A 57,497-nucleotide genomic window follows, 5' to 3' on the forward strand; every position below is an offset into this window, starting at 1 on the left:
CGAAGGAATAACTCCGCTCGACTTGCATGTATTAGGCACGCCGCCAGCGTTCGTCCTGAGCCAGGATCAAACTCTCCATAAAAGTGGTAAGCCCGAAGGCTTGGCCATTTTTAAGAATTCGCTTGTTAGCTCATTCAAAAAACTAGCTTTACGAAACGTTAATTTCGCGATTTATGACCATTTGACTGGTCGCTCATTGTTCAGTTTTCAAGGAACAAATACTTCTTGTTTTGATCGCCCATGTCTCAGCGGCGACTTGATTAATATATCACATCCGACCATTCAATTGCAAGCTTTTTTTTAATTCTTTTTTCTTACTCGCTTGCCAGCATTACGCTGTTTCATGTTTGCCTCGGAGGCGGTAATAAAGAATTTATCATATGCCAACATGGTACGTCAAGCATTAATTCACAAAAAAAATCGCGGGCACGCTGCCCGCGATTAGTTCCTTCTAAGAAACACTGTGATACCGCAGCTCCAATGCTTCTGTATCCCCCAGCAGCGGCATATAGGCAACTTCTCGGATGTACCCACGCATGACTAGCTTCTGAAGTAACAGCGACAAATCCATATGCAAGTCCATAAGGTGCGGATGTGTTTGCAACTCCATTACGCTCCATGGCTCTTCGCGGCTGCCTAGTATGGAGAAAAGCAGCCCACAGGAAGATTTCATTTTGCTCATAACCGAGAACTCGCAAGCCAGTAATACGAGCTGCACCCGCTTCTCAAGTGATTCCGGCGATATAGTCAGTTCTTCATATAGTTTATAAATGCCGGGGTTGAACCGCCTCATCTGACGCCAAACCGTTAGTTCCGGATGTACACCTTCTTCAATAAACGCAATATGCGCCCAATGATGAAGAGCAGTTAGTACATTGGAGTAAGCATCAAGCAAGTTGTTGTCCTGCAAATCCTGCTTAGCCTGAAGATAAGAACGAATGAAATGTGAGAACTCCACCAATTCCTTCTGTCCGCGCAAGGATGCCGGGAAAGAAAGCAAACTTTCCCTGAGGTTAAACAAGTAATTGTCTCGATCCACCAGGATCTCCCCCCGAACAAGCCATTGTATGATACTGCGATTCTCGCCGCCTGCTGTCCATTGTTCCAGCATTGCAGGAGTTACGGTTCTGATTTGTACCCGATCACCACCGATGCGTACATGTTCGATACCCCGGTTTGGGTCGATCTGCTTAGAAACAACCAGTATTAATAAATCCAATCCGTCGATCATTGGATTATACGGAACCGGGTTCTCAATGGCTGCTAAACTAATCAGCGCCTCATTATGTTCAAAAATTGTTTTAAAATGTGCCTTTATCTGTTCCACGGTCTATCCCCCATATAGCTTCATGCTGTTGTTTAAGCTATAATGATTTCGCAGTTGTTTATACTCTTGTTCGACAATGTACGCAGGTTTTCCTGCCTAAGGTCTTAGAAAACCGTACGTAAATGTCAGAAAGGATTTGTGATATGTTCGGAAAATCAAGTAAAATCAATGAATTTCGGCTCTGGGGCCTTATGTTCACGCTGTTTGGAATGGGACTAATGATACTGGGTACAGCCGGGATTGTTTTCTGGGGACAAGCCGGTAAAGTATTCGCGGGAATCTTTATGGTCATCGGTATGATCGCTATGCTGGCGAGTGTAGGTGTTTATTTCTGGGCGGGCATGCTGTCGACAAGCGCAGTCATTCTGAATTGCCCCGAATGCGGCAGACATACGAAGATGCTCGGCAAAACTGACCGCTGCATGTATTGCAAAACAAAGCTGACGCTGGATCCTAATCAGGCAACTGATCTGGACGATACGGAAGAAGAAGAAGAAGAAATCACTCAGCCCCAGGCATAGAATACGCGATAATAAAAACGCCCTTCGACCGGTATCCAGCCGGCGAAGGGCGTTTTTGCATGAGGATTATGGAAGTTTATTTAATGATTGATGAATGATTGCCCAGATATCATCGGATTGGAACTGGCGCTGCCATGTCGCGACACCGGCTATTCCGTATTTCTTGGCTAATGCGGTTCTTGCCTTCAAAGAAAGTCCATCTTCGATCCATATGCGCTGCAATGCGCCATCTTCCTCGTATTCCACGTAATTCTGTCCGGAATCAGCGTCAAATGTCGGCTTAAGTTGATGTTCTTTAATAATGGTCTTTACAGTTTCCATTCCGAGTGCCTTCGAGCTTACTTTGACTTTCCCGGAATCATCTTTCTTCTCAGTCCATAACCGGGCATACAGCGGCATGCCTAACACGATTTTGTTAGCAGGTACACCGTCTTCTTCGATAATCCGTGCAAGCGACTGTTCTGTCCAAGGCAGTGAAGCAACTGAACCTGCTGTAGGACTGGATGCCCAATGTTCATCATAGGCCATGATCATCATATAATCGACAACTTTACCCAGCGCCTCGCGATCAAGGAACAAGGACCACATTTCACTGTTCGACTTAGGCGTAACGTCGATGGATACAACAACATTCTGTTCATGCATGATCGGCGTAAGCTCACGAACAAATTGCACCAGATTCGCTTTATCTGACGTATTCACATTTTCAAAATCGAGATTGATTCCTTTAAGCTTGTACATCTGTGCAAAAGCAGCAAGCTGATGAATCATCTGCAGGCGAGTATCGGCCTTTGCTAATGCTGCCGTCGTCCGCTCCGGGTCGAAACCGTTGCTAAACACCGCCCACACTTGCATGCCTCTGTTCTGAGCCCATTTTACATAATGCATATCCGCTTTGCTTCTAATATTACCTTCACCGTCAAGAAGCTCGAACCAAGTTGGAGAAACGACATTCACACCGGGCATCTCACTGATTTGATCGGTGTCAGGCGCTTTCTCGTAGACCGCTTCCCATGTTAGATTAATTTTGCTGCCGATCACTTTCCATGCTGTGAATGGAGCCGGTTCGATATGCTGCTTTATTTGCTCCGCTTCCGTCAATTCAATATCCCGTTTCTGGGCGTATCCCAAAATACCATCTGTACTCTGGACCGTGTACCAGCCTTCCTTCTCTCCCCATATGCGCACAATATCTGTATCCACCAGGCGATCTACAATAGGTTCTTTAATCGTTGGACCGCGCCGTATCACTGCTTTGTCATGAACAATACCACGCTGAACTGAATCCCCTGCTCGCAGAATCGTGATAATATCGTCTTGCTCATTATATTCAGCATGAAGTCCATAAAGCTCTTCAAGCGGTGTGATCGGCAGATAAACGGCATCATCCTTTACCTGTGCGGCGATGCGCAGCGGATAAGCCTTTTTATTGATGGTCGCGGTTAAAGCATTTGTCTTCATCCGCAGCACTTTGTTTGCATTTGTTAGTACGATGGTGCCGGTTTTGGCTTCATAATACACTTCTTCCTTGAGTCCCAGCTGATCATGAATGAAGCTTAAGGGAAGACTTATGATATCTTGATTGACCAGCGCATTACCTTCGGCCACGTTGCCGTGAAACAGAATCGGGTGCGCTGCACCGTATTCCGGTTTAACTTCTGTATTATTAGGGGACAGCCGCTGCCATCCCAACCACATGCCTGCCGCTGCAGCCAGTATTCCACTAGTTAGTACTGCCCATTTCAACCAACCGCCGCCACTTTGTCGTCTAGGCCGCATTCGAACGGTTTCCACTTGTAAAGCTCTCCTCTCCAAATTAAGCTATTCCACTGATGTGGGCATTCATCAAATAAAAAACGCGCATGATGGTGAGCTGCCTCTACCCCTGCGCGTTTATCGGTCTTTCAATCATCGCTTGTTAATTGGTGTGCCGCGCGGAGCAATCTGCGCAATACCCATAAATCTCCATTCGATGCCCCTCTACTTTAAAGCCCGTTTCTTTGGAAGCCGCTGCTTCTACATCTGTAAGAGGTGGATAGTCAAAATCAACGATTGTGCCGCATGCACGGCAAATGGCGTGATAATGATCAGTCAGGTCGGCATCAAATCTGCTTGAATCGTCGCCATAAGTCAATTCGCGAAGTAAGCCCGCATCGACAAACAGCCGGAGATTATTATAAATGGTCGCCACACTCATACTAGGGAATGATGGCGAAAGTGATTTATAAATTTCGTCTGCAGTGGGGTGTGTCATGGAGTGCATGAGAAAACTTAAGATTGCATGACGCTGCGGGGTCATTCGTACGCCGGTACTTTTTAATTGTTCAAGCGCCTGCTCAACGGTCGCACCCATGCCCAACACGTCCTTTCTGCTTTTGTTAGAACCATTGTACGTGGATACTTTTCATTTTGTCAATGAAAGCGGGAATCATTTTATTATTTGTAACGATTTACCTGAATGCTGCTGTTGGCATCAATATTGATCCTGTAGGTCGCCGTTCCAATGCTGCCACGGATCGTTTTCTTGCTAATTGTCAGCGGCAAATCGCTTGTAACTTCACCGAACGTAACCGAGCCGTTAACCGAATAATTACCATATAGAGGAAGCGATACGACGATCTCGCCAATTGAACTGTCGATATCCCAGTCGCCGCCTACTTGGGAGCTCGCAATCTGAATATCACCGTTGAGGGTATCCGCTTTGATTGCGCCCGTACCTTCTTTAATGATAATCTCACCGTTCTTCGTATCTGTATCGATGTCACCGGTCACTTGCTGCAAGTTGATACTGCCGCTAAGTGTAGAAGCTTCTACTGCGCCAGTTACGTAACCAGCTTTCACATCGCCATTATAGGTGCTCAGCTTAGCATCGCCGGTCAGCGTTGAAGCATCGATGCTGCCATTCTTCGTTTCAGCTTTCACTGAACCTATCAGACCATGCAGCGCGATAGCGCCGGTTGTCGCTTTAATGCTTAGTCCTCCCGGTAAAGTCAGTCCCGTTACATCTACAGAACCATTCACGATTTGGATGGCCAGTTCGGATTGGACGTAAGTGATTGGCGGAATGGCTGCATTCGTATCTGTTTGACCTGCGTCCGTATCATCGATTGTTGCTGTCTGGTCAGGCGTTTCGGTTTCGTTTGGTTGAGATGCATCGTTCGATTCATTGGTACCCGTCGAATCAGCAGGTTCTGTTGTCTCAACCGGTATGAGCTTCCCAAACGCAGACTCGGCAGGTACGGTCACTACTATATTCATACGCGGCACTCGATCTCCATTAGCACCATACGGATGGCCTTTTGCCTCGATTTTCAACTCATCTTCACCGCTGACGGTAATTTCCGACTTGCTGGCTGTATCGTCTGCTTCTGTCTGCTCGGCTGTATCTACCCACATGACCGTTTCGACCGTCAGCTCGCTCCCATTGCCCTTCTTAACTGTAACTTTACCGTTCGGGTTCACGATCTCGATACCTGTGGTCTCATACGTAACTGGAGCATGAATGGTTTCCTTGGCGTAACGAAATCCTTTCTCTTCCCCGTAGGCGCTCGTTCCGGTCAAATTAACCTTAAATTCATCCAGCCATCGAAATGGCATCGAGGCAAACTGTGTCACGCCAAAAGCAGTAACTGCTATGAGTGCAGCTAGGAATGTTCCTCCGATATCAAAAGACGGTCGTTTGGAAGCCGTGCGATAGATGAGACTCATGATGACGACTTCAATGCCTAACAGGACAAACGCTGCCGGCCACCATTGTCCGATCAGTTCCATATCATTGCGATCGCGAATTTGGTCCCATAGCAATAATGCCCCTATCGTGATCATCACCGCGGCAGCAGTGAATCTCCCCAATTTAAACATGACTCTATTCCTCCTTGAGGCAAATCCGATCGCGAGCACGATAAAACCTATTCCAGGTGCATAAGTGCCCATCTTATCTACGATCGATTGAAAGACGACAGGCGCTTGGACAAATATAAGCAAGAGAAACGCAAGTCCGATGACAGCAATTCCTTGCACGATCGTGCCTATTCCTAATCGAGGCGAATCTTCCGCAGCTGAACTAGCAGCAGCTTCACGCTGTTTAGCCGCCTGCTGGAGCGTATCGAACACGCTGTAAAACCAAAAGAACGGCAGCGCCAATCCTAAAAAGATGATGAGCAGTGCGTATTTCCCACCGCCTTCGTCTGCAAACCGAATCATCGCAGCGATATCGGTCAACGTGCCGAGCAGCAGCAGCATGCCTGTTAAATGCCGTCCGAGCGCAAGATGTCCGGCGCCTGGTATGAGAAAAGCGAGCAGCGACGCAAGGAGTGTACTTCGAGATGATTCACGCATGAGATGGATGGCACCTCCCGGCTGTTGATGATTACAAATATTGTATCATAATTTCCCGCAGCAAAAGAGGCATGTCCGCATTACGCCGGACATGCCTCTTTGTGTGTTGTTATTGATTCAAGCGCGCAAGCAGCAGCTTGTTAACAAGCGCTGGGTTTGCTTTGCCCTTCGTTTCTTTCATCACCTGACCAACTAAGAAGCCGATGGCTTTCTCTTTGCCGGCTTTGAAATCTTCGACGGATTGCGGGTTGCCGCTGACGATGCGGTCGACCACTTCTGCGATCGCACCTTCATCGCTTATTTGAACAAGGCCTTGCTCTTCAACGATTTGCTGAGGACGTTTGCCTGTTTCGAGCATTTCTTTAAAGACAGTCTTGGCAATCTTGCTGCTGATCGTGCCTTTCTCCATCAGACCGATCATCTCGCCAAGTCCTTGACCTGTCAGCTTGATATCTTCCAGCTCAAGGCCGCCTGCATTCAAATAACCGAGCAGATCGCCCATGATCCAGTTGGATACCGCTTTAGCATCCTTCGTAAATTGAAGGCTTTCCTCGAAGAAATCAGCCAACTTCTTGGACGAAGTGATAACGCCTGCATCGTAGGAAGGGAGACCGAATTCAGCTGTATAGCGGGCTTGGCGCGCGTCCGGAAGTTCCGGAATGGATGCAAGAACACGTGCCTTCCACTCTTCGTCTATATGGATCTGCACAAGGTCAGGATCCGGGAAATAGCGATAGTCATGCGCTTCTTCCTTGCTGCGCATGGAGAACGTTTTGCCTTGCGCTTCGTCCCAGCGGCGTGTTTCCTGAATAACCTTGCCACCGCTGTCCAGGATATCAGCTTGGCGCATTTGCTCATACTCGAGACCGCGCTGAACGCCGCGGAAGGAGTTCATGTTCTTAAGCTCCGCACGTGTGCCGAATTGCTCCTGATCGTAAGGACGGAGACTGACGTTGGCATCGCAGCGAAGCGAGCCTTCCTCCATCTTCACATCGGATACATCACAGTAGAGCATGATAGCTTTCAGCTTCTCTAGGTAAGCCTTCGCTTCTTCCGGCGTACGAATGTCCGGCTCGGAAACGATCTCGACAAGCGGCGTACCGACACGGTTAAAGTCAACCAGAGATGCAAAGCCGCCTTCGACATGCGTCAGCTTGCCCGCATCTTCCTCCAAGTGGAGGCGCGTAATACCGATGCGTTTGGTCTTGCCATTCACTTCGATGTCGATCCAGCCATGCTCGCCGATCGGCTTATCAAATTGCGAGATTTGGTACGCTTTCGGAGAGTCCGGGTAGAAATAGTTTTTGCGATCAAATTTGCTGATGTCGGCAATTTGGCAGTTGAGTGCCATAGCCGCTTTCATCGCGAATTCCAGCGCCTGACGGTTCAATACCGGCAGCACGCCTGGGTGTCCGAGACAGATCGGACATGTATGGGTATTCGGCGGGGCGCCGAAGGAGGTGGAGCAGCCGCAGAAGATTTTACTCTTCGTGTGGAGCTCAACATGCACTTCCAGCCCGACAACCGTTTCGTAAGTGTTCGGTTCAAACATCGTTTAGCCCTCCTGCTTTATTGGCATCCGAGAATTATAGCTGCGGACGCTGTTTATGATGCTCAGTATGCTGCTCGAAAGCATGCGCGGCGCGAAGCACCGTGCGCTCATCGAACGCTTTGCCGATAATTTGCAAACCAACAGGCAAACCGTCTGCGAATCCGCAAGGTACGCTGATTGCCGGAATACCAGCCAAGCTGACCGGAATGGTGCAAATATCGTTCAAGTACATGGTGAGCGGGTCGCCCACTTGCTCGCCGATACGGAAAGCAGGAGTAGGCGCAGTCGGCCCGATGATCAGATCAAAGTTCTGGAACACGTTGTCAAAATCTTGCTTGATCAGCGTGCGCACTTTCTGTGCTTTCAAATAATACGCATCATAATAACCGGAGCTGAGCGCATATGTGCCGAGCATAATACGACGCTTCACTTCCGGACCGAAGCCTTGACTGCGGGATTTGCGATAAAGTTCAAGCAGGTTATCCGGGTTCTCTGCACGAACGCCGTAGCGGACGCCATCAAAGCGTGCCAGGTTCGACGAAGCTTCGGACGAAGCGAGCAGATAATAAGTCGCTACCGCGTATTCCGTGTGCGGCAAGGACACTTCTTCCCATGTTGCGCCGAGGCTTTCGAATTGTTTCAGCGCAGCAAGAACCGCTTCTTTGACCTTCGGATCGATACCTTGTCCGAGGTATTCCTTCGGTACACCGATGCGAAGTCCTTTGACATCGCCGCTTAACGCGCCAACATAGTCCGGAATTTCAACGTTAGCCGAAGTTGAATCACCTGCATCGTAGCCTGCGATTGCTTGCAGCACATAAGCAGAATCTTCAACGTTCTTCGTAAGAGGTCCGATCTGATCAAGTGAGGAAGCGAATGCAACGAGACCGAAACGCGAAACCAAGCCATAAGTCGGCTTCAAACCGACAATACCGCAATAAGCAGCTGGTTGACGAATAGAACCGCCAGTATCGGAGCCAAGCGCGAAATAAACTTGTCCAGCCGCAACGGATGCCGCAGATCCGCCGCTTGAACCGCCCGGTACATAGTCCGTATTCCACGGATTGCGTGTCGGGTGGAAGCTTGAATTCTCGTTAGAGCCGCCCATTGCGAACTCGTCCATATTCAACTTGCCGATCGTAACCGATTGGGCTGCGTTCAGTTTCTTCATTACGGTCGCGCTATAGATTGGATCGTAGTTGCGCAGAAATTGGCTCGCGCAAGTCGTAAGCAAGCCTTCTGTCACGATGTTATCCTTTATGCCAGCCGGCAAACCGAACAGCAATCCCTGCTCTTGGCCAGCTGCCAAAGCACTATCAAGCTCTGCAGCCGCAGCGCGCGCGCCTTCTTCATTCAGCGTCAAGAACGCTTGTATGGTAGCATCGGTAGCCGCAATGCGTGAATACGAAGCATCCACCAAATCGCCTACCGACAGCTCTTTCTTCTTTAATTGGTTATGTACTTCCTGTAGGCGTAAGTCAAAGAGTGCCAACAGCCGTTCCTCCCTTCGGTATAAACCCTCACACTATTATTCAAGAACAGCCGGCACTTTGAACTGGCCGTCTTCATCATCCGGCGCATTTCGCAGTGCAGTCTCGTTCGTAACCGACTCGCGAATGACGTCGTCACGCATGACATTGTGAACCGGCAGCACATGGCTGGTTGGTTCCACGCCGTCTGTTTGCAGCTCGTCCAGCTTCTCGGCATATTTAAGAATCGCATTCAGCTGGCCGGTAAACTGTTCCTTCTCTTGCTCAGAAAGCTCAAGTCGGGCCAAATTGGCCACATGCTCGACATCTTTGATGGTTATGCTCATTGTCTATGGTCCCGTCCTTTCCATCCATTTTGCACACATTCTACCTATTATAACGTAAGCCAGCATTTAAACTCAATGAGAATGCGAAGGTGAATCTGCTTAAGCAGGTGAGGAGCTGCGGTACATTTCCCGAATCATATCTTCGATGTCAGGCTCCTTCACGCTGAGATCGACAACCGAAAGCTTGGCTGATAAACCGCTGATCAGCTCGGACGCTGATATATCGCTTTTGTGGAACCGGTACGTCAGCTTAAGTCCGTCTTGTTTGATCAACTCCGCACCTGGATGCTGCAAGGCCGAAGGCTCAGGTAGCAGGCTAAGATCCAGTACGAGCAGCCGATAAGGCGCCATACGCAGAATCAGTTCCGACAGCGGGCCGTCCTCGACCACTTTGCCGTGATTGATGACGATCAGGCGTTTGCACAGCTGCTCTACATCATCCAGATCATGTGTCGTCAAAATAATCGTCGTGCCGCGCTTCATGTTCATCTCTTTGATAAACGTTCTGATGTTCTGCTTGGCTTCGACATCGAGCCCAATGGTGGGCTCATCGAGAAACAGAACGGATGGCGAATGCAGCATCGCCGCAGCTAAGTCTCCCTTCATGCGCTGTCCAAGCGACAGCTGCCTGACTGGTGTATTAACCAACTGATCGATGCCGAGCACGTCATGCATCATCGCCAAATTTGTCTTGTAAGTATCTTCATCTATACGGTAAATGCGTTTCAGCAGCTCGAAGGTCTCGCCAAGCCGCAAATCCCAGTACAGCTGCGTGCGCTGTCCAAAGACGACGCCTAACTGTTTAACGACGGACTTCCGACTTTCCTGCGGCGAAATACCGCCAATTCTCACCGAGCCTGATGTGGGATGAAGGATGCCTGTCAGCATCTTGATGGTCGTCGATTTGCCCGCTCCGTTCGGACCCAAATACCCAACCATCTCGCCCGGCTCGATCCGGAAGCTGATGCCATCCACGCCGCGCACGATTGTTTTCTCCGGCCGGAACAAGCTCTGGATGGAGCCGCTCAGACCGCTTTTCTTCTTAATGACCGTGTATTCTTTGACGACATTCGTAAGTTCAATCATCTGCACGCATCCTCTCTCTGCCGCGGCCGCTACGAGCCGGCGCTTTCATATCTCTTCAGTCCGTTTTGGAAAATAAAATGGCATAGCGCAAAAATAATAAGTCCGACAACCGGCGTCCAAATCGCCAGTCCGACAGGGAATGTGAACCCGTCCTCTTGGCCAATGAAATCCGCTGCGGGATAGAAGCTAATAAAGCCGATCGGCAGCACAAAGGTCAATGCCAGCTGGATCAGTCTTGGATATAAAGAGAGCGGGTACATCGTCGTCCGTTCCATCGTAGCCAGGGTCAGTGAAACGAGCGAGCCGCTGCGCTTCGTCCAGAACGCCGCAGAGCCCATGATCGTGCAGATCGAAGCGCGAATGAACATCCCGCCGATGACAACCCCCAGAAGTTTCAACACATTGAGTACATTCCAATCAAAGCCAATCTGCGCACAGCCATAGAAGAAAATAAGGAAGCCGGGAATGAGATCAATAAAGCCGATGAAGTTCACGTAGTTAACGACAAATTGAAAAAATACGTTCATTGGCCTAAGCAGCATACGGTCGAAATCACCGCGGACAACCATGTTATCGATATGCCAGGTTTGAATGAAGAAAATAACGGACAGGCCGTGGCTCAGCAGACCTAATCCGTACAGAAAAGCCAGCTGCGGGAAGGTCCAACCTGCCAGCGCTTGAAACTGCTCTACCATCAGCTTCAGCACCCATACCCCACTTATGTATTGTAAAGGGATCATAAGAAACCAGCTGACCAAGAACAGCGGATATTCCAACTGACGCTGAACGGCCAGTTTGGCAAAGAAATAAGCGACGGATGCATGATAGCGAATTGCGGTAACCATAACGGATTAACCTCCTTGAATGAGCGTGACACGCTGGGCACGCTGCCATACGACGTACGTGATAAAAGCAAGCACCGCAATCCAAGCCGCTTGAATGATAAGTGCCGTTCCTGCCTGTGCGTATGAGATTTTTCCAATATAGATGGAAAGTGGCGTTTGATACATGTACTGGAAAGGGAGAAAGCTCGACACGGTAGCCATAGGGCCGGGGAAGAACCAAATGGGGATGAGGCTGCCAGAAAGAATGCGCACGATCGCGTCCTTGACGTTGCCTAAATTGCCAAGCTCCATCACCCAAAATGAGATCATGCCGACGATTGCCCCCATGAGCCAGAGCAGTAGAAAACTTAGCATTAGGCTTGGTATAAAGAGGAGAAATGCAATTAGGCTGACAGGCAGCGGCGGTGTAAATAGAATCGATGCCAACAGCATAAGCGGAATGGCACGATTGACGAGCGCACTTACCGTGGTGCCGAGATCCTCAGCCAGAAACATGCCAAGCAGATGGATCGGCTTAATGAAATCGGTAGCGATATGCCCCTCCCGCACCCGATAGTACATATCATTTTGAACATTGACCGATAGAATTGCCCCCATCACAACGGATAAGATGGCATAGACGATCATTTGATCCTGGCTCACATCTTGTACGGAACCGATGCCCCGATAAGCCGCTTTCCATAGAAAGACTGATGCAAGCAGCATGACGGCGTTAGAAGCTACACCGGTGAACACTTCGAACCGATAGGCAATCGTCGTTAAAATTCTCATTTTGAAAAAATAGTAATAAGCAGACATACGATTCCCCCTTCCAACCCTGTCCAATAATTGGATGTTTTTGTTATATGATAACGTTGCCATTGCGGTTTGGGCAATAACTTTATGTGAAGTGAATCTTCATACAGGGCTAAGGGAGCTTTTACGTTACCTTCAGCTTTCTTTAAGGTTAACTGCCCATACTGGAGAATGTAACCAAGCACACCTAAACTCAAGGAGGAAGAAATAATGAACAAAACAATGAAAGCCCTCGGTTTAACGGCCGCTATCGCGGTGATGATTCCACTTAGCGCCTATGCCGCAACAAGCGCATCGACTACAGACACGAAATCTTCTACCACTGAAACTAAGGCCATCACTCAAGGGCCGCATGGTGGAAAAGGAGAATTTATTATGAAGCAGCGCGGCGGCGGCTTCTTCAGCCAAGAGGTTCTGGATTTGCTTAAACTGGATAGGGCAGCTCTGAAGGAGAAAGTGGATGCCGGCAAAACGCTGGCTCAAATAGCAGAAGAACAAGGCGTAACTCGGGATCAGCTGAAGCAAACGATGACAGCAGCGTTCGAGAAACAGCAAGCGGAAGAGAAAAAGACGTTCACCGACAATCTCGATAAATCGCTTGATTCCACTTTGAAAGATGGCATCGGGTTTGGCAGAGGAGATGTTGGCGGAGGTAAAGGCAATTTCAAGATGGAAATGAAGGCCGGAATTCGCTCAGGGCTAGCTGACTTTAGCGCATCCGCTAAAGTGCTCGGTCTAAGCGATGAGGAATTGAAAACTGCGCTTAGCGGTGGTAAAACACTTGCTGATTTGGCAAAAGAGAAAGGTATCGACGTTCAGAAGCTGATTGATGCGCAGAAGCAGGTAATCGCGGACAATCTGAATGCCGCCGTGAAAGCAGGCAAGCTAACCCAGGCTGAGGCCGATAAAGCTATTGCCGATGCAGCTGACATCGCAACACGCATCGTTAACGGAAAAATGGATAAGAAACCGCATATGATCAAAATTGACCGTAATGGTGTGAAACAAGATGTCAGCACCAAAACAGAAACATCATCTGCTGCATCGCCTGATACCGACGCTTAAGCTTAACAAGAAGAGGCTGTCCGAGAAGTCATCATAGATGACTTCTCGGACAGCCCCTGTTTTATGGTCAAACCACTTATAAAAAAATTCAATAAATAAGATCGTCTCTTATTTGTATCCCATTTTGCATGCAAAAATCTCTATACTTTTGTAATACCGAATAGATATCATCTTGTCCCACAATATGATTATTTTCATCGAAATACTGAAGTGACCCGCCTAAAATAAACAATGTTATGACCTCTTCTTCTTCCGTAATGAGCGTATGTATGTCTCCAGGCGGTTCAAAAACAAATGTTCCTGGGGTAGCTACCCAATTACGCCCTTCATACCTCCATTTGCCCTGTATGTTGTACCCGATTACGGACCCGCCTGTATGCCTATGTTTTCCTAATACTTGGTTACTATTGATTTTGAAAAGGTAAATCCAGGTACCCGTATTAAGGTCGAAGCGTAAAGGCTTAAAATAACAAGAATGATTGTCTGTGAAAGGAACCCAAGGCAACTCTTCAATATTTACAACTCTCTCTGGCAGTTGGAATTTTTCAGCAAGCTGTATTACGGACTCTTGAATAATGTCGTCCATCATGAAGCACCTGCATTCTGAAATGAGTTGCTGGACAAACAGCACGAGGAAACCAGCATACTTTACTTATTCGTGGTTGTGTTTACGCATTCCTTGCTGTCCAAAAGCATTCTGCGTTTCGTTTCATTGCATGCAGCGATGGACAACAACGAAAAAGGTGGCGCAGAACTTGGCTCTGCACCACCTTTCATCTTGTTGAGACTGTCTTTAATTACGGCTGATTAGATCCAAGCCTTCAGATGGACTTGACGAATAAACTCTTCGCGAGTTTGCGGTTCGCCTTCGTTGTCTTCTTCTTGCACAGGTTCTTCCCCGCCGTTCATGATCCGATGGAACAGCTCCGCATTGTGGGTCGCCAGCGCAAAATCGATCAGCGCTTCCCGCTCCAAACGGTCAACCTCTTGCTTGATCAGCACTTCCTCCAGCTCGATATCAGCCGCAGGTACATAGAAATTCCGGTTTGCTTTCGGAACCCGGATCACGTAATCGAACGCGTTATCCGCATTGCGATCATAAGCAATTATATAACCATACTCCCCAACCGGGAGGGTCTGTTCAAATAAGTCCGAAATAATAATGATACGTTGGCCAAGCTTATACATTAGCGTCTCACTCCTGTCACCAATACCCATACTCTATGACTCTACTCTATCCTACTAAAATTCAGTACGGAAGTCCAATAGATGAGAATGGTTATTGATTATCCAGTGATGGACGGCGCCGTAGTGACCGAGCGGCGATTGCCATTATGGCAATCATGGCGCCGATTGCGACGCAGACAGCCAGCCACGGGCTGTCGCTCCCGCTTGGCGAAGCGGCGGCGTATTGCGTGTAAGCCAGCTTCGGCAGCATGCCCGGGCTAGCCGCAAGCGCCTGCGGAAACGCGGAGGCTGTAAGCGCGAGCACGGCTGCTGTGCCGAGCGCGCATGCCGCCGCTGCTGCCCCGCTGCGCAGCAATGCGCTAAACAACAGCGTGAGCGAGCCCGCTAAGCACAGCCACAGCAAGAACAGCAGATAGGCGTAGAGACTGCTCCGCCAATCAACGGTTTCGAACAATGCAGCTGTGTAATACCATGCGGCGCCGAAGCCGCCTACGAATGCGAGTGTAACCAGCACGAGCATGGCTGCCCATTTGGCCGAGACGAATGATAGATACGAGATCGGTTTCACTAGAATCATCGCGGTCAAACCACTCGTTCGCTCTGCCGAAATACTCCCCATGACCGATAAAGCTAATACCAGCAGTCCGATCGTGTTAAACTGCTGCAGCGTTTGGGCCATGACTTCATTCGCTGAAGGATGCGGAATTGAAATGATTGCTCCTTCCGGCAAATTCCCGGCATGAGCAAGAATATCCGGCAGAAAATACGTGGAAAGGGGCTGCATCGCACCAAATAAGATGTAGACGAGCGGTACCCAAACCAATTTGTAGCTGCGCATCAGCTCTGTCCATTCTTTGCCGAAAAGCACGAGCCACCGGTTCATACGCTCTGCACCGCCTTCATAAATAAGTCCTCCAGTGTCGTCGACCCGAATTCCAGCTTGGTCACTGGTATTCCTCGATCCAGCAGCTGTTGTAGAACGGTCTTTCTGGCTTCGTCGATTTGGTTATGAGGCACCCAAAGCTTGACTGCGTTTCCGCCGGGCTGGAGCTCTGCGGAATGAAAGAGCTCTTGCGGCGATGATGATGACGAAATCCATTGTGCCAATGCTTGCCGCGCACTGTCGGTATTCTCTACTACAATCAGCAGTACCGGTTCACGATGGGCAGCGCGAATATCATGAATCGATCCGCTGATGACAATGCGGCCGCTCTTCATGATAAGCACGTCGTCGCATAGTTCTTCAGCGTCATGCAGCACATGCGTGGAGAATAAAATCGTCGTCTCCTGCTTCAGTTCCCCTAGCAGTTGCATGACTTCTCTGCGGCCAATCGGGTCAAGCGCGGAAACCGGCTCGTCCAGAATAAGCAGCTTCGGCCGATGAATGAGCGCCTGCGCCAGTCCGAGGCGCTGCTTCATCCCGCCGGAATAACCGGCGATTCGCCGCTTGCCGGCATCGGCAATGCCTACTCTCTCCAGCAATTCGGCGCTGCGAGCAATGGCTTCTCGTTTGGACAGTCCGCATAAGCCTGCTGCGTAGCGAAGAAATTCAGCGCCGGTCATCCAGCCGTGAAAAGCCGGTGTCTGTGGCAAATAGCCGATAAGCGCTCTATGATCATCGCCCTCCTTAAGATCTCGAAAGCGGACGCTTCCTGATGATGGTTCCAGCAGACCGCTTAGAATGCGAATGGTCGTTGTTTTACCTGCTCCGTTGGGACCAAGCAGTGCGGTACAGCGACCTTCCCCAAGTGTGAAGCGAACATCCTGCAGGGCGGATGTGGATCCGCTGAATATTTTGCTTAGCCCTTCTACCGCCACGAGTCCCGTCATGAAGACTGCTTCCTGCCGAAGAGGAAGAACAGCACCGCTCCGAACAGATTAATGAAAATAATGATGAGCACCCACATCCACTTTGGTCCTCTTGTTTCGGAAGCACGCGCGCAAGCGACAAGCGCCGTCACCATCAAGACAAGCTGTACGATCGCAATCGGCAATAGGATGGTCATAAGCTGTGTTGTCGTTAATTGATCCATGTTTGCAATCCTCCTTAGCTCTTTCTTCGCTTCGACCAGTTCACCCTAACGATCAATAAGTAACAGATCAGCGGCATCGGACACTGAATAAGTCCCCATATCCCCCAAAACCACGGATAACGGCTCCGTTTCTTCGCATCCGCAAATAACCAGGAGGATTGGCACAGTAAAATAACGGCAGCGCCGATTACTACAGCTATTTCCCATCCGACCATTTAGGACGCCGCCTTTCTTTGTCTCTGATCATAAACAGCAAGACGAATACAGCCCCAGCCGCAAACGCCAAGATTTGGACAGCTACGAAAATCGCGATGCTGCTCGCCCACAGCAGCAGCAGGCCGCTTAGTACAAAAGCGCTGACTAACCAGAACAAGATCAGCTCCCGCCGATAACGACTGTTCAGTTCTTTGCGGTGTTCACGAATCAGCTCTGTCATGGAGTCGGCAGACGGAATGCCCGGCTGAATGGATCGGTCCCACTCCTCCAGATGAACGCCGAGCAGCTGTTGAACTTGTTGCTCCTCTTGATTATCCGTACCACTCGGTTTATTGCGCCTTCTGCGTCTATTCATCCTCGCTCGTCAAGCTCCTTCCTCAGCTGTTTCAGTCCATTATGCAGCCTCGACTTTACCGTACCGACAGGAATATCGAGCCATGCGGCGATTTCCTCATACGCATAACCGTAATAATATTTGAGCAATATCGGCACGCGATTATCATAAGACAAGGCGCCAAGCGCATCGAGCGCATGCGGCCATTCCTGCTGCTGCATGGCGGCATCAAACCGAATGGATTGCAGCGCCTGCTCCTGCGTTTGCCACTTCTGTTCCCTCTGCTGCTTACGCATCTCATCGATGTAGCGCCTCGTTGCTATCGAAATCAGCCATGTTGAGAATTTACTTTGCTTCCGAAACGTGCCGATCTTCTCAATCGCCTTCAGCATCGTATCCTGTACCAAGTCCTCGGCCATCGCCTTGTTCATCGTAACTTTCAGCATGTACCGGTATAACAAAGTGTAATGACTTCGCAGCAGGGTCGACAGCGCATGGTCGTCGCCGCGAACTGCTCGTTTCACAAGCTGCGCTTCATCCCCCAGCTGTTCCATTCCGATCATTGTCGTTTCCTCACCCGCTGCTTGAAATAAGCCTCTTTCCTTCATTCTCGCCAATATGACGATGAAGGTTGCCCTTTTGTTCACTTGCCTTGCAAAAAAACTTCTGACTTCCTTTTGCCTCATATGAATATGTTATCACGACGCAGAAAAAGCCACCCCCTTGGATGGCCTATCCTGTGTTGTTAAACCATTTTAATTCACTTTAGCCGCAGCCGTATACCGATTCTCCGGCACTGGTAGACCCAGATTTCCGCGTAATGTATCTGACTCATATTCCGTCCGATAGATACCGCGTTCTTGGAGAAGCGGTACGACTGACTCTACGAAATCGCGCAAGGCGTCCGGCGTAGGCGCGTATAGAATAAAGCCGTCCGCCGCTTCCTCCTCGTGCCAGCGCTGGAGCAAATTCGCGACTTTCTCAGGCGTCCCTATGAACTCGCTGCGCGGCGTCGCCGTGCGAATCGCCACTTCGCGCAGCGTCAAGTTCTGCTCTCGGGCCAATTGCTTGATTTTATCCGTTCCGCTGCGGAAACTGTTTTTGCCGAGTTCCCCCAGCTCAGGGAACTGCTCGTCGAGCGGATATTGGGAGAAGTCATGGTGATCGAAAAATCTTCCGAGATATTCGAGCGCCTTATCAATCGTCACCAAATTCGCGTATTCCAAATACTTGCGCTCGGCTTCCTCTTCCGTCGACCCGATGATGGGTCCGACACCTGGCAATATCACGATATCATCACGTGAACGACCCAGCGCAACTGCGCGATCTTTTACATCCTTATAGAACGCCTTAGCCTCGTCAATATTCTCATGTCCGGTGAATACGGCGTCTGCGCTGCTCGCAGCCAATTTCCTGCCGCTCTCAGACGAGCCGGCTTGGAAGATCACCGGATGTCCCTGCTTGGAACGCGCGATATTCAGAGGTCCTTGCACGGAGAAATATTCACCTTTATGATCGAGACGATGCATTTTGGAAGAGTCGAAAAACACCCCTGATGCTTTATCCCGGACGAATGCATCGTCTTCCCACGAATCCCACAGGCCGCGTGACACCTGCAGAAATTCTTCGGCGATCTTATACCGTTCGTCATGCGTCGGATGCTCGGGTTTCCCGTAGTTTTTGGCCGATCCTTCAAGCGGGGAGGTGACAACGTTCCAGCCCGCACGGCCTGCGCTAATATGATCTAGGGATCCGAATTGACGTGAAACGGTAAAAGGTTCGCTATACGATGTAGATAAAGTGCCGACAAGTCCGATCTTGGAAGTAACCGCCGCAAGCGCAGACAGGATCGTAATCGGCTCGAACCGGTTTAGAAAATGAGGAATCGACTTTTCATTAATATAGAGACCGTCCGCGATGAAGACGAGATCGAATTTTCCCGCTTCGGCCGTTTGCGCTTGTTTCCGGTAAAATTCAAAATTCACGCTTGCATCCACGGGCACCTCTGGATGCCGCCATGCGGATACATTGCCGCCTACCCCGTGAATAATCGCGCCTAGCTTCAACTTTTTGCTGTTCGCCATGTCTAATTCCTCCCTACGTTTAGGATTGCAATAAAGCTGATTCCTTCAGCCGAAGCCGGTAGCTCTTGACTAAGATATCTCCATTCCGAAACTCCTTATCGAATGCTCTCTCGAATCCCAACCGTTCGTACAACCGAACCGCGGCATCCATAATGTCAGATGTATGCAGGTAGAGCGTGTCGGCTCCCCAATCCAGTGACAGTTTAGCGCTCTCGCGGATGAGCTCCGTTGCGATTCCGCGTCTGCGTGCTTCCCGCGTTACGCCTAGCAACCGAATAATTGGACTTTGAATTTCCAGCCCCGGCGCTCCATATGCCGTCTCCGACGACTCATAAATGAACACGCTGCCCATGATTTGTCCATCCAACTCCGCGACAAGCCTCGACTTCGTCGTCGGCGCATCGATTGCCTGCAAAATATTTTCTTTATACTGCTCCCAGCGTGCGCCATCAAGCGTAATTTCATATTGTTGATAGGCATCTAACAGAACCTGAACAACCGCATCGCGATCGGAAGACCGCGCCTGTCGAATGATTACTTTATTTTGCGAGTCTAGTTCTTCCTGCTTAATCCTTGCAATCTGCCCCAAATGGAGCTGCACATGAGTAATGAAAGACTGAATAATGGCAGCGATCGTTACGCTTTCCCCTTTGAAATTAATCCCCGTCTTGTTCCATTCTTCGATCGTCAGACGGCGAAACAATAACCGGTTATAGTTTAGAAGGTGGTTATAGAACGTCAAGATATCCGTGGCATTCCCCTCGTTCGTCTTCTGCCCCGTTACCCAGCGGTCCTGATTAAACGCAGGCAATTGCACCAACGAGTCGGACAAAATCTCGCGAATACGAAACGATACGACGATATTATGGTCGGCCAAATGGCCCAGAACTTCGGTAATGCTCCATTTATCTTCTGCCGCCTTCCAGCGCAATTGCTCATCGGACAGCCCTTCGATCGATTGCTGCAGTTGTTCGTAAGTATGCAGGTAGTGGTCAATTTGAACGAGATCTTGCAGTTTACTTTGACTCATCTATACACGCCTCCCAGACCGTTATGTCGATACTTTCAATGCACTTATGGCATCCACTGCTAACTTCTCGAAAAATAAAGCTCCAATCGACAGCGATCTTTCATCAACATCAAAAGCCGGATGATGCCACTCTTGCGGGCCTGATGTGCCTAAGAAAAAGAATATGCCCGGCGTCTCCCGTAAGTAGAAAGCAAAATCTTCCCCGGCCGGGGACGGCGCGGGCTCCACGACCGTCAAGCCCATTGATTCGGCAGCCTCGGCGGCACGCTTAACCCAGGTCGGATCGTTCACGACGGCAGGCGGGCCGGAAATCCATTTGACAGTCGCTTTCGTTTCGAGCGCGGCTCCTACACCGGCGACAACTTGCTCGACCCGCTTGCGCACGCGGTCCCGCACTCGCTCATCGAACGTGCGCAGCGTTCCGTCGAATACGGCTTTGTCCGCAATAACGTTCCAAGCCGTTCCGCTATTCAGGCGAGTCACGCTGATGACCGCGCTATCGAGCGCACTTACGTTTCGGCTGATGATCGATTGCAGCGCCGTAATAATATGGGCGGAGGCTACAATTGGATCGAGCCCCGCTTCCGGTACGGCGGCGTGAGATCCGCGACCTTCGACTTCGACGACGAACCCGTCCGCAGCCGCCATGATCGGTCCGGCTTTAATGCCAATCGTGCCAACCGGCAAGTTCGGTTTGTTGTGCAAGCCGAACACCGCTTGCACGCCTTCGAGTGCCCCGCTTGCGATGACCTGCGAAGCGCCTTTCGCCTTCTCCTCCGCCGGCTGGAAGATCAGCCTTATCGTCCCTTCCAACTCCCGTTCCCGTTGCTTTAGCAAGAGCGCTGTTCCGAGTAATACAGCGGTATGGCAATCATGGCCGCAGGCATGCATGACACCCGGAACAGTAGAAGCGAAGGGGAGCCCCGTTTCCTCTTGAATCGGCAAGGCATCGATATCCGCGCGAATGGCGATGATCGGCCCTCCACGGTGGCCGCCTATCTCGGCGACAAGACCGGTTCTCAGCGGATATTCCGCGATTCGGATATCCCACTCGGCAAGCCAGGTACGAAGGGTTGCCGTCGTCGCAAACTCTTCATTAGACAGCTCTGGATTAGCATGCAAATGACGTCTAAAAGCAACCAAGCGCTCTTGGAGCTTGTCGGCTAAATGGATACTCATCTTCGATTTCTCTCCTCATTCATAGCAGCATTAAGGTTAAACCGGCTGTTCCTCGAAGGCTTCCTTCAGCAGCTCGAAATTTCTAACTCGTTTGGTAAAATCGGGGATGATTGTCGTGAAGATCAGTTCATCCGCGTCGTACGTATCGCGCAGCTCGATCAGCCGCTTCCTTACGGTCTCTTTCGTCCCTCTCGTAATATCTGCTTCTCTGATTTCAGCCGTGTACGTCTCGCCGGCTTGCTTGGCGAATTCTTCTGCCTGCTCCAATGAACCGACATTAACCACCTTGCCGCTTGCGAGCGTTACACGAACGCTCTTGAAGTTACCCGCGAGCTCCGCAGCCTCTTCTTCGGTATCCGACGTGATGACCGATAACGCAAGAATGGCGTATGGTTCGTTACCTTTGTCTCTATTGAAATGCTCGCGATAGCTCTCGAAGGCAAGTCGAGCCGTTTCGGGATCGTTGTTGATGAATAACGCAAAAGCGTACGGATACCCTCTCTCGGCAGCCAGCTTTGCGCTTGAAACACTCGTGCCGAGCAAATAGATGTCAGCGGGCTGTACCGGCAACGGGTTGGCTTGCAACCCTGCTAGAGGATGGTCATCCCCAAACGAGCCATGGAGCAATTGTTCCAACTCTGTCAGCTTACTATCGAGCGATTCCGACTCGCCCAAGCCTTTCTGCAGCGCCTTCGTAGAACGAGGCAAGCCGCCCGGCGCGCGTCCGATGCCAAGATCAACCCGTCCCGGTGCCAATGAAGCCAGAACGTTAAAGTTTTCGGCAACTTTGTACGAACTATAATGCTGCAGCATGACGCCGCCAGACCCTACACGGATCTTGTTCGTCCGAGCGAGCAGATGCGAGATCAGCACCTCCGGCGATGCGCCGGCCATTTGTGGGGAATCATGATGCTCCGACACCCAGAAACGTTCGAAGCCAAGCTTCTCCGCCAATTGAGCCAGCTTGATCGTATTGCCCAGCGCTTCCGCCGGCGACTGTCCGGGGAAAACGATGCTTTGGTCCAAAATGCCGAATTTCAATGCCATATATCCTTCACTCCGTTCAATTAAATTGAATAAGCGCTCTCCGGCGTAATCCTCGCCAGAAATTGTTTTGTCCTGGCCTCCTTAGGCGACTGAAAAATGAGATTCGGCGGGCCTTCCTCGACGATCACGCCTTCGTCCATAAACACGACGTGATTGGCGACATCTTGGGCAAAACCCATCTCATGAGTGACGATGATCATCGTGATGCCTTCCTTAGCAATTTTGCGGATGACGGCAAGCACTTCGCCAACCAGCTCGGGATCAAGCGCAGAGGTCGGTTCATCGAACAGAATCACGTCCGGATTCAAGGCAAGCGCCCGTGCAATGCCGACGCGCTGCTGCTGTCCACCGGACAGCTGACTCGGATAGGAATCCAACTTGTTACCGAGTCCCACCTTCTCCAGCAGCTCGATGCTTCTCTGGCGAGCTTGCTCTTTCGGAATGTTCTTCACGATAACGAGCCCCTCCATCACGTTCTCGAGGGCGGTCTTATGACGAAAAAGATTATAGTTCTGAAACACCATTGCGGTTTTCCCACGCAAGGTATGGATGTCCTTCTTCAATGGTTTCCGGCAATTCACCTTAAAGTCGTCAATCGAAATCTCCCCGTCACTCGGCTTCTCCAAATAATTGATGCATCGGAGAAGCGTCGTTTTACCCGAGCCGCTTGGACCGAGAATGGCAACGACTTCGCCTTTCCGGACGGTGAGATCGATTCCTTTCAGCACTTCATTTCGGCCGAATGACTTCGATATATTCGTAAGCTGGATCATGCTACACCCCCGCGGTTATAAGCATTAATGCGTTTCTCCAGCAGCGCAGCTGCTCGTTCAATCAAAATGGTAAGGCCCCAGAAAATAAGCGCCGCGGCAAGGTACGCCTCAAAAAACTTCCAGTTCGTCGTTGCGATAATGTCTGCCTTGGCGTTCACTTCCACAACCGATACGGTAAAAGCGAGGGTGGAGCCATGCAGCATGCCGATCAAGCTGTTGGATAAATTGGGAAGCGCAGCTGCAAAGGCTTGCGGCAATACGATTCGGCGCAGCGCCTGGAAAGTGGTCATCCCGATTGAATGAGCCGCCTCCATTTGTCCTTTATTTACTGCGAGAATACCTGAACGAATGACTTCGGATAAATAAGCGCCTGCGGTGATCGAGAAGGAGAGATAAGCGAAACCGATCATGGGAATCGAAACCGAGTTGAACGACCAGTGGTACTTGTCGGCCAAACTATCGACGATCATGGGCAATCCGACATAAATAAGGAGCAGGTGAGTCAGCATTGGCGTTCCCCGAATAAACGTGACGTAAGCCGTACCAACCTGGCTCAACACAGGAATGGCAAAAATGCGTGACAGCGCAACAATCAGGCCGATGATAAATCCGCAGCCAACGGAGACGACCGTGATATAAATCGTGTTCGGAATCGCCGGAAGCAGCAGCAGAAAGGCTTGCCAGATGAAAGCAAAATCTAACGTCATACGCCTGTGCCTCCTTTACCCCATGCTACTTTCGCGTTCAACAACCGATTCAGCCCTTTTTTGCCCATAGGGAGTTTGCCTGCGGTCGTGATTGCCGTTTCATGCTTCAGCAGCCTGCGCTCCGTGTAATAGAACAATTTCTCCAAGAAGAAGCTGATGATGAAATAGATAATAGCCAAGGCGATATAGCTTTCAAACAAATGCCTGGACATCGTAGGCAGCGTCTGCGATTTCCCCGTAAGCTCCATAACGCCGAGCGTAAATGCAAGCGACGTGTCCTTCAGCGTTGCGATAACCAAGTTAGCCAGAATCGGAATCGATATGGCCAGCGCTTGAGGGAATACGATTCGCGTAAAAGCCTGGTATCCGGTCATGCCAACCGCGTAAGCCGCTTCGACTTGTCCCCGATCGACGGCGGACACCGCAGCTCGGATCCCTTCTGAAATGTAGGCTCCGCTATGCAGCCCGTAAGCCAGAATAACGAAGTACAAAGCCGACACTTTGCTTACGTCTATGTGCACGGCTTTCAGCAACTCCGGCAATCCGTAATAGATCAAGAACAGCTGAATAATAATCGGCGTTCCTCTGAAAAAAGAGGCATAGAGCTGGGAAACCCGCTGCAGCAGCGGCACCCGGTACAGCCGGGGAAGGGCGACGAGAAAGCCGACGCCCAGCCCGACCAAGATGGAGCTCGCTACGATAATCAGCGAAATCCGTATAAACGGAAGCAGCTTCCAGAAATATTCGACAACATAGGCGATATCGAATGGAGCACCCATAGACCGACCTCACCCTTTCTTGATTAGTGTCTATTTCTCAGATACGGTTGCGTCGAATCCAAGCCACTCATTGCTGATTTTGGATAACGTGCCGTCTGCCTTGATTTCCAGAATCGCCCGGTCTACTGCATCCGCCAGCGTCTGCTGCTCCGGATCGTTCTTGCGGAACAAGAACAGAATATCCGCTTCGCTAAGCTCTTTGCCGACGGTTTTCAGCTTGCCTTCCGGATCGATGATCGGCAGCACGAAGTCCGCGCCAACCGTAGCTTCTACGCGACCAGATGTAATCTGGGATAAGGCGTCATTCGCTGCTCCGCTGGAGTATACAATGTTCAGCGCATTGTCGTGCTCTTTGTTGTAGTTCTCCAGAATCGTCGCCTCGGCGCTAGTGGCAGTCGTGAATATTTTCTTCCCTTTCAGGTCGTCGAGCGATTCAATCGCATCGTTGTTGTCTTTGGAAACGATGATTTTGTTTTTCCAGTGCGCATAAGACTCTTTGTTAAACAAGTACTTGGCTTCGCGCTCTGGGTTTTTCTCGAATTCATGAGCGGCCAAATCGATTTTCTTCGTTTCCAGGCTTAGTAGAATGTTTTTGAATTCCAGTACTTGAATGTCGAACTCGTATTCGGGAAGACGCTTATCGATCTCTCTGATCAATTCAACGTCGTAGCCGGTAAGCTTACCGCTTTCGTCGACGAATGCGACCTTAGGAAACTGATTGCCTGTTCCTACGACGATTTTCTTTACTTCTTGCGGCGCTTCTGAGTCAGCTGCAGCCGTGGTGTCGGATGAGACATTGTTTGTAGCTGCGTTGCCTGCGTTATTATTCTTGGTGCCGCAAGCCGACAAGGTGAGAATCAGAATAAGACTTGCTGCCAATACGATTGTTTTTTTCATGGTAACCCCTCCGTTTTTGGTCGATCATTTAAACTTATAATTCCTAGCGGTTAAGTAAGAATTAATGTTGAGATTAACGATATCATCGCATTCAACCATCGTCTAATAGAGATTTTCAATATGTGAATCAAAAAATCCGATAATTCCTATTTACTTACTATGTTTATGAGAAAACGAAAGGGCTGACCCTGTCTCGCGACATCTAGGTCAGCCCTTTTACTGCTCGTCGAATAGGCGTTTTCCAATTTCCATGATTTCGGAAAATAATTGCGTATGCTCGCCAAGGCAGGAGATGACGTTCGTCTGCAAAGATATCCCTTCCGTCTCCGTTACCCGAAGTGGAATCAGCTTTCCTTGAGCTACCTCTCCCCGTACGCTTAATCCCGGAAGGAAAGAAATCCCTGTTTTTCCTATGACGAGCCGCTTGGCCATCTCCGAATTGTCCGTCTGAATCCGAATGTTAGGCGGCTGCTCCAAATGCTCGAATACCCGGTGAATTCTGAGCCAGTCGAGCGCTCCGCATTCGAAGAAGACGAGCGGCTGCAGAGCAATCTCTTCGACTGAAAGCTTTGTTCTCCCGATAAAAGGATGATCCTCGTAGGCATATAGAGAAATGGGGTCTTCGTAAAATTTGACGGAATGAAGGGAGGGATGATTGACTTTGCGAACGAAGCCGACGTCGACTTCCTTATTGAGTACTTTGGAGACAATTTCGTCGGTTGTGCCTGTAACGAATTTGTAGTAGATATTCGGGAATTTGCGCTGAAGCCTTGGCATCAGCTGCGGGATGATGTAGTTGGATACGGAAACCGTGCAGCCGATCCTGATTTCCTCAGGCATCTTCTTTCGGCTAATGTTCAGCTTGCCCTTCTGGTAAGTCAGCAAAAGCTGCTGCGCATACGGCAGGAAACGTTTTCCTTCTTCTGTAATCTGAATCTGCTTTCCGTTCCGGTCGAACAGCTTGCAATCCAGTTCACGCTCCAGTGATTGTATACGTGCCGTAACAGAGGGCTGGGATAAAAATAAAGCTTCCGCGGCTTTATTAAAGCTTCCGCAGTGGATGACGTACACAAACGCTTCGATATTTTCTATGTTGACGGTAACCACCTCCGGATCGACACTGCTGACCAATACATATTTAACCAATAAGATAACTCGGATTTATGATATTGTAAAGTAGAATATTTATAAAAAAAATACAGCCGTTCCACATGTGATGAGGAACAAGCCGTATTGGTTGTTAAATCGTCATCGCTCCAAAGCCGCCGTCTACGCGAATCAGCGAGCCCGTGACATAGCCCGATGCCGCCTCAGAGGCCAGCCAGACGACTGCCCCTTGCAGCTCCTTCGGATCGCCAAAGCGCTTCATCGGCGTATGGCTCATAATACTTTCCACCCGCTCCGGCGATAGAATGGCGCGATTCTGCTCCGCCGGGAAGAACCCCGGTACAATGCCGTTGACACGCACCCCGTGCGGCGCGAATTCACGCGCCAGAAACTGTGTCATGCTGTTCACGGCATGCTTCGAAGCCGAATACGTAAATACGCGAGAGAGCGGCGGCCCCGACGAGACGGAGCTGATCGTAATGATGCTTCCGCCGTGGCCGGCGTCAATCATGGATCGACCGAACACTTGGCAGGCCAGCATAACACTCTTCGCGTTGACATCCATGATACGGTCCCACTCTTCTTCGGAAATATCAAAGAACGGTGTTGCACTGTTGGTGCCGGCCGCATGCAGCAGAATATCCGCTCGACCGTTTGGCGCCCAGACTTTAATCTCTCCGAGCACGCGCTCGAGATCTGCCTTCACCGCAGCATCCGCCTCAAACAGCGTAGCACGGCCTGTTTCAAGCAGATGTGCAAGCTTCTCTTCCGCTCTTTCCTTGCTGCGGACGACAAGTGCCACATGCGCACCATGGTCAAGCATCGCTTCAGCCATGACGCTGCCGAGCGTACTTGCGCCGCCAATTAAGACCGCCGTACGGCCCGTTAAATCAAACAATGAGCTTCCGATATTGAACGCCTCCGTATGTGCGGCGGCGCACGCAAGGCTTTAGCTTTCGGCAACGAGCTGGAGCATCCGCTTCCGGTACGTCTCCGGACTTGCACCGACTGTCGTTTTGAACAGTCTGCTGAAATGCGGCAGATGGTGGAATCCTACAGCGCGGCAAACCTCCGAAACCGACTGCCTGGGCTCGAGCCGAAACATCATTTTGGCCTGATTGATCCGCCGATTATATAAGTATTTGAATACCGTTGTACCGGTAACATCTTTGAAGAGGTTGGACAGGTAAGGTTTCGTCAAATGAAGGGCACTGGCAATATGATCGAGCGTCACTTCCTCGAGGTAATGATCCTCCAAGTAAGAGATGACACGCTGGACATGCTGCTCTTTCTGGGAACGATGCTCCCGCTCATTAACCGGCTCGCTGCACCAATCCCGAATGAGATGCAGAAGCTCGATGACCCGCATGACAAACCGATTATAGGCCGTTCGCACACCAGCTTCGTTCGTCCGCTTATACAGCTGATCCATCTCAGCCAGCAGCGTTTCAAGCTCTGCTTGATCCTGCGGGCTAAGCGAAATACGGATATTCCGCAGCTCATCGAACGGCTTCAGCAGCATGGCAGCCGTATCCGCCTGAAGCACTTTATGAATATAAGCCGGATCCATATGTATAATCGTGCGGATATAAGGCCGGTGCGGTGCAGGGTTCGGACAATGAAGCGTCATTCCGTGCATGAGAATCAAATCACCGGGCTGGAGCGTAATCAGCTTGTCGCCGATCAAATAATTGCATTCGCCCTCTTGAAAATAATACATCTCATAAAAGGCATGCGAATGAAATTGAGCCCCCGGATATGGTTCATCGTTCCGGTACATGAGCTCGATCGGCTGCTGCCATTGCATCGTGAGCGGCACACAGTTCCCCTCCATTTGAGGCGCCGCGATAAGGCGCATCCTAATGAAATGATTTTACCATGTCGCACTTCTCCATTGTATAGATTCCTTTACAAACGGACGGCTTTATTTTGCGCGAGCATACAGAGCTCCGCCGCCTTAAAAGCATGTGCCTGCGTCATCGCATTCTCTGTCCGATGGAGGCAGTCGAGAATCAACTCGCCGAAATACGGGAAGCCTACCTGGCCGCCAACCGTGAGATGATGCTCTCCTTCGTGATTAACCAGATAGACATGATCACCGCTCTTGTCGCGAGCCACATCGATATATTTGCGCAGCTCGATATACCCGTCCGTACCCAGAATAATCGTCCGTCCGTCGCCCCATGTGCCAAGTCCGTTTGGCGTTAACCAGTCCACGCGAAAATAATTCGTCGCCCCATTGTCGCCAACGAGCGTCGCATCGCCAAAGTCCTCCAGCTCCGGGTAGTCCGGGTTGTTATAGTTGGCAACTTTGCTGCTCGCAACAGTCGCGTCCTTACAGCCCGCAAAGTGCAGAAACTGTTCGATCTGGTGGCTGCCGATATCGCAGAGAATTCCGCCATACTGTTCTTTGCGGAAAAACCAGTCCGGACGTGATGGTTTATTTAACCGATGCGGGCCTGTTCCGATAACCTGGACGACACGACCGATGGCGCCTTCCTCCAGCAGCTTGCCGGCATAAATCGCGCTTTCGTTGTGCAGCCGTTCGCTGTAGTAGACCATATACTTGCGCCCCGTTAACGCGGCAGCAGCTCGCGCTTCGGATAGCTGCTCCAGCGTGGTGAACGGGGTTTTGTCTACAAAATAATCTTTGCCGTGCTTCATGACCGTAACGCCAAGCGGGCCGCGATCGGACGGTATGGCCGCCGATGCAACCAGCTTCACCTGCGGATCTTCGAGAATGACTTCCGGCGAGGCCGCTGCAACCGACTGCGGATAGGTTTTCAGAAACTGCTCCACTTTAGCCGGATCGCGATCGTATACCCATTTGATCGTTGCGCCTGCTTCAAGAAGTCCGTTCGTCATGCCATAGATATGACCGTGATCGAGTCCCAGCGCGGCGAACACGAATTCACCCGGTCCAACTACAGCGGTAGGTTTCACGATCGATACCGGCGCGTAGTTCATGCCGTCGTTTCGGTTAAACTGTGACATCGCCCGCCAGCTCCTCTTCAGTCTGATAAGCCCATTGCTGTAAGTTACGGTAGCTGATTGCTAAGCTCTCGAACGGATCTCCCGGACATACATCCTGCTCGACAACGTACCACTCAACACCTGTTTCCCGACAAGCATGCAGGATGCCCTGCCAATCCAAATTGCCTTCTCCGACCTCGGCGAACACCTGCTGGTCATTCACAATAGCCATATCCTTGAAATGGACGACTTTCATATGAGCTACTTTGCGAATCCAAGAGACCGGATCAGCGCCGCCCGCTTGTACCCAGTACGTATCCAGCTCGAAGCTGAATGCCGGCACTTCGCCTGGAGCCGGAATAGAGGCTTCGAGCAGCCAGTCCATACCTGTCGCGCCTTCGAATTTCTGGAATTCGAATTTATGGTTGTGATACACAAGTTCCAGACCGGCAGCGGCCAGTCTTGTACCGATCTCACAGAGGATACCGCCCATAGTCGTATACCCTTCACGGTTATGGCGATACTCTTGCGGCAAGCCGCCTAAGCCGACATATTTGCAGCCCCAAGACAGATGCTCCGTAATAACCGCGTCCAAATCGTTAAGCAGTCGGTCATAGGAGACGTGGGTAGCGCAGATAGTTAGTCCGTGGCTGTCGCAGATGCGTTTGACTTCATCCGGCGCGATTGGTCCGATTCCGGACACTTGAACGGCTTCGTAGCCGATTTCTCTAACCTTCTTCAATGAGGCATCGAGATCCTCGGCAGTCTTGCAATAATCGCGAAGCGTATAGAGCTGCGCAGCGATTTGCTTCTTATTCAATGGGGCCACTCTCCCTTATCGATTGGTTACCGTTATTAAAACGTACCTGTCAGATCAGCCGGTTTGGCTTCAGCTGCAGATGTCGAAGGCTTCTGAAAAGTTGAGCTGGCGATTCGTTTATTCAGCTCTGCTTCGTGAAGTGCTTCGTCCAGCGGCAGATCCACCCATCCGTCCAGCCACGTGGACAAATGCATCGCATTGGAGAGAGTTAATCCTTTGATGCCTTCTTCACCCGGTGCAACGAGCGGCGTTCCAAGCAGGACGGCATCCGTGAAATTTTGCAAAATGCCTGCATGCTCCGGGCTGGGTCCTGAGCTTGGGATATCGATTTTCCAGCATTCCGGTGAAGCGAATGGTTCCGAGTTGCGTGCGTTGAAAGCAGCTTCCTCTTCGCGCAGTCGCCAGAAGGTCATTTTATCGTTCTCGATTACGATTTTGCCGCGGCTTCCGGATACTTCAAGGCGATTCGTGCCCGGCGCGTCTGAGGTTGATGTGATGAACACCGCTGTTGCCCCGTTCTCATATTCGGCGTATGCCGTCACGTCGTTCTCGACTTCAATATTTCGATTCTTGCCGAATTGGCAGAATGCACGCATCCGGGTTGGCATCATGCCTGTTGTCCACTGCCACAAATCAAGATTATGCGGGCATTGGTTGATCAGAACGCCGCCGCCTTCGCCGCCCCATGTTGCGCGCCAAGTGCCGGAATCGTAGTAAGCCTGCGTCCGGTACCAGTTCGTGATGATCCAGTTGATGCGGCGAACTTCGCCGATCTCGCCGGATTGAATCATTTCGCGCAGCTTCTGATAGAGCGGATTCATCCGCTGGTTGTAGACGATACCGAAGGTTTTGCCGCTTGCCGCAGCCGCTTCGTTCATTTCCCGCACCTGTTTGGCGTAGACGCCTGCAGGTTTCTCGATCAATACATGCATGCCTTTGCTGAAAGCATGAATCGCTTCCGTAGGATGATCATAATGCGGTGTAGCGACGACAACGGCATCAATAAGGCCGGAATCGATCATCGCCTCAGCACTCTCAAATACAGCGACTTTATCGCCAAACTTCTCTCTGGCCCAGTCCCGTTTGCTTTCAAAACCGTCGCAAACCGCAGTGAGCACAGCCCCCTTGATTGTGCCTGAAGTCAAGATGGTTGCGTGGCCTGAGCCCATGTTTCCAATTCCGATAATGCCGTAGCGAAGCTGTTTCATTCGATCTCCTCCATCCAAGTTTTCATTTGATTGGCGTATGTACGAAGCATCGTTCGTGTATCATAGGTGCTGCTGAAATCCTCAACGCCAAACCAGCCGTCGTATCCTACAGCCTTCAAATCGCGGAGCACTTGTTTCCACGGCACCTGACCATTAGCAATGGGACGCCAGCTGCAGGACCATTCTTGGGATTGCAGCGGATCTGACGTTTCTGAGCGTGGCGCTTGCCAACCTGCGTTCTTGACATGAACATGTGCCAAATAAGGACCGAGCAGTTCCATGCCCATCCGATAATTCTCGAAGCCTTCATATACCATATTGCCGGGATCATAGAGCACCCCGATGCAATCCGGATCAAAAGGCGATACGAGCCGGTGCGCGAGCGATGCACTTGGCGCGATTGTCACGTGGTGAGCTTCAACGAGCGCTTTAACGCCATACTGGCGAGAGAGTTCCTCCACCTCATTGAGGTAGGCAATCGCTTCCTCATAAAGTTCGTTGTAATTGCGGATACGGTTGTAACCGGGAACGCCAACGCGAATCATGGATGCGCCAAAACGTTTCGCGAGCCGCATGACATTCTCCGTACTTTCAATGTCGCCGCACTGAATATAGGGCGTAATGGAGATGGTCTTCATGTTAGATCGAATCGCGGCTTGCTCGAAACGGGTACTCTCTTCCTCATCTGCATGCTGGGAGAGTGTGCAAATATTGTTTCCCCAGTAGGATGGTGCCTCCTTGCGGAGCTCTGCCGGTGTATCTTTGCAGCGCCATTCAATGCCGCTGATTCCTGCAGCAGACGCTGCCTCGCAAAGCTCTTCCGGAGTAAGGTCCGGGGTCGCAACCGTGAACACAGATAATTTCAACATAGGATGTAGGGTCAGCTCCTTATTTTTGAAATCGCTTCCCAAATACCGTTCAAATACGTTGCCCCAAGCGCGCGATCATAGAGTCCATAGCCGGGACGGCCTTGTTCGCCCCAAATCATGCGTCCGTGATCCGGACGAAGCGGACCGGTAAAGCCGGTTTCGTGGAGTGCCTCCAGAATCCGCACCATATCGATAGAGCCGTCTGATGAGCGGTGCGACGATTCCTGGAAGGAACGCGGACCTGTACGAAGGATGTTTCTTGTATGGGCAAAATGCAGCTTTCCTTGTGAGCCAAAATGGCGAATGATCGCAGTTAAATCGTTGTCTTCGTTTGCGCCAAGTGAGCCGGAACAGAAAGTAATGCCGTTCGATGGACTGTCGACATGCTCGGTCAGACGTTTCAGTTGATTGAAGTTGCTGACGATGCGCGGCAATCCAAAGATTGGCCAAGGCGGATCATCCGGATGAATCGCCATGACAACGCCTGCCTCTTCTGCAACAGGAATGATACGCTCCAAGAAGTAAGCAAGATTACTCCAAAGTACGTCCTCCGTTACTTCAGCATAGGAGTCGATGAGCTGTCCCATCTCTTCCTTCGTATAGCTTTGATCCCAGCCCGGCAAAGATAAGTCGCCGTTGACAGGATCCATCCGGGAAATGGTTTCGTCCTCGAACGTCAATGTGGTGGACCCATCCGGCAGCGTATAGGCTAATTGAGAGCGTGTCCAGTCGAACACGGGCATAAAGTTGTAGCAAATGACAGGAACACCGGCTTCGCCCAGTCTGCGAATCGTTTGACTGTAATTTTCAATAAGTCGGTCGCGTGAAGGTCGTCCCAGCTTGATGTCTTCGTGTACCGGAACGCTTTCGACTACGGCTAATTGAAGTCCCTCCGCTTCAATCGTCTCTTTCAGCCGATTGATCGATTCCATCGACCATGCTTCGCCGACAGGGACATCGTAGAGCGCAGTTACAATCCCGTAAATACCAGGGATTTGGCGAATATTTTGCAGGGTAACGGGGTCGTCCTTGCCGAACCACCTGAATGTCATTTTCATCGGACTGCACCTCTTGTTTATGGATAATTGGGTTGCTGTTGGCGTCATGGCATATGAAGTCAGCATTATTGTAGCACAGCGGCCCTCATTGATAATGCGCTTTCAAGATTACCTTAACCACAGTTAAATGAGGGAGAGAAGTACCGTATTTGAGTTAAGCTGGAGGCCTCTGGAAATGCAAAGAAGCTGCCTGCGAGCAACGTATCGTGAACTCGCAAACAGCTTTATCTTGTTCATTATGGTACGATGATCAACCCTTCAGGTGATCGTGTCAGAGGTCGGCAGCTAGTATCGGTAATAAGGTAGCTGTTCTCGATTCCGACGACACCGCGTCCCGGGAAAGTGAATTTAGGCTCCACCGCAAGCGTAATGCCGGCTTCGAGCGGATCGCCGAAACCCTTCGCCAGCACAGGCCATTCATCTACCTCAAGTCCGATGCCGTGACCAAGAAACTTGACCTGATTGGTGCCATACCCCATAAAATGATCGGCAAGGCCCGCATCGGAAGCTTGCTTCAGCGCTGCAGCATAGATAGACTCGCTGGATGTGCCCGGTCGCATCAGCGCTTCCGATTGGCGAATGATGAGCTCCGCTTGCGCGTAGGCTTCCGCCAAATCATCAGGCAGACTGCCGATAACAGCGGTTCGCGTCTGATCGATAATGTAGCCATCGATGCAGCAGCCGATGTCGATGAGGATTGGCTCCCCACGCATGATCGATTTGCGGCTCGTGCTTTGCGGGAATGCTGGTCCAAGCCCCAGCCCACCTGCCGGACCATCGAAAGCGCTCGGAACGGCAGCAGCCGCTCCTGAGCCGAGCATTCCCGTCGTAATTTCCATGTTGTAGCTTCGCGTACGCATCAGTCCGATATGACCGCGAATGCGAATTTCGTATTCGATTCGAGCCATCAGCTCAAGCTCAGTAAGACCTTCCTTAATGATGCCGACAGCGGCTTCCAGCGCTTCTGCGACAACCTGTGCGGCAGACTCGATCCGTCCTACTTCCCATGGCGACTTAACCATCCGTACACGCCGAACCAGTGTCGAGCCGTCTACCAGAGAACAATCTTTGCTGCTGCCTGCCAGTACTTCAGCAAGCTTCGCGAACGTCGATGCCGGCAGAACATCCATCTCCGTCGCAATCTTCAACCCTTGGGCGGCGCCGCTGCCAAACACGGCAGGATGATCGTGCTCCAGCTGAGTTCGGAAATGGCGCAGCGAGGTCAAGGACTGTACTTGAACGCCCGACTCCTGAATAGCACGCTCCACACTGCGCCTCACATAAAACACTGCCGCACCTTCTGCAGGAATAAATGCATATCCGGCCTGCATCGAGCCCGTAAAATAATAAAGGTCCACATGCTGCGTGACCAGAAAAGCATGTATATCCGCTTTCGCCATTAACTGCTGCAGCCGATTAATGCGAGCCACGATTTCTACTTGTTGCACTGTTTCTGCCGTCCCTGCCATTCCACTGTTCACCTGCACGCGCAACCGCTCCTTGCTCCAAGCTTATTTCCTCCATTACAACAAAAGAACAGCGGCTCCGTCAACTCGGCGTTAGCTCCGCTGTTCCTCTAATTCGTATAAATAGTCCGTTCTTGTCAAGCAGTCGATCCTCCGAGCAGATTGCACAGATTGCCCGCTCTTTTATAGGTCTAGGTTTTCCCTTTTACCGAGGTCCTCGCCGTCGTCGGATGATAGTTGATGATTTTCACCAGCTGCTCCTGCATATAGGCCGGTGAATGCTTATACCCGCTCTCCACCCAATGGAAGACAAGCCCGAGCAGCGCACGGATCGAGTAGATGCTCATTAGCTCTTCATCGATGTCTGACTTGGTATAGACAAGCTCTTCTTGGAGGATATTTCTGATCGCAGTAAACATTTTCTCCTGGAGAACCATCAGCATGTCGCTCTTCATGATCACGGTGTAGACAGCGGAATGCTCGTAAATATGTTCAAACAGCTTAACCGAATGCGCTTGCAGCTGATCCACATGAAAGATCTCTACCTGCTCATACGGCACACGGAAGGAAAGCAATAACTTTGCAATCAAATCGGACATGATATCATCAAGCAGTGCTTCTTTACTCTCATAATTGGAATAGAAGGTCCCGCGGTTATAATCGGCCAACTCCACAATTTCAGTAATGGAAATCGTGGTGAACGGCTTGTTCGCCATCAGCGTCAGGAGCGCTTGCCGTAATGCCGCCCTGCTGCGGAGGATCCGGCGGTCTGTTCTTTTGTCACTGTCATTCATACCTGCCAATCCTTTCTTGGTTTCCTTATTGAACACTATCGGCCAATCTGTTCGTTACCTGACAAAAGTGCTGTTTTTACTGATTGTGGCTTGTTTCTTATCTTCATTATAATCAAAGTAACAGATGTTCTCTATTGAACATGTGTTTATTATTTCATGAAACAACAGGTTTAACACAACAAACATAGGAGGATATGATCATGAGATTATCCGGAAAAGTTGCAGTTGTCACAGGTGCCGCTTCTGGCATGGGAAAAGCCATCGCACAATTGTACGCAGCAGAAGGTGCCAAGGTCGCCGTATCAGACCTTCGCTTGGAAGCCGCGCAATCTGTTGTAGACGAAATTACAGCCAAAGGCGGAACGGCATTCGCTATTGCAGCTAATGTTGCGAAAGAAGAAGACGTTCAGTCTCTCATAAATACAGCAGTCGAGAACTATGGCACTGTCGATATCCTCGTTAACAACGCCGGCATTATGGACAATTTCGTGCCTGCAGGTGACTTGACGGACGAGCTTTGGGAACGTATCTTTGCCATTAATACAACAGGCCCCATGAGAACGATTCGTAAAGTCATTCCGATCTTCCTCGAGAAGCAAAGCGGCGTCATCGTGAATATCGCTTCCGCGGGCGGCTTGATGGGCTCTCGTGCAGGCGCAGCTTATACCGCTGCGAAGCATGCCGTTGTCGGCCTGACGAAGAACGTCGGTTTCCAATACGCGCCGAAAGGCATCCGCTGTAACGCAATCGCGCCAGGAGGCGTTAATACCAACATTGGCACCACGATCACAAGCCCCAACCCATTCGGTATGGAACGGGCGATGGCCGGCATCAACCTCAACCCGCGCGCAGGCGAGCCGGAAGAGATCGCGAAGGTGGCATTGTTCCTGGCCTCGGATGATGCAAGCTTTGTCAACGGTACCGTGGTCACAGCCGATGCTGGCTGGACGGCTTATTAATACAATTTCTTAACTACGAAATCTTATGACAAAGGAGCAGTTCCTTCAACATGTTGAAGGAACTGCTCCTTTTCTCAATCTCAACTTGACGTTAACTCCGCTGTTCCTTTAATCGTCCATTCAATCGGCTCAATTACACTAAATACACGGGGATACACAATCTTAGCTATAAGTATAACGCCGGGTCGGTGCAGCGTTACTTCATAATTAAAGCTATCGTTTCGATAGGTATATGGAAAAGCCGCCGGGTCTCCGTTGATCACCTGGAAATCAACGACCTCCACTCGTTCCTGTAAGTAAGAGCCGGGTAAGGGCTGCCCGCTCTCATCAAGCTGCAGATTGCGCTGCAAGTACAGCCCGGCCTCCCTGCTTGCCGCAAGCTCATCGATGTGTAGCCTGCCTTCTGCCAGCGCAGTTGGGTCCACTTGCTGCGCTGCTGCATGCGCGGCGCGATTAACCGCATGTTTGCCTTGGAACAAAGCTGTAATAGCCAGCTCCTCATCGGTTTGAAGAGCGTGAAGCAGCATCCATACAACCATCATCATCATGGTAAGAACAAGCTTATACATTCGGCAGGTTCCTCTCCCCGGAATGCTTACGGGACATATTCACTCATCTTCATCCCGAAGGCTTTCAGTTGCGTATTCGCTGGCGGAGGCTCAAGCCCGATTAACCGGTCAATGGAGAGCAAGCCTTCGATGGGATAACTTGCTGTCAGCGACAAGGAAGTTCCCCGAAGCAGCGGTTGATTAGGATCTGTTGCCGTGGCCCCATTTCCTGAGCTGACTACGAAATCAATGGAGCTTGGGAGTAGGCCATATCGAGCCAAGCGAAGCCTCGATTCCTGCAGCATTGCCGCATTAATATATCCGTGATCGCCATTAGCGCCTATCTCCAGTAAGTAATCTACTTCTTGCTGGAGAACAGCCTGCCGAACAATCATGACATGCTTGTAAATCGGAGAAAACATAAACCAACACATCATTGCAGACAAGAGGATAAATACAAGCAGGCTCTTCAAGGGCTCATCCTCCGAATCCCATCGCTCATATGTCGGCCGGATTGCTCCAGTTGAGCGTTCGTCCCCTGCTCGCCGCCGGTTACGCCATTATAAAGCATGACAGCAACGATGATCAGCAGCAGCGTCATCAATAGCGAGCGCATGCTACTGCCTCCTTATGGAACCGTAATGGTGTTGATTTTCGTATTCGCCGCATTTCCTTGCGTTTCAATTTGATCCTTTGTACCTGTCGTATCTTTGGCAACAATCGCATTAAACAACAGGACAACAACCACAAGCATCATGACGGTTATCAAAATATTCCGCATGTCCTCACCTCCTTCATTAACATCAACCTTCTAATTGAGCGTGCTGAACAGCTTCTGACCTTCTCGTACCCACGGGTATATGAAAATTTGAAAGGTATACATGATTGGAAGACCTGCTATGGCAAACAACAAGTAGGAGGTTGATTCCTTGCGGTTGTCCTTGGCCAATTCCAGTTTCTCCTTATAATCTTGGATGCGCTCTCGCAGCAGTTCATAATACTGATCGCTTTCATGAAGCCGAAGGGAATCGATCGTCTCTACGAAGCTCAGGCCCTCTTCGGTACCAAGCCGAAGCTTAAGCCGCCTTAACGCTCCCTCTGCATCGTGGTACCACTCGCCAAGCAGCATCTGCAGCTCGCTTCGCATCGTCCGCGTGTAAGGCAAACAGCGCATCAGCTTCGTATGAATATGAAGCGAGGAGCCCGCTAGATAGAGCAGTTGATTACTGACGATATAAATCTCCTTCGTCATCCGCTCTGCCCTCGTCTTCCGAATGGCTTCCAGCCATGGGATGTCCCAAAGCAAGAGCAGGATGACGATAGACAGCAGCAAAGGAACGCTCACCCTCGGCAAAGCTTCCAACTCCAAAAAAGTAAAGCCGTACGCTGCCGTCGCCCAGATCGGAGTAAGAAGGAAGAAAAGTCGGCGCATCAGCACATATAAAGCCGCATCGCCGGTAAAGCCACATCCGGCAAGTAATCGTTCTCGCTCCTTAAATGAGCTGTCTTCACGGCTAATCCTTGCAAGTGCGAGCCAATGAGCGCTGACTGTCTTCCTCCGCCAATGCTGCAGCATTACATGCACATATCGCGGTTTCTTAAACGTCAGCAACTTCAATAGCGAGGCGAAGAGTATGAATAACGCGGCGTATTGGCCGCCAAGCGCTGCCCACATGACCGCTTTCGTAATAGAATCACTCATGGTTCGTTATGAACCTCCTTCACATTTTTTTGCGAGACAACCATAACCCCATCACGAAAGAACCGAATATCATCATGCCCGCGTTCAGCAATAAATCTCTCCCTGCAGGATCGACAATGTAATACTGGTAGGCATTCTCGGGATTGTAATGGAAGTTGATCCCGATAAACAGAAGGAGAAACAGAATGGGTGAAAAGTTCGCGATACGAATCTCAAGCAGCTTATTGCGTTCTTGCTGATTGGCTCTGCGCGCTTTACGCATATCGGTAATTAGATCCTTTAAGTTTGCGGCGACCGGATGGCCCTCTGCCAGCCCCGCCCTTACAATATTGACAAAATAATCGGCCCACACATGTCCGAGCGATGCGGCAAATATTCGCAAACTGGCTTCATCGTCTCCACGCACGGATACATTTCGGTACAATTGTTCAAACACAGCCTGCATCGGCCCCAGAAGCCGTTTCTCCTCCACTGTCCGCTGAAGCGCCGCCTTAATCTGCCTGCCTCCGCTTATAAGGCAGCACTGATAGAACAGCTCCACCGCCGGCAGGAAATCGATCCGTGTTTTCATCTGCCGGTGCACAAGCATCGTCCGAAGAAGCATGTAAGGCGCAGTGACTAGCACGCAGCCCAGCATGAACGCACCTTTCTCACTTTGAAAAAACAGTGCCCCGAAAGAGGTTCCGATCAGCAGGAGAAGCAGGCTAGTAATAGCAAATGAACCAGGACGCCAGCTTAGCTGAAGTGATTCAAGCAGCTCAGATAGATGCCGGTATGCGCGGTCGAAGCGCTGTAGAAATCGTGTAAACCGTTCATGAACACCGCGATCTCGGCGATAATGCAGCCTGCTGATAACTTGCTGACGATGCAGCAAAAACCCCATCAATCCTCGAATTGCAACATAAACCGTACTGAAGAGCGCAAGGATGAATGTAAGAAGCCCCAGCTTGACGATCATTCCCGCTCAACTCCTGCCATGCTCGCGAGATCCGGCAGCCATACTGCGCCCCAATGCTCCACAGAACTCGAAGTCAACCTAGCCTGCGCCGCCGCAGACGGCCCATGAGGATACCGCCAGTCACCTCGTTCATCATCGAATACGGCCCAATCTCTGACAAACACTTCTCCATCGGCCCAGCCCATCTCCGCCAGCCGAACCAGCCGGCGTCGTCCCGCAGCAATACGCATCTCAATGCCGATCTGAGTCACATACTCTGCTATCCGTTTCGTCAACCGCTCCGGGTTCATCCCCCGGCCGTCGAGCATACACATATCTGCAATCGCTTCGGGCACATCCTCAAGCATATTGGCATGCAGCGTCGTCATGCTGCCTGCATGTCCCCTCGTACACGCACGCACATAGATGTTGGCATCCTCGTCTCTTATTTCAGCATGAATGATTCGCTGTGGCGACTGACGCAGCGCCAGCTTGAACGCCTGCGTAGAGCGGTGCATTACATCCTCCTCATCTGCTTCGTATTCGATCACATTCTTGGTAGGAAAATCCCGCATCAACATCAGCTCATGCCTGCCCTCGATCGTTACGATACGCTCCTCGTCCGGCAATTCACCGATCAGCGCCTTAATGAGATTGGTCTTGCCGGAGTTCGTTGGCCCGATGACAACAATGTTAAATCTCGCTTCCAGAACGGCCATCAACATCCGCCGGATCCACTCGTTAAGCGTTCCTAATTCCTCTCGCGCAAGCTGTTCCAGGTGAAATCGTCTAACGGTATAGAAGCGCAATGTAAGCGTCGGTTGAGCTGTAAACCCGTGGCCCGTCATCGTGACCCGAGTACCGTCGCGCAGCATGACTTCCGCCCATCGCTTGCGCGGATTGATGCGATCGTTATTGTAAAGCACTAGGTTCTGCTGTATGCGCTCCACCTCGCGGAGTGATTCAAAGGCATATTGGGACGGCATACTTCGTCCATCACGCACTTCAAATATCCTCTTGCCCACAACCTGAATTTCCTCCAGCCCCTCCCGCTTCTGCAGCACCAGCTCCAGCACGTTCATACCAATTACTTCGGCGAATAGCGCTTCTGCAAGCGTCGCATACGGATGCTGATAGCCGGGGAGCTCATGAATTCGCTGCCGCAGCAGTCGATCTGCAATGACCGCGAGAATTCGCTCCCGATCATACGTGTACCCAAGTACTGCTCGATTCAAGCTCTCGTTGTATTCACGCCGCTCTTCCTCTGTCTCGCCGCGCGGCAGCGCCAAGTAGGCACGCACGTCTTCCGATAACCGGTTGAAGTCCCGCTGCGCATCATGCTCTGCTATTGGAGCTGCAGCATCAGCCACCGATTCAACCGCCAATAACTTCGCCGAGAAAGCCGACGGCGAGAAACGTCCGTCGCCTTTCATCAGGAACTTACTCCGCCGCGGTGGGTTATCAGCTTCTTATACCAAGGCTGCACCGTCATCCTCATTTGCCGCTTCAAGCCATAATGCTCAATGAGTTTCCTCGAAGGCTCCTTCATGACCGTCTTCCCTTTCTCGTCATTAAGCAGCCACTCATCGAGCGTTCCACTATCCAGCTGTGAGAGCAGCGGTTCCGACAACGCCAGCTCCCCTAGAAACGTCACACCAAGCTCTTTACAAATATCCTTCACATGAAATTCTCCTTTGCCCCAGGGCTGATGTATGATAATCGCTTCATAATCGTGAGCAGCTATGCCGTACATACCGGAAAGCTGCTTGATCCAGCGCTGTCCGTCCTCCTGAAAATGAGACAACGCGCTTGTCGTTACGATAATTCGTTTATGTGCCTTGCGGAGCGCACAAAGCGTTGCTGCATTATCCCAATAAGCACCGACATCCGCGATCACGACGCTAAATGTCTGTTCAGCGACGGTAAGCAAATGCTCCATCTCTTCAATGGTGAAGAACTCAGCTTGATCTCGCATAATATTGCCGAACAGCACATGCAGATCCTGCACTCCTCGGCAGCGGTGCATGGAACGCAGCAGCTTGTCCGGATGCAGCGAACCGGTAAGCAGCTCCGGACGTAACGAATCCAGTGTTGCGCCAGGCTTATCAATGCCAAGGAAACGATGTGCCTTGGCACTCTTGAGATTCAAGCACAGATACCCAACTGACCGCCCGCTCTCCTCCGCGATTCGGCAGGCCGTGGCGAAAGCCGCAGCTGTCGTACCGATATTGGGTGTAGTACCGAGAAATGTGATGATCGGGTTCGATGTGGCGGCACCAGCACCGAGGCCGTGACCTGAAGTGATCCCATTAGCGGCATCGGCGGCAAACTCATTCATCGCACTTCCTCCTTGGCTGCTGCAACATCAAGCGATTCGGACGAGTAAGCGATGACCACTTTGCTATTACCGCCTTTACAGATCGAATCGAGCTTCAGCCACTGCGTTTCCGTCAAATTCAAATTGACGGAATCAATCATGCCGTTCGCATCCCGCCTGGCGGCATACATGCCTTCTTTGTCCGAGTTGGCAAGCGACATCAGATTAGAATTGCTTGTATCGTCGATCTCAAGATTGCCTGAAGTCTTTACTGAAGCAACTGTTACCGATTCAGCAAACAACCGAGCGGACTCTACAGACTCCCCTGATAAATAAAGCATTACTTGGTCTCCGGCACGTATCCCATTCGAGACGGAGAGGACATAATCGCGCGGAATTTGAAAAGTAGATTGCTCTCGACTTGGCAGCAACCGAAATTTATCCACCTTCCAGCTAAGTAAAGGCTCGTTTGCGCCAAGCGGCACAATCACCTCCATGCCGTCCATCTCTTCCGCGCGCAGGAACATTTCCGGAACATAAGATGCTTTCGCAATCTGCTTCACACCTAGCATCTCCGTCGTCAGCCGCTCCCCCGCAGCTACGAACCGAACAGGAACAACGACGTTCACCGTCTCTTGAAATTTCACCTGACGCAGCTGCAGAACGTACACTCCGTATACAAGCAAGCCCGATAAGAGGGCAGCCGAAGCGGTAACCCACACATGACGCTTTCGATTCATGGCTACTCCTTTCCGCAGTTTATCAAGCGATAGACAAAAAAAAGAACGCAAGCAGGGCATGGAGCCCAAGCTTGCGTTCTTCGCATAGCGGTCGCTAAATATCTGCTACTATAATATTGAACTCATAATAACAGACACAATAATTACTGTCTAGCATAAATTGGCATTTTCTCAAAAAATGTTATCTTTTTATTTCTTCGTTTACGATCGATTCCTTGCTTACCTTCAGCGACTTGCGATACTCGACTAACCCGATCTTGCAACCTCGTCCGATGGTAACGTTCGTTCCTCTTACGACATCGGCAGTCGTATATTCCAAGTAAATGTTCTCGCCCTCAATGAGCTCGCTCGCCAGCTCCATCGGACGCTGCCTAGTGAACCACTGCTTCAATCCGCCCCATTTGCTTTGCCGAACATTGATCCGTCCGCCGCCAATTTCTTTGGCATGACAAGGTCCCCACGGATGAATCTCGACCACGTTCGCACTTAACAAGCCATGAATATGAAATCCGCCTCGAACATCAAAATATTCTGCCTCACATTCCCCCCGAACATCCAGCTGACCCCGAACCTTCATCGACTTGCTGCGAATACTTCCTGTCGTATCTAACTCGCCCAGCACATGCATCTGAGCGCCATAGACATCGCCTCGAATGTTCGTTTCCCCAACCTGGCGATAATGTCCGACCTTCAAATCCCCTGATATGGATAAGTTCCCCACGCTATGGAGGGATTCACTCTCTATGGAGCCAAGTACTTGCCCTTCACCTAATACACGGATACTTTCATAAGAACCGCCTGAGGTTGAGCCTGTTCCGGTAATTCGTACTTTTCTTCTTGCACCTGTGGCCATCTGCACCTTCACCTCACCTCTTAACCAAAAATTCGCTCACGTGTGCGAACGACAGCATCCGGATGCACAATGAGCTCGGATTCATACTCGACACGATCAATGACGCTGCCTGCACCAATCGTAATTTGGCGGCCGCGCACAAGCGCTGCAGTCGTTTCTATCAAATGGATTTCATCGCCTTCAATGCGGTCAGCACGCAGCTGAGCTTGCCAAACCGTAGGCAAAATCGATTGCATTAGTCGTTTGAGCGTCCCACTTCTGGTGAATTTCACGTTGATTTTCTCCGCTCGAATCACTTCAGCCCGCACCGGTCCTTCTATATAGATGTTCAGATTGCCCGCATCCAGCACCCCATCTACCGTCATGGCTCCTCTGATATCGCATTGCTGTGCCCTGCAATCGCCGTGCACCTTAACAAATCCGTTCAGTTGATAGATATTACAATCCAAATTACCGCGAACTGTAATCTGACCCTCCATCTTGACTTCGGCCGCCTTCAGCGAACCGTCAATGGTCAATTTACCGGAAGTCTCACAACGCTCCTGCACACAAATGCTGCCTTTCACTTTAGCTAAACCGCTCATTCGGAACGAGTAACAATCTATACTTCCGTCTACTTTACTAACGCCTTCAAGCTCGACGCGATGAAAGTCTCCGCCCCCGGTAGTTCCAATCCCTGAAATTGCAAAATCCGGCCGATTCATTGTCGTCATCCTCATGATCCCTCCATCAATTCAATATGTTACCTTCATTATGGAGCGAATCGGCATTGGCAAACAGCGGCGCAGGATGGAACATGAGCTACGTCCGAAGGCGGATATGAAGAAAATGAAAATAGACAAAAAAAACAGAGCCATCCGGCCCTGCTGTCGTGTGATGCTCTTCAGTTCAAAAATCGATTAGACCGACGCTGATTTGAAGCGCCTCGTCTACCTTACGCATCGTCTCATCATCTAAATGAGTGATCTTATCAGTCAGACGCTGCTTATCAATCGTACGGATTTGTTCCAATAGCAGAACGGAATCACGGTCAAATCCATGCAATGCCGCATCAATCTCCACATGTGTCGGCAGCTTAGCCTTCTGAATCTGGGCTGTAATAGCTGCAACAATGACGGTTGGACTGAAGCGATTGCCAATATCATTTTGAATAACCAGAACAGGACGAACGCCCCCCTGTTCAGAACCGACAACAGGTGACAAGTCCGCAAAAAACACATCGCCGCGTTTAACGATCAAGCTTTACACCCCGCTTACGAGTCGGCCGAGCGTATCGCCGGCATCTTCCTCCGCTTGAAAAGCTTCCGACGCCATCACTAGGTTGATTTTTGCCATTTCCAGATAGCCTCGCTGCATCGAATCGCGAATCTGTCGTTTCTTCCGCTCGATTAAATACAATTTCATTGCCTGACGAATGAATTCGCTTCGGTTCGAGTTTTCTTTGGCGACGATTCCGTCGACTTCCTCCAGCAAATGATCCGGTAAACTGATCATAATCCTTTTGGTATTTTGCAAATTGGCCACCGAACTCGCACCCCCAAAACATTTCCAGCAAAAAACAGTAACAGTATGTCATTGTTTGGTCCGTATTATACACCTTCATATGTATGCAGACCGTATATCAAGTATGCTGCACCCGAAGATAAACGCTTTAGACCGACAACAAAGAACATCTTAACAACATTATTCGAGATAAGACGATAAAATCCTCTAAATCCATTGAAAATCCTTAACAGGTAATTCATTCCTCCAAGCCTTCGCTCACAGGAGTGGATTCGACAAAGCAACAACCTGCTGCCCCCGAATATATACTCGCGGTACACGCGCCGCTACCATACAGGTAACCTCGTAATTAAGGGTACCGAGTTTATCTGCAACTTCCTCTGCTGAGATAACCTCATCACCCTGCCGACCGATAAGAACGACTTCTTCACCAACGTGAACCGGACCTTGAGAAGCATCAGCGCCGTCAAGCGCAATCATGCATTGGTCCATACAAATCGTGCCGAGAACAGGAGCACGCTGTCCACGCAGCAGCACCTCTGCCTTACCTGTCAGCATACGGCTAAAGCCATCGGCATAACCAACCGGCAGTGTTCCGATTCTCTCGTTGCCTTTCGTCACATAGCGCGTAGCATAGCTGATTCCCCAGCCTTCAGGCACTTCCTTAACCATAACGACGGCTGTCTTAAGCGTCATGACAGGCTCGAGCGCAATCCGCTGTTTATTCACTTCTTCCGACGGATATAAACCGTACATGCTAATACCAAGGCGCAGCATGCCGCCGCCCATCTCAGGCGTATCAATTCCGGCTGCACTGTTAGCAGCATGAATGATTGGGATGTGAATATCTGCAGCCTTAAGCTGTTTAACGAACGTAGAGAAACGCTCATATTGCAGCTGCGTATAACTTTTGTCCGCTTCATCCGCACGCGCATAATGCGTGAACAGGCCTTCTACTTCAATGCCTGGCTGCTGCATCGCACGCGAAATAAACGCCAATGCGTGATCGCCCGCGAGCAGGCCTAATCGGCCCATACCCGTATCTATTTTCACATGTACAGCGAGCTTCTTGCCATTGTCAGGCAATGCCGCTGCAGCATCCATAATTTCATCACTAAAAAGGGCAATTGCGATGTCCGCATCCCGCGCAGCAGCCAAGCCTTGCGGCGGTACATAGCCAAGCACCAGAATTCTGGTCTTAATACCGGCCTGCCGGAGCTGAAGAGCTTCATCAAGAAAAGCGACGCCGAGAAAGTCAACGCCGCAGCGTTCGGCTTCTCGAGCCGTTTCGACGGCACCATGGCCATAAGCATTCGCTTTCACAGATGCCATAAGCAGCATGCCTTCAGGCATTACCTTACGGAAAGACTGCAAATTATGAGAAAGCGCATCTAAAGATATCTCTGCCCGAGTGGGGCGATAATAAGCGTTCACATCCAACTTGGTCCACCTTCATTTCCAAAAGTAAACGCCCGCCTTGGTGAGGGCAGGCGTTTATCTCATTAACCCGTAATCTTTATGTTAAACGCTTAGGCTTCCGGATGTCAATGAACTGGAGGGCTGAAAAGGCTCGATTCATGCTGGAAAATGTTTATTGTACACACTATTTACTCATCTCGCCTTGTACGGATTGCGCGACTTTGATCATTTCATTTTGTGGCAAATTACCGGTTGTTATTCTAAATTCTGTGCCGTCGTATGTCCATGTCAGCGTACGCTGTTCATCTTCGGTGCCGCTGATGGAGCCGTACGTAAAGCCCAGATCGATTAGTTCACCCTTCATCGCGGACACAGCGACATCCTTCGGCTGCGTTTGAATCAAGGTGTAATCGAAGCTGCCTGCATAACGAATGAGGATACCCGCATTGCCGCCGAACACAATATCCTGCTGATCTTTCTCCGATACACCTTCAGGGAGATAGGATGGCTCCATAGCTGTGAATGCTTTATTGATTGGTCCAAGCGTGCCTTGCGAACCATCATCGGACTCCTCATTGCTTGCTGCATTATTGTCCGGATTCGCTGATGCATCGGAATCAACTGTATTATTCGCATTCGTACTCGTATTCGCATCTGTTTCTGTTGCTGCATTGCCTGGCTCCGCATCTGGCTCAGCTGTTGTAGGTTTGTCTGCTGCCGCGCCCATATTTGTCTGCGTATCGAATACGCTCTTCTCAAGCTTAGAGCCGAATTCGAACGAATCGAACTGGACGGAAACCATCACTGCCGCATTGGCATCACTGACTTCCACTTTGCTAGGGGCATAGTCGGATTTGTTCAGCCAAATTTTCTGCCTTGCCAGCGATCCGTTCTGGTAATTAGCCATCACATCAAATACATAAGCATCGTTGTCCACTGCGAATTGGCGCGAGTTGTCGAGCAGAATACTTTGGACGAGCGTTTGATACAAGTACACTTGGCCTTGGTTGGCCGGCCAATCGCTTTGGAAGCGGAACACTTTATTCAGGCGCGGCGTCAAGACAAATACGCCCTCATCGTTGCGCAACACGATTTGCGTGATGTCCTTCTTCGCGTTCGTCAAAGCGATGCGATAGTATTGCGGTTTCTGATAAGAGACATCCACCTGATACTCCAGCGGCTGCTGGCCCGTGTACAGCGTCATCGTGCCTTTGCCATGATAGCTGCCCAAGTTAGTTAGTGTTTTGTCCAATTCCTTGACAACCGATTCCGCGTCCTTAGTCCCGCAGCCTGCGAGCACCGCCGTAAGGCAAAGCAAAATAGCTGCGATTAAACTGAATCGACGACGCATGAGATCCACCCCTCATCACAATTTTTAAACGTATCCGGAGTTGCTCTTGACAAAAAGCCGTTTACGCTTGACTTGTACTATGTCTATGAGAGGACTTGGACAATTATGCAGACTAGCATGACAAGCTTTGGAATGTCAGACTGCAATAAAGAAAGAACCCCCCGGCTTTACACCTGGAGGGTTCATAAATCGCCGATATGCCTTACACCTTAAACATGTTCAGAAGCGGCATAATGGATTTGATCATTCCATAGCCCATCTTCATCATTGGAAATGTTTTACCCATACTCCCCATAAAGCCCATGATACTCTCCAAACCTCCAAAGCCACCGAAGCCTCCGCCAATTCCGCCTGCCGGGCTTCCACCGCCGAAACCGCCGCCGCCGGGCATGCCGCCACCACCAAACATCGAGCCGCCTCCAGCCGCCATAGAACCCATTAAACCGGGAATAAAACTGGAAACCTTAGCTTTGCCTGCGCGTTTGGCAGAAGTCAGCCTTGGCTTCCGCATACTTCTCTGACCGGAGACTACCAACTGCCCGCTCTCCGCACCTGTGACCCAACCGACATAGGATCTCCCATCCTTTAATTCGATTAGAACAGGTTGGCCAATCCACTGCTTCGCACTATTCTTGGACATCTTGGATTTCACAGCCATCAATCATCACCTCTTTTCTATAGGTATTACAATTTATTCAGATAACAGCAAGCCGTCTGTACGCAAGTACCGTATGGACACGAGGCTAATGTGGTGTGTTTTACAAAATCTTCAAGCCAGCATCATATTAGCTTTACTTTCCTCTTCTATGCTGATTAGAGATTTGGCCACGTCAGCGTCTATAATAGAGGAGAGATGAGAATGAAAGCTGTATCAAAGAAATGGGTCGCTGCTGCAGGCGTTGCTTGCATCGTCGTCATAGGGAGTACGCAACTTGTACAAGCTGCCGACACCGCCCTCAAAGCTATTGCAGTTCAGATGAAGCTGTTTGCAGGCGATACCGAAGTGAAGCTTGATAAAGAAGCGGTCACGATCAATGGCAGCTTATACGTGCCGGTGAGAGCGATGGGCGAGGCACTCGGACAAGAAGTGGCTTGGGACAGCACAAGCAAAAAAGTGACATTACGCGCGTACCCCTATGTAGCTGGTAAGTACACGTGGACGAACCCTCCGAGCCTTGGTCTCGGCTTGAAAGAAGGCGGATTCTCCGGTCTGGCACATTTGCCGGGCGATCCGGACGACGTCTTCTATACATTGGCTGACCGTGGACCAAACGGCCAAATTACAATCGACAAGACGGTCAATCGTACATTCCCGGTACAGGATTATGTGCCTCGTTTCTATAAAATCAAGCTTGAAGGCAGCATCGTGAACATCCTCGAGACGAACAAGCTGATGCTGCCGGAAGGCACAAAAGGCGTCGTTTCGGGCAGCCGTTTCACGACTGGTCTTAGCAACATCGCCTCGGATGAGAAATCGTACGACAATACAGGTAAAACTTTGCTGCCGCTCGACCCGGATGGACTCGATCTCGAAGGCATTGCGTACAATCCAACAGACGACACGTTCTGGATGTCCGACGAGTATCGCCCTTCGCTCATTCAATTGAAACGTGACGGTACCATTATCAGCCGTTATGTTCCGGTAGGCGATAAAGCGAAGCTGGCGAACGCGCAGATCCCAGTGGTTGAATCGATTCCGGCTGTCTATTCCAAACGGATCGTCAACCGCGGTTTCGAAGGCGTAACGATCAGTCCTGACGGCAAGTTCCTTTATGCTTCGATTCAAAGCCCAATGGCTGTTCCGGATAAAGCGACGGGCGAAGCTTCACGCAATTTGCGTATTTTGAAAATGGATCTGGCCACCAAACAGCTAGTTGGCGAATATGTGTATGTTGCGGAAGATGCAAAATCCTTCGTGAACGTATCGCAGAAGGACGTTGTTATCTCCGATCTTCAAGCTTTGTCCGATGATGTCCTGCTCGTTGACGAGCGCGATAAGAATGAAGGAGCGGCAGCGCAAATCAAACGTGTCTACCGTATCGACCTTGCGAAAGCAACGAACATCCTAAACAATGCAGCTGTTAGCGGCAACGTTGAAGGTACATCCGATTGGAGCAAGCTGAGTGTTACTACTGCGCCGAAAGAGCTGGTCGTGGATCTAACGACACTCGACTATCCGTTCGAGAAATTCGAAGGGTTGACCGTGCTAAACAAGAACACGCTTGTCATCGCCAATGACAACGATTTCGGTGTCGGTGAGTACGATGCTAACGGCGTCCTCAAGCTAACCGATAAGCAAACTCAAGTGTGGGTAATTAAAGTAAAAGAAATGTGGTAATACGTATGAAGGGCTGTCCCAAACGTGCAATTTATGACTTTGGGACAGCTTTTTTCTGCCTAGGGGAGAGCAGGATGCCTAACGGGATGTTCAAGTTAACAAACCTAGGAGCACCCTTGGCAATTTTAGTGCTGAGAGTCGCATTTTCGAACTCTCGATACTTTTTACCGGTGATTTTGAGGCTGAGAGTTCGTATTTCGCACTCTCAGCCTCCTCCAATCATCCTCAACAAAGAAAAAAGCTGCCCCGGTCAACAGATGACCAATGGGACAGCTTCTTCTCACTGCTGCATTAATTAGCGCCGGACTCAACTGGCGCGGACTCTGGCAAATGCGAAACTACGACTTGATAGATCGTTACTTTGTTGCCGACGATCGGACCGGATGCTGCTTCCGCAGCCGGCTGTCCGTGACCTTGACCTTGGCCGTGACCTTGGCCATGACCTTGACCGTGTCCTTGACCATGAGGAGAACCTTGTGCTCCCTCACGACGTGTATGTGCATGACGGAAAGAATCGCTGTTTGCCCAAGCTTGGAAATCTTCTTCCTTCTCCCAAGTTGTGCATACGCGGATCTCTTCCGTTTCTTCTGAAACGACAGCATGCAGAACATCCATCCGGACAAATCCAGGGAATGTATGTACGCTCTTAGGCGTCTTGAAACGTTCCAATACCGCCTCTGCAAAGCCGGCACGAACTTCAATTCGATTTTCCACTACGATCATCGTTCTACTCCCTTTCTCATCGATATTCAAGAGCGACTTCAAATACGAGACAACCTCTTTCGCCTGCTCGCCTCCGATCATGGCATGCTGCAACAGCGTAATGCCGTGCGGTCCACGCGCATGAATCGATTCCGGATACCGGGTAAGTGTCGATTTGATCACTTCTAGGTCACCTAGCATTGCTGCAGCAAACAAGTCGATTCGTGCCCCTTTGGACAACAGCCACTCTGCAATGTCACGGCGCCCAACATGAGATGCCGCTCCGAGAGCTGTCTCCCAATCATCGCCGCCCCAGTTCATGGATGCGTGCAATAAAGCAGGCTCTTGCGCAAGCAATGTTTGGACCTTATTCAAATCCGCGTGTGCTGCGCCTACGAATTCCCGTACCAATTCGGTGCTTAAAGCTGCTTTAGCCAATCGAATCTCCTCCTCATTATAACTCAAATTTATGCTGTCGCTTCATGAGGCTGTTTGTTTACAATACCGCTTGGCAAATAAACCGGAACACCATCATCGTAGTACACTTTAGCTTCGATACCGAACACCTCGCGGAAGAACTCCACGCGGAATACTTCACCAGGCGTTCCTTGCTTGACGATCGCCCCGTTCTTCATCGCTACAATGCGGTCGCAGAAGCGAGCTGCTTGATTTAAATCATGCAGCACCATCACAACCGTAATGCCTTGATCCTGATTCAAGCTGCGGATCAGCTCCATCAGTTCCAATTGATGTGCAATATCCAAATAGGTCGTCGGTTCATCCAAGAGTAGAACTCGCGGTGTCTGAGCCATGCACATGGCAAGCCAAGCACGCTGCCGCTCTCCACCCGATAATTCCAACAGGGAACGATGCTGCAGTCTCGTCATACTGGTAACCTGCAGAGCCCAATCCACCACTTCTTCATGTAGGCCTCTGCATTCTTCATACCATTTCAGATGAGGGTTACGCCCTCTGCGCACCAGGTCACGAACCGTAATGTCTAAAGCACCTTCCTGTGTTTGCGCAAGCATAGTCATCGTTCTCGCAACGGATTTGTTATCCATCCCCGCGAGATCTCGGCCCTCCAGTTCAATCTTACCTGATTGAGGAGTAGCAAGTCTTGCCAGCATACGCAGAACTGTCGATTTCCCCGAGCCGTTAGGGCCGACGATACCGAGCCATTCACCGGCAGCAACCTTAAGATTGAAGCCGTTCACGATCGGAGTTGAACGCTCATAGCCATACTTTAATTGATCAGCAGCTATTGCAGGATTCATCGTTTGACCCCTTTCCTAAGCAAATAGAGGAAGAAAGGTGCACCGAGAAGTGCAAGTAAAATACCTACTGGGAACTCAATCGGATCAAACCAGCTGCGTGCAGCCGTATCCGCAGCCATCACTAACGTTCCCCCGCCAATTGCAGATATGGGCAGTAGAATCCGATAGTCATTGCCGACCAACAGCCGTACGATATGCGGTACAACAAGACCGACGAAGCCGACCATTCCAACGATACTGATGGAAGCGCCCGCCAGGAACGTAGAAAGCAAAATAATAAGCAGTCTTCCGATTTCAACGCGGCTTCCGAGCAGCTTAGCTGCATCGTCACCAAGGACGAGCAGGTTGGCCGTCTTAATCAAGAAGATCGAAGCGATGATGCCAATTACGGCATACGGCAGCAGCGTTTGAAAATGCGGCCAGCTCCGTCCGTTCAAGCTTCCCGACATCCAAGGCAGAACGGATTGAACCTTCTCGCTGTTCAAAATCATTAGAGCCGTCATCGCCGCGCCGAGCAGTGAATTTACCGCCACTCCCGCCAAAATCAGCCGAATCGGTGAAGCGCCGCCTTTCCACGAGAGGGCATACACGACTGCAGCTGCAGTCAATGCACCAAGGAAAGCTGCAATGGGCAAATAAGCGATTTTCTCGGGGAACAAAATCATAATGACGACAGCTGCAAGCCCGCCACCGGAGGAAACGCCGATAATACCGGGATCAGCAAGCGGATTACGGAAGACACCTTGCAAGAAGGTGCCTGAGATCGCAAGGCAGATTCCTGCCAGCATGCCTGTCAATACACGCGGAAGCCTGAGATTCCATACAATTTGCCTCGATTCCGAGTCGGAGGCGTGAAGCAAAGAGCTCCACACCTCGCGCGCCGGAATCGGAATTGAGCCTGACATCAAGCCATACAACCCTGCAAGCAGCAGCAGGACAAGACTAAGAATTAGCACACTGCCTCTGCGAATACTTCTCGAGGTCCGCACCTCTTGCGCTCTTTGTCCGGTTACGATTGTAGCCATCGGATTAGTCCACCGTTAGAAGCAGTTTGTTGATTGTTTCAATCGCTTGAGGTGCTCTGATACCTGGGTTTGCAGCAAACAGATCAGAAGGCAGCACTTCAAACTTGTCATTCTTCACAGCAGACAGACTCTTCCAAGCCGCGTTGGTTTCAAACTCTTTCTTGAAGCTCGCTTTCACATCTGCCGCATCGCCATGCGTGATGAACAGAATAATGTCTGGATTCGCTGCTACGATCCGCTCAAGGCTCAGCTCCGCGTATTGCGGCATGCCATCCATTCCTTTGAACGAAGAGGCGACGTTCTTACCGCCCGCAAGCTCCAAGAAATTGCCTGGGTAGCTGTTAGGAAGGGCAATAACGAAACTTCCCGGTGCGCCATACACGATCAGCGTTTTCGGTTGAGTGGCCGGTTTTTTCAAGCCTGCAACATCGCTGTTCATTTTAGCAATCAGCTGTGCAGCTTTCGATTCTTGACCAAGAATACGGCCATAAAGCTTAATCGAAGCTTGAATTTCCGTAAAGGTATTGTGGGAGTTAAACATCACTTGCGCGCCTAACTTCTCAATTGTTGCTTGTTGCGTTTTAAGTGCAGGACTTGCAATAACGAAATCCGGTTTCAATGTAGCCAGCTTCTCAAAATTAATACCGTGAGAGCTTCCTACTTCTGGCACGGAAGTCGCTTCAGAAGGGAAGACTTTGCCGATCGCAGTGGAACGGCCGACAACTTTGCTGCCAAGGGCATAAATAATTTCGGTATCGGAGGAAGAAAGCGTTACGATACGGCTTGGTTTCTTCTTCAGCGTGAATGCGCCAGCGCTTGTCGTCACTGTCATCGTGCTGTTAATCGCAACTGAATTAAAGTTCTTATTGTATGTAACCCATTTGCCGAATGCCTCGGAGATCAGACGAAGCGGAACATAGGTTTTGCCGCCTGAAATGAGTGGTGCAGAATCCAGCGCTGTATAGTCACCGTTTATGTATGCAGAAGTAGAGCCAACTGTCAGTTTAACCGTAACGCCGCCTTGTACAGCAGAAACGGACTTATTCTTAGCATCCCATGTTGCACGACCGCCAAGTGCTTGAACGAGGCTGCTGTATGGTACAAGCGTTCTGCCGTTGATTACTTTAGGAGACGCATCCAGCGAAACCGATTTCCCATCGAGAGTAACACTGATTGATGAACTTGCTGCTTGTGCAGCTTGACCTGACCCTGCTGCTAGCGGAGCAAGAAGCACCGATGCTGCTAATACTGAACGCGTTAAAGCTTTGGAAAACACATGACCACTCTCCCTAAATAATAATGATAATCACTCTCAATCAATACAAATAATGATAATCGATAATGATTCTCATTGTCAATGATAATTTTTAATTATAATAGAATATCTTTCTCCTTGTATTTTCCTTCTACTATATGCTTCATTTTCAGAGATCACGCAATGGCCGCACTACTAATCTACTTACGGTTCTATCCTATGCTACTACTTTGAACAAACCGTCATCCTCTGTCGGACTTCACCTCGCACTTTCCTAGCATTTGTTCTAGAAAAGCACATGATTTCGTCCAATTCCATACAGAAATCAAATAGTTTTTACCCATTTGTTTTAACACTTTCCCTGTATCTTTAGTATCAAAGACGGACCAAATCCTATGAAACAGGAGTGAAACATGTGAAATTGTCCATACGCGTAAAACTGATGTCGAGCTTTCTTGCCATCCTTGCACTGTTGACCGGGATTGGGGTACTTGCCATTGTACAAATGGGGTCGCTTCAGAAATCCAGTTCCATTCTTCAAACCAACTGGTTACCGAGTCTTAATAATATCGGGGTCATTAAGGATAACTTCCTTGAAGCACGCGTTAATATCAATAAAATCAACTTGGAAAGCGATCCTGCACAAATCGCAACGATTGAACAAACCATCAACGATAGTATGGATAAAGCATTGAAAGAGCTTGCCAATTATGAGCACCTCCTTATCTCACCGGAGGAAACTGAAATATTCAACTCATTGCGAGCTAACATGCAAACTTATGCTGACATGCTGCCACCTATTATACAAGCGAGAAAAGACAATAAACCTGAAGAGGGTTATGCGCTAGTCAATGAATTGACCCCACATCGCAAAAAGGTAACCGAAGACTTCAACCGCTGGATCGTCTTCAATAATGATGGCGTTAAAGCGGAAGTAGACAGCGCTGCTCAAACGAATAAAGTAGGCAAATCACTCATCATCGGCTTTGGCATATTCGCCATAGCAGTAGGTATTGGACTTGCGCTTCTGATCTCCGAATCGATGGTAAAAGCAATTCGTTCCATTCTCAACGTAGCAACCAAAGCGGCGAAAGGCGATTTGCGCGATCAAGCTGTCGCGAGGAGCAAGGACGAGCTGGGAACGCTCGCCACAGCGTTCAACGATATGATGGATAATTTACGCCAGCTTATCAGCCATACGGTAACTTCTGCACAGAGCGTTGCCGCAGCTTCCGAAGAAATCTCCGCAACGACTGAAGAGATTGCTAAAGGAAGCACAGAGCAGGCAGAGTCAGCACAAGTCATTAGCGAGCTTGTCCGTGAAATGTCGATTGCCGTTAATGATGTCGCGAACAAAGCATCTGTCGTTGCCGAGCTGTCCGACAAAACGAAACGCGGTGCTGAGGACGGCAGCGATACGGTTAGCGCTTCCGTACAAAGTATGGAAAATCTCTCTAATCAAATGCAATTGCTCGAGAAAGATTCGCAGAAAATCGGTCAAATCATTGAAGTTATCGACGAAATTTCCGAACAAACCAATTTGCTCGCCCTTAATGCTGCAATTGAAGCGGCACGTGCCGGTGATCAAGGACGCGGTTTTGCCGTTGTAGCCGATGAGGTTCGTAAGCTGGCCGAACGCAGCAGTGAAGCTACACAGCAAATCGCCGAGATCATTAAAGGCATGCAGCATAATACGGATCAAAGCATAAGAGCCATGGAGCATGCAACCCTGCAAACTTCTAAAACAGGACAAACCTTCGAGAGCATTGTACGCATGGTCAGCGAAACAGCCGATCAAGTGACTGAAATTGCGGCAGCAAGCGAAGAGCAAGCCGCACAGTCCGAAGAAGTCATGCGCGCCGTTGAAACGATCGCAGCCGCGAGTGAAGAATCCGCTGCGGCAGCCGAAGAAACAGCAAGCTCTTCGCAAACACTTGCTCATCTGTCAGAAGAGCTTAATAAGAACATCAATTTCTTTAAAGTATAGGCATAACTAGAAGCGGTGCGGTTCAGGGCTTACTCAAGCCCTTGACCGAACCGTTTTTTGAGTCCAAGTTTATTCCGCTGCAGGCATGTTGATCATTCTATTAGTTAACCGATCCAATCTGCGAAGGTTAGCTTGGCAGGGTAGAATCGACGACAACGATAGCTGCTTTTTTTTGCTCCTTAACGAACCGTGAGGGCCTTATTTGTTCGAGAATAGTTGCTTTTCAAATCTAACGAACCGTAGAGGTCTTATTGTGGGAGAATCAGCTCCAATACACCTAAAAACCGTCAAATAAGGCCCGTACGATTCGTTAGCATTTTTTCGGAGCTATATTCGGGCAAATAAGGCCCGTACGATTCGTTAGCATTTTAATCCAGTCTTTTGGCTGAAATAAGAGCTAGCGGTTCGTTAGAATTTCAAATCCAGTCTTTTGGCTGATAAAAGAGCTAGCGGTTCGTTAGCGCGAATCCACGGCAACAAACGTAAAGGCCGGCTGCATCTCGCAGCCGGCCTTTGTAATTGGATCTATTGGCGATGCATGAAATTGATAAGCGCCTGCACGGCTTCTGCGCGAGTAGCTGTGCTAAGAGGCGAGAATTGCTGACCTCCGGTTCCCTTCATCAGACCGGAAGCAACCGCTTGATTCACGTCATTCTTCGCCCATGAAGCAATCTGCT

General features: G+C 50.2%; 62 protein-coding genes, 1 rRNA gene and 1 pseudogene (1 of these 64 running past the window's edge). 5 read left to right on the plus strand and 59 right to left on the minus strand.

The window, feature by feature from the left end:
• Together AC506A_RS15480 and AC506A_RS15485 are read right to left on the minus strand one after the other, a co-directional pair.
• Positions 1-82: ribosomal RNA gene (locus AC506A_RS15480) — 16S ribosomal RNA — on the minus strand; the annotation flags it as partial.
• Between the two features lie 369 nt (positions 83-451).
• Entirely contained in the window at positions 452-1,327 is an 876-nt protein-coding gene (locus AC506A_RS15485) for a nucleotidyltransferase-like protein (RefSeq protein WP_495461919.1), read from the minus strand.
• Positions 1,328-1,470: 143 nt separating this feature from the next.
• Between AC506A_RS15485 and AC506A_RS15490 the strand changes: the two genes are divergently transcribed.
• Complete coding sequence (locus tag AC506A_RS15490; RefSeq protein ID WP_495461920.1) at positions 1,471-1,848, plus strand: YgzB family protein; 378 nt, start codon at positions 1,471-1,473, stop codon at positions 1,846-1,848.
• A 66-nt stretch (positions 1,849-1,914) separates the two neighbouring features.
• Here the strand turns inward: AC506A_RS15490 and AC506A_RS15495 are convergent, their stop codons facing one another.
• The 9 genes from AC506A_RS15495 to AC506A_RS15535 all read right to left on the minus strand — a co-directional run bounded on the left by AC506A_RS15495 (position 1,915) and on the right by AC506A_RS15535 (position 12,283).
• A complete protein-coding gene (locus tag AC506A_RS15495) occupies positions 1,915-3,642 on the minus strand; it encodes a glycosyl hydrolase family 18 protein (protein ID WP_495461921.1) in 1,728 nt (575 codons plus the stop codon).
• Positions 3,643-3,766: 124 nt separating this feature from the next.
• The gene (locus tag AC506A_RS15500; RefSeq protein ID WP_495461922.1) at positions 3,767-4,201 is read right to left on the minus strand and encodes a Fur family transcriptional regulator; all 435 of its coding nucleotides are present in this window, start codon (positions 4,199-4,201) and stop codon (positions 3,767-3,769) included.
• Between the two features lie 83 nt (positions 4,202-4,284).
• Entirely contained in the window at positions 4,285-6,186 is a 1,902-nt protein-coding gene (locus AC506A_RS15505; protein ID WP_495461923.1) for a DUF4097 family beta strand repeat-containing protein, read from the minus strand.
• A 109-nt stretch (positions 6,187-6,295) separates the two neighbouring features.
• Entirely contained in the window at positions 6,296-7,738 is a 1,443-nt protein-coding gene (gene gatB, locus AC506A_RS15510; protein ID WP_495461924.1) for an Asp-tRNA(Asn)/Glu-tRNA(Gln) amidotransferase subunit GatB, read from the minus strand.
• Between the two features lie 34 nt (positions 7,739-7,772).
• Positions 7,773-9,230: an Asp-tRNA(Asn)/Glu-tRNA(Gln) amidotransferase subunit GatA gene (gatA, locus tag AC506A_RS15515; RefSeq protein WP_495461925.1), complete on the minus strand. Its 1,458-nt coding sequence runs from the start codon at positions 9,228-9,230 to the stop codon at positions 7,773-7,775.
• A gap of 36 nt (positions 9,231-9,266) precedes the next feature.
• A complete protein-coding gene (gatC, locus tag AC506A_RS15520) occupies positions 9,267-9,554 on the minus strand; it encodes an Asp-tRNA(Asn)/Glu-tRNA(Gln) amidotransferase subunit GatC (RefSeq protein WP_091223885.1) in 288 nt (95 codons plus the stop codon).
• Positions 9,555-9,653: 99 nt separating this feature from the next.
• A complete protein-coding gene (locus tag AC506A_RS15525; RefSeq protein ID WP_495461926.1) occupies positions 9,654-10,640 on the minus strand; it encodes an ABC transporter ATP-binding protein in 987 nt (328 codons plus the stop codon).
• A gap of 29 nt (positions 10,641-10,669) precedes the next feature.
• Positions 10,670-11,485: an ABC transporter permease gene (locus tag AC506A_RS15530; protein ID WP_495461927.1), complete on the minus strand. Its 816-nt coding sequence runs from the start codon at positions 11,483-11,485 to the stop codon at positions 10,670-10,672.
• Between the two features lie 6 nt (positions 11,486-11,491).
• Positions 11,492-12,283, minus strand: a complete 792-nt coding sequence (locus tag AC506A_RS15535) for an ABC transporter permease (RefSeq protein ID WP_495461928.1) — start codon at positions 12,281-12,283, stop codon at positions 11,492-11,494.
• A gap of 207 nt (positions 12,284-12,490) precedes the next feature.
• On the opposite strand from AC506A_RS15535, the gene AC506A_RS15540 reads away from it, so the two are divergent.
• Positions 12,491-13,345, plus strand: a complete 855-nt coding sequence (locus AC506A_RS15540) for a hypothetical protein (RefSeq protein WP_495461929.1) — start codon at positions 12,491-12,493, stop codon at positions 13,343-13,345.
• A gap of 88 nt (positions 13,346-13,433) precedes the next feature.
• Here the strand turns inward: AC506A_RS15540 and AC506A_RS15545 are convergent, their stop codons facing one another.
• The 26 genes from AC506A_RS15545 to AC506A_RS15670 all read right to left on the minus strand — a co-directional run bounded on the left by AC506A_RS15545 (position 13,434) and on the right by AC506A_RS15670 (position 35,907).
• Positions 13,434-13,934 (minus strand): 2,4'-dihydroxyacetophenone dioxygenase family protein, encoded by a 501-nt coding sequence (locus AC506A_RS15545; protein ID WP_495461930.1) that lies wholly within the window; start codon positions 13,932-13,934, stop codon positions 13,434-13,436.
• A gap of 218 nt (positions 13,935-14,152) precedes the next feature.
• Positions 14,153-14,533, minus strand: coding sequence for an ATPase (locus AC506A_RS15550; RefSeq protein ID WP_495461931.1), 381 nt, complete (start codon positions 14,531-14,533; stop codon positions 14,153-14,155).
• 91 nt (positions 14,534-14,624) lie between these two features.
• Positions 14,625-15,416 carry an ABC transporter permease gene (locus tag AC506A_RS15555; protein ID WP_495461932.1) on the minus strand — a complete coding sequence of 264 codons (792 nt, stop codon included), beginning with the start codon at positions 15,414-15,416 and terminating at the stop codon, positions 14,625-14,627.
• The gene (locus tag AC506A_RS15560; protein ID WP_495461933.1) at positions 15,413-16,363 is read right to left on the minus strand and encodes an ABC transporter ATP-binding protein; all 951 of its coding nucleotides are present in this window, start codon (positions 16,361-16,363) and stop codon (positions 15,413-15,415) included. Before AC506A_RS15560 ends, AC506A_RS15555 begins: the two co-directional genes overlap by 4 nt.
• Positions 16,360-16,566, minus strand: a complete 207-nt coding sequence (locus AC506A_RS15565; protein WP_495461934.1) for a PLD nuclease N-terminal domain-containing protein — start codon at positions 16,564-16,566, stop codon at positions 16,360-16,362. The genes AC506A_RS15560 and AC506A_RS15565 overlap by 4 nt, the downstream gene beginning before the upstream one ends.
• Before the next feature lie 14 nt (positions 16,567-16,580).
• Positions 16,581-16,781, minus strand: a complete 201-nt coding sequence (locus AC506A_RS15570) for a hypothetical protein (RefSeq protein WP_495461935.1) — start codon at positions 16,779-16,781, stop codon at positions 16,581-16,583.
• Positions 16,763-17,137, minus strand: a complete 375-nt coding sequence (locus AC506A_RS15575) for a YxlC family protein (protein ID WP_495461936.1) — start codon at positions 17,135-17,137, stop codon at positions 16,763-16,765. Before AC506A_RS15575 ends, AC506A_RS15570 begins: the two co-directional genes overlap by 19 nt.
• Positions 17,134-17,679: an RNA polymerase sigma factor SigY gene (gene sigY / locus AC506A_RS15580; protein WP_495461937.1), complete on the minus strand. Its 546-nt coding sequence runs from the start codon at positions 17,677-17,679 to the stop codon at positions 17,134-17,136. Before sigY ends, AC506A_RS15575 begins: the two co-directional genes overlap by 4 nt.
• A 192-nt stretch (positions 17,680-17,871) precedes the next feature.
• Positions 17,872-19,200 (minus strand): LLM class flavin-dependent oxidoreductase, encoded by a 1,329-nt coding sequence (locus AC506A_RS15585; RefSeq protein WP_495461938.1) that lies wholly within the window; start codon positions 19,198-19,200, stop codon positions 17,872-17,874.
• 19 nt (positions 19,201-19,219) lie between these two features.
• Positions 19,220-20,230 carry a GNAT family N-acetyltransferase gene (locus AC506A_RS15590; RefSeq protein WP_495461939.1) on the minus strand — a complete coding sequence of 337 codons (1,011 nt, stop codon included), beginning with the start codon at positions 20,228-20,230 and terminating at the stop codon, positions 19,220-19,222.
• Positions 20,231-20,251: 21 nt separating this feature from the next.
• Complete coding sequence (locus tag AC506A_RS15595; RefSeq protein ID WP_495461940.1) at positions 20,252-21,409, minus strand: amidohydrolase; 1,158 nt, start codon at positions 21,407-21,409, stop codon at positions 20,252-20,254.
• A gap of 36 nt (positions 21,410-21,445) precedes the next feature.
• The gene (locus tag AC506A_RS15600) at positions 21,446-22,456 is read right to left on the minus strand and encodes an LLM class flavin-dependent oxidoreductase (RefSeq protein WP_495461941.1); all 1,011 of its coding nucleotides are present in this window, start codon (positions 22,454-22,456) and stop codon (positions 21,446-21,448) included.
• A 20-nt stretch (positions 22,457-22,476) separates the two neighbouring features.
• Entirely contained in the window at positions 22,477-23,229 is a 753-nt protein-coding gene (locus tag AC506A_RS15605; RefSeq protein WP_495461942.1) for an amino acid ABC transporter ATP-binding protein, read from the minus strand.
• On the minus strand, positions 23,226-23,936 hold the full coding sequence (locus AC506A_RS15610; protein ID WP_495461943.1) for an amino acid ABC transporter permease: 711 nt from the start codon (positions 23,934-23,936) through the stop codon (positions 23,226-23,228). Before AC506A_RS15610 ends, AC506A_RS15605 begins: the two co-directional genes overlap by 4 nt.
• The gene (locus AC506A_RS15615; protein ID WP_495461944.1) at positions 23,933-24,715 is read right to left on the minus strand and encodes an amino acid ABC transporter permease; all 783 of its coding nucleotides are present in this window, start codon (positions 24,713-24,715) and stop codon (positions 23,933-23,935) included. Before AC506A_RS15615 ends, AC506A_RS15610 begins: the two co-directional genes overlap by 4 nt.
• 30 nt (positions 24,716-24,745) lie before the next feature.
• On the minus strand, positions 24,746-25,612 hold the full coding sequence (locus AC506A_RS15620; protein ID WP_495461945.1) for a transporter substrate-binding domain-containing protein: 867 nt from the start codon (positions 25,610-25,612) through the stop codon (positions 24,746-24,748).
• Between the two features lie 216 nt (positions 25,613-25,828).
• Positions 25,829-26,758, minus strand: a complete 930-nt coding sequence (locus AC506A_RS15625; RefSeq protein WP_495461946.1) for a LysR family transcriptional regulator — start codon at positions 26,756-26,758, stop codon at positions 25,829-25,831.
• Between the two features lie 94 nt (positions 26,759-26,852).
• Positions 26,853-27,629 (minus strand): SDR family oxidoreductase, encoded by a 777-nt coding sequence (locus AC506A_RS15630; RefSeq protein WP_495462418.1) that lies wholly within the window; start codon positions 27,627-27,629, stop codon positions 26,853-26,855.
• A gap of 39 nt (positions 27,630-27,668) precedes the next feature.
• Positions 27,669-28,538 carry a helix-turn-helix domain-containing protein gene (locus AC506A_RS15635; protein ID WP_495461947.1) on the minus strand — a complete coding sequence of 290 codons (870 nt, stop codon included), beginning with the start codon at positions 28,536-28,538 and terminating at the stop codon, positions 27,669-27,671.
• A gap of 89 nt (positions 28,539-28,627) precedes the next feature.
• Entirely contained in the window at positions 28,628-29,713 is a 1,086-nt protein-coding gene (locus AC506A_RS15640) for a Gfo/Idh/MocA family protein (RefSeq protein WP_495461948.1), read from the minus strand.
• A complete protein-coding gene (locus AC506A_RS15645) occupies positions 29,700-30,512 on the minus strand; it encodes a sugar phosphate isomerase/epimerase family protein (RefSeq protein ID WP_495461949.1) in 813 nt (270 codons plus the stop codon). The genes AC506A_RS15640 and AC506A_RS15645 overlap by 14 nt, the downstream gene beginning before the upstream one ends.
• 35 nt (positions 30,513-30,547) lie before the next feature.
• Complete coding sequence (locus AC506A_RS15650) at positions 30,548-31,720, minus strand: Gfo/Idh/MocA family protein (RefSeq protein WP_495461950.1); 1,173 nt, start codon at positions 31,718-31,720, stop codon at positions 30,548-30,550.
• Entirely contained in the window at positions 31,717-32,586 is an 870-nt protein-coding gene (locus AC506A_RS15655; protein ID WP_495462419.1) for a sugar phosphate isomerase/epimerase family protein, read from the minus strand. The genes AC506A_RS15650 and AC506A_RS15655 overlap by 4 nt, the downstream gene beginning before the upstream one ends.
• A 14-nt stretch (positions 32,587-32,600) precedes the next feature.
• Positions 32,601-33,647, minus strand: a complete 1,047-nt coding sequence (gene uxuA, locus AC506A_RS15660; RefSeq protein ID WP_495461951.1) for a mannonate dehydratase — start codon at positions 33,645-33,647, stop codon at positions 32,601-32,603.
• A gap of 236 nt (positions 33,648-33,883) precedes the next feature.
• On the minus strand, positions 33,884-35,116 hold the full coding sequence (locus tag AC506A_RS15665) for a M24 family metallopeptidase (protein WP_495462420.1): 1,233 nt from the start codon (positions 35,114-35,116) through the stop codon (positions 33,884-33,886).
• Positions 35,117-35,304: 188 nt separating this feature from the next.
• A complete protein-coding gene (locus AC506A_RS15670) occupies positions 35,305-35,907 on the minus strand; it encodes a TetR/AcrR family transcriptional regulator (RefSeq protein WP_495461952.1) in 603 nt (200 codons plus the stop codon).
• A 200-nt stretch (positions 35,908-36,107) separates the two neighbouring features.
• Here AC506A_RS15670 and AC506A_RS15675 point away from each other — a divergent pair, with 200 nt between their 5' ends.
• Positions 36,108-36,866 (plus strand): SDR family oxidoreductase, encoded by a 759-nt coding sequence (locus tag AC506A_RS15675; RefSeq protein WP_495461953.1) that lies wholly within the window; start codon positions 36,108-36,110, stop codon positions 36,864-36,866.
• A gap of 80 nt (positions 36,867-36,946) precedes the next feature.
• Here the strand turns inward: AC506A_RS15675 and AC506A_RS15680 are convergent, their stop codons facing one another.
• From AC506A_RS15680 to AC506A_RS15755, 16 genes are all read right to left on the minus strand, one after another.
• Positions 36,947-37,435 carry a hypothetical protein gene (locus tag AC506A_RS15680; RefSeq protein WP_495461954.1) on the minus strand — a complete coding sequence of 163 codons (489 nt, stop codon included), beginning with the start codon at positions 37,433-37,435 and terminating at the stop codon, positions 36,947-36,949.
• Positions 37,436-37,461: 26 nt separating this feature from the next.
• Complete coding sequence (locus tag AC506A_RS15685) at positions 37,462-37,887, minus strand: hypothetical protein (RefSeq protein WP_495461955.1); 426 nt, start codon at positions 37,885-37,887, stop codon at positions 37,462-37,464.
• A complete protein-coding gene (locus tag AC506A_RS15690) occupies positions 37,884-38,030 on the minus strand; it encodes a hypothetical protein (RefSeq protein ID WP_495461956.1) in 147 nt (48 codons plus the stop codon). The genes AC506A_RS15685 and AC506A_RS15690 overlap by 4 nt, the downstream gene beginning before the upstream one ends.
• 12 nt (positions 38,031-38,042) lie before the next feature.
• On the minus strand, positions 38,043-38,195 hold the full coding sequence (locus tag AC506A_RS15695; protein WP_495461957.1) for a hypothetical protein: 153 nt from the start codon (positions 38,193-38,195) through the stop codon (positions 38,043-38,045).
• Positions 38,196-38,225: 30 nt separating this feature from the next.
• A complete protein-coding gene (locus AC506A_RS15700; protein WP_495461958.1) occupies positions 38,226-39,116 on the minus strand; it encodes a hypothetical protein in 891 nt (296 codons plus the stop codon).
• Between the two features lie 19 nt (positions 39,117-39,135).
• The gene (locus tag AC506A_RS15705; protein WP_495461959.1) at positions 39,136-40,074 is read right to left on the minus strand and encodes a type II secretion system F family protein; all 939 of its coding nucleotides are present in this window, start codon (positions 40,072-40,074) and stop codon (positions 39,136-39,138) included.
• On the minus strand, positions 40,071-41,486 hold the full coding sequence (locus AC506A_RS15710) for an ATPase, T2SS/T4P/T4SS family (RefSeq protein WP_495461960.1): 1,416 nt from the start codon (positions 41,484-41,486) through the stop codon (positions 40,071-40,073). The genes AC506A_RS15705 and AC506A_RS15710 overlap by 4 nt, the downstream gene beginning before the upstream one ends.
• On the minus strand, positions 41,486-42,391 hold the full coding sequence (locus AC506A_RS15715; protein WP_495461961.1) for a CpaE/TadZ family protein: 906 nt from the start codon (positions 42,389-42,391) through the stop codon (positions 41,486-41,488). Before AC506A_RS15715 ends, AC506A_RS15710 begins: the two co-directional genes overlap by 1 nt.
• Positions 42,388-43,110: an SAF domain-containing protein gene (locus AC506A_RS15720; RefSeq protein ID WP_495461962.1), complete on the minus strand. Its 723-nt coding sequence runs from the start codon at positions 43,108-43,110 to the stop codon at positions 42,388-42,390. The genes AC506A_RS15715 and AC506A_RS15720 overlap by 4 nt, the downstream gene beginning before the upstream one ends.
• A gap of 181 nt (positions 43,111-43,291) precedes the next feature.
• Positions 43,292-43,969 (minus strand): hypothetical protein, encoded by a 678-nt coding sequence (locus tag AC506A_RS15725; protein ID WP_495461963.1) that lies wholly within the window; start codon positions 43,967-43,969, stop codon positions 43,292-43,294.
• A gap of 14 nt (positions 43,970-43,983) precedes the next feature.
• Entirely contained in the window at positions 43,984-44,676 is a 693-nt protein-coding gene (locus tag AC506A_RS15730; RefSeq protein ID WP_495461964.1) for a hypothetical protein, read from the minus strand.
• Between the two features lie 175 nt (positions 44,677-44,851).
• On the minus strand, positions 44,852-45,202 hold the full coding sequence (locus tag AC506A_RS15735) for a type II toxin-antitoxin system PemK/MazF family toxin (RefSeq protein ID WP_090581240.1): 351 nt from the start codon (positions 45,200-45,202) through the stop codon (positions 44,852-44,854).
• A gap of 3 nt (positions 45,203-45,205) precedes the next feature.
• Entirely contained in the window at positions 45,206-45,487 is a 282-nt protein-coding gene (locus AC506A_RS15740; RefSeq protein WP_090644307.1) for a CopG family ribbon-helix-helix protein, read from the minus strand.
• A gap of 237 nt (positions 45,488-45,724) precedes the next feature.
• Positions 45,725-46,900 carry an alanine racemase gene (gene alr, locus AC506A_RS15745; protein WP_495461965.1) on the minus strand — a complete coding sequence of 392 codons (1,176 nt, stop codon included), beginning with the start codon at positions 46,898-46,900 and terminating at the stop codon, positions 45,725-45,727.
• A 169-nt stretch (positions 46,901-47,069) separates the two neighbouring features.
• Positions 47,070-48,236 (minus strand): DUF4367 domain-containing protein, encoded by a 1,167-nt coding sequence (locus AC506A_RS15750; RefSeq protein WP_495461966.1) that lies wholly within the window; start codon positions 48,234-48,236, stop codon positions 47,070-47,072.
• A gap of 202 nt (positions 48,237-48,438) precedes the next feature.
• Entirely contained in the window at positions 48,439-48,894 is a 456-nt protein-coding gene (locus AC506A_RS15755; protein WP_495461967.1) for a hypothetical protein, read from the minus strand.
• A gap of 201 nt (positions 48,895-49,095) precedes the next feature.
• Between AC506A_RS15755 and AC506A_RS15760 the strand changes: the two genes are divergently transcribed.
• Positions 49,096-50,574: an esterase-like activity of phytase family protein gene (locus tag AC506A_RS15760; RefSeq protein WP_495461968.1), complete on the plus strand. Its 1,479-nt coding sequence runs from the start codon at positions 49,096-49,098 to the stop codon at positions 50,572-50,574.
• A gap of 291 nt (positions 50,575-50,865) precedes the next feature.
• Here the strand turns inward: AC506A_RS15760 and AC506A_RS15765 are convergent, their stop codons facing one another.
• The 5 genes and pseudogenes from AC506A_RS15765 to AC506A_RS15785 form a co-directional block, all read right to left on the minus strand.
• A complete protein-coding gene (locus AC506A_RS15765; RefSeq protein WP_495462421.1) occupies positions 50,866-51,297 on the minus strand; it encodes an antibiotic biosynthesis monooxygenase in 432 nt (143 codons plus the stop codon).
• Between the two features lie 30 nt (positions 51,298-51,327).
• Positions 51,328-51,714: pseudogene (locus tag AC506A_RS15770) on the minus strand (ankyrin repeat domain-containing protein); the annotation flags it as partial.
• Between the two features lie 29 nt (positions 51,715-51,743).
• Positions 51,744-52,553 carry an ABC transporter ATP-binding protein gene (locus AC506A_RS15775; protein WP_495461969.1) on the minus strand — a complete coding sequence of 270 codons (810 nt, stop codon included), beginning with the start codon at positions 52,551-52,553 and terminating at the stop codon, positions 51,744-51,746.
• On the minus strand, positions 52,550-53,578 hold the full coding sequence (locus tag AC506A_RS15780; protein ID WP_495461970.1) for a FecCD family ABC transporter permease: 1,029 nt from the start codon (positions 53,576-53,578) through the stop codon (positions 52,550-52,552). The genes AC506A_RS15775 and AC506A_RS15780 overlap by 4 nt, the downstream gene beginning before the upstream one ends.
• 4 nt (positions 53,579-53,582) lie before the next feature.
• Entirely contained in the window at positions 53,583-54,854 is a 1,272-nt protein-coding gene (locus AC506A_RS15785) for an ABC transporter substrate-binding protein (RefSeq protein ID WP_495461971.1), read from the minus strand.
• 394 nt (positions 54,855-55,248) lie between these two features.
• Here AC506A_RS15785 and AC506A_RS15790 point away from each other — a divergent pair, with 394 nt between their 5' ends.
• On the plus strand, positions 55,249-56,820 hold the full coding sequence (locus AC506A_RS15790; RefSeq protein WP_495461972.1) for a methyl-accepting chemotaxis protein: 1,572 nt from the start codon (positions 55,249-55,251) through the stop codon (positions 56,818-56,820).
• Between the two features lie 525 nt (positions 56,821-57,345).
• Here the strand turns inward: AC506A_RS15790 and AC506A_RS15795 are convergent.
• Positions 57,346-57,497, minus strand: partial view of a CIA30 family protein gene (locus tag AC506A_RS15795; protein ID WP_495461973.1) — the 3' portion only. Its footprint extends 5,491 nt past the window's final position; the window shows 152 of its 5,643 coding nt (coding positions 5,492-5,643); its start codon lies off the right edge, out of view; it ends in the stop codon at positions 57,346-57,348.

The organism is Paenibacillus sp. N22P23, from assembly GCF_059383735.1.

Excerpts from the sequence above, each read along its gene's own strand:
- AC506A_RS15700 (WP_495461958.1), bottom strand. The coding sequence starts at position 39,116 with ATGAGTGATTCTATTACGAAAGCGGTCATGTGGGCAGCGCTTGGCGGC.
- AC506A_RS15570 (WP_495461935.1), bottom strand. The coding sequence starts at position 16,781 with ATGGTCGGATGGGAAATAGCTGTAGTAATCGGCGCTGCCGTTATTTTA.
- AC506A_RS15615 (WP_495461944.1), bottom strand. The coding sequence starts at position 24,715 with ATGGGTGCTCCATTCGATATCGCCTATGTTGTCGAATATTTCTGGAAG.
- AC506A_RS15760 (WP_495461968.1), top strand. The coding sequence starts at position 49,096 with ATGAAAGCTGTATCAAAGAAATGGGTCGCTGCTGCAGGCGTTGCTTGC.
- AC506A_RS15500 (WP_495461922.1), bottom strand. The coding sequence starts at position 4,201 with ATGGGTGCGACCGTTGAGCAGGCGCTTGAACAATTAAAAAGTACCGGC.
- AC506A_RS15550 (WP_495461931.1), bottom strand. The coding sequence starts at position 14,533 with ATGTATAAGCTTGGCCAACGTATCATTATTATTTCGGACTTATTTGAA.
- gatC (WP_091223885.1), bottom strand. The coding sequence starts at position 9,554 with ATGAGCATAACCATCAAAGATGTCGAGCATGTGGCCAATTTGGCCCGA.
- AC506A_RS15525 (WP_495461926.1), bottom strand. The coding sequence starts at position 10,640 with ATGATTGAACTTACGAATGTCGTCAAAGAATACACGGTCATTAAGAAG.
- AC506A_RS15540 (WP_495461929.1), top strand. The coding sequence starts at position 12,491 with ATGAACAAAACAATGAAAGCCCTCGGTTTAACGGCCGCTATCGCGGTG.
- AC506A_RS15665 (WP_495462420.1), bottom strand. The coding sequence starts at position 35,116 with ATGGCAGGGACGGCAGAAACAGTGCAACAAGTAGAAATCGTGGCTCGC.
- AC506A_RS15670 (WP_495461952.1), bottom strand. The coding sequence starts at position 35,907 with ATGAATGACAGTGACAAAAGAACAGACCGCCGGATCCTCCGCAGCAGG.
- gatB (WP_495461924.1), bottom strand. The coding sequence starts at position 7,738 with ATGTTTGAACCGAACACTTACGAAACGGTTGTCGGGCTGGAAGTGCAT.
- AC506A_RS15750 (WP_495461966.1), bottom strand. The coding sequence starts at position 48,236 with ATGCGTCGTCGATTCAGTTTAATCGCAGCTATTTTGCTTTGCCTTACG.
- AC506A_RS15780 (WP_495461970.1), bottom strand. The coding sequence starts at position 53,578 with ATGGCTACAATCGTAACCGGACAAAGAGCGCAAGAGGTGCGGACCTCG.
- AC506A_RS15775 (WP_495461969.1), bottom strand. The coding sequence starts at position 52,553 with ATGAATCCTGCAATAGCTGCTGATCAATTAAAGTATGGCTATGAGCGT.
- sigY (WP_495461937.1), bottom strand. The coding sequence starts at position 17,679 with ATGATCGGAATGGAACAGCTGGGGGATGAAGCGCAGCTTGTGAAACGA.
- AC506A_RS15605 (WP_495461942.1), bottom strand. The coding sequence starts at position 23,229 with ATGATCCAGCTTACGAATATATCGAAGTCATTCGGCCGAAATGAAGTG.
- AC506A_RS15620 (WP_495461945.1), bottom strand. The coding sequence starts at position 25,612 with ATGAAAAAAACAATCGTATTGGCAGCAAGTCTTATTCTGATTCTCACC.
- AC506A_RS15730 (WP_495461964.1), bottom strand. The coding sequence starts at position 44,676 with ATGACGACAATGAATCGGCCGGATTTTGCAATTTCAGGGATTGGAACT.
- AC506A_RS15640 (WP_495461948.1), bottom strand. The coding sequence starts at position 29,713 with ATGTCACAGTTTAACCGAAACGACGGCATGAACTACGCGCCGGTATCG.
- AC506A_RS15565 (WP_495461934.1), bottom strand. The coding sequence starts at position 16,566 with ATGGATCAATTAACGACAACACAGCTTATGACCATCCTATTGCCGATT.
- AC506A_RS15720 (WP_495461962.1), bottom strand. The coding sequence starts at position 43,110 with ATGAATCGAAAGCGTCATGTGTGGGTTACCGCTTCGGCTGCCCTCTTA.
- AC506A_RS15710 (WP_495461960.1), bottom strand. The coding sequence starts at position 41,486 with ATGAAAGGCGACGGACGTTTCTCGCCGTCGGCTTTCTCGGCGAAGTTA.
- AC506A_RS15575 (WP_495461936.1), bottom strand. The coding sequence starts at position 17,137 with ATGAATAGACGCAGAAGGCGCAATAAACCGAGTGGTACGGATAATCAA.
- AC506A_RS15590 (WP_495461939.1), bottom strand. The coding sequence starts at position 20,230 with ATGAGTCAAAGTAAACTGCAAGATCTCGTTCAAATTGACCACTACCTG.
- AC506A_RS15530 (WP_495461927.1), bottom strand. The coding sequence starts at position 11,485 with ATGGTTACCGCAATTCGCTATCATGCATCCGTCGCTTATTTCTTTGCC.
- AC506A_RS15705 (WP_495461959.1), bottom strand. The coding sequence starts at position 40,074 with ATGATCGTCAAGCTGGGGCTTCTTACATTCATCCTTGCGCTCTTCAGT.
- AC506A_RS15755 (WP_495461967.1), bottom strand. The coding sequence starts at position 48,894 with ATGGCTGTGAAATCCAAGATGTCCAAGAATAGTGCGAAGCAGTGGATT.
- AC506A_RS15595 (WP_495461940.1), bottom strand. The coding sequence starts at position 21,409 with ATGAGTATCCATTTAGCCGACAAGCTCCAAGAGCGCTTGGTTGCTTTT.
- AC506A_RS15715 (WP_495461961.1), bottom strand. The coding sequence starts at position 42,391 with ATGAATGAGTTTGCCGCCGATGCCGCTAATGGGATCACTTCAGGTCAC.
- AC506A_RS15690 (WP_495461956.1), bottom strand. The coding sequence starts at position 38,030 with ATGCGCTCGCTATTGATGACGCTGCTGCTGATCATCGTTGCTGTCATG.
- AC506A_RS15650 (WP_495461950.1), bottom strand. The coding sequence starts at position 31,720 with ATGAAACAGCTTCGCTACGGCATTATCGGAATTGGAAACATGGGCTCA.
- AC506A_RS15610 (WP_495461943.1), bottom strand. The coding sequence starts at position 23,936 with ATGACGTTAGATTTTGCTTTCATCTGGCAAGCCTTTCTGCTGCTGCTT.
- AC506A_RS15585 (WP_495461938.1), bottom strand. The coding sequence starts at position 19,200 with ATGGCGAACAGCAAAAAGTTGAAGCTAGGCGCGATTATTCACGGGGTA.
- AC506A_RS15560 (WP_495461933.1), bottom strand. The coding sequence starts at position 16,363 with ATGACGGGACTCGTGGCGGTAGAAGGGCTAAGCAAAATATTCAGCGGA.
- AC506A_RS15695 (WP_495461957.1), bottom strand. The coding sequence starts at position 38,195 with ATGCGGAATATTTTGATAACCGTCATGATGCTTGTGGTTGTTGTCCTG.
- AC506A_RS15545 (WP_495461930.1), bottom strand. The coding sequence starts at position 13,934 with ATGATGGACGACATTATTCAAGAGTCCGTAATACAGCTTGCTGAAAAA.
- uxuA (WP_495461951.1), bottom strand. The coding sequence starts at position 33,647 with ATGAAAATGACATTCAGGTGGTTCGGCAAGGACGACCCCGTTACCCTG.
- AC506A_RS15675 (WP_495461953.1), top strand. The coding sequence starts at position 36,108 with ATGAGATTATCCGGAAAAGTTGCAGTTGTCACAGGTGCCGCTTCTGGC.
- AC506A_RS15600 (WP_495461941.1), bottom strand. The coding sequence starts at position 22,456 with ATGGCATTGAAATTCGGCATTTTGGACCAAAGCATCGTTTTCCCCGGA.
- AC506A_RS15535 (WP_495461928.1), bottom strand. The coding sequence starts at position 12,283 with ATGTCTGCTTATTACTATTTTTTCAAAATGAGAATTTTAACGACGATT.
- AC506A_RS15765 (WP_495462421.1), bottom strand. The coding sequence starts at position 51,297 with ATGATCGTAGTGGAAAATCGAATTGAAGTTCGTGCCGGCTTTGCAGAG.
- AC506A_RS15490 (WP_495461920.1), top strand. The coding sequence starts at position 1,471 with ATGTTCGGAAAATCAAGTAAAATCAATGAATTTCGGCTCTGGGGCCTT.
- AC506A_RS15505 (WP_495461923.1), bottom strand. The coding sequence starts at position 6,186 with ATGCGTGAATCATCTCGAAGTACACTCCTTGCGTCGCTGCTCGCTTTT.
- AC506A_RS15680 (WP_495461954.1), bottom strand. The coding sequence starts at position 37,435 with ATGTATAAGCTTGTTCTTACCATGATGATGATGGTTGTATGGATGCTG.
- AC506A_RS15555 (WP_495461932.1), bottom strand. The coding sequence starts at position 15,416 with ATGAACCGGTGGCTCGTGCTTTTCGGCAAAGAATGGACAGAGCTGATG.